Annotated in this window: 52 protein-coding genes and 1 pseudogene (2 of these 53 running past the window's edge); 24 read left to right on the forward strand and 29 right to left on the reverse strand. The window is 68.6% G+C overall.

Annotated elements, in window-relative coordinates; translation table 11 throughout:
- Nucleotides 1-582, reverse strand: the 5' end (the start) of a protein-coding gene (locus ACFQ27_RS00505; RefSeq protein WP_377351978.1) for a YbcC family protein. Its footprint begins 1,851 nt before the window's first position; the window shows 582 of its 2,433 coding nt (coding positions 1-582); it begins with the start codon at nt 580-582; its stop codon lies off the left edge, out of view.
- On the reverse strand, nt 579-2,138 hold the full coding sequence (locus ACFQ27_RS00510) for an NADH-quinone oxidoreductase subunit L (protein ID WP_377351979.1): 1,560 nt from the start codon (nt 2,136-2,138) through the stop codon (nt 579-581). Before ACFQ27_RS00510 ends, ACFQ27_RS00505 begins: the two co-directional genes overlap by 4 nt.
- 102 nt (nt 2,139-2,240) lie before the next feature.
- Here ACFQ27_RS00510 and ACFQ27_RS00515 point away from each other — a divergent pair, with 102 nt between their 5' ends.
- Complete coding sequence (locus tag ACFQ27_RS00515; RefSeq protein WP_374345607.1) at nt 2,241-3,110, forward strand: LysR family transcriptional regulator; 870 nt, start codon at nt 2,241-2,243, stop codon at nt 3,108-3,110.
- A gap of 4 nt (nt 3,111-3,114) precedes the next feature.
- On the opposite strand, the gene ACFQ27_RS00520 is transcribed toward ACFQ27_RS00515, so the two are convergent.
- Nucleotides 3,115-3,753 (reverse strand): HPP family protein, encoded by a 639-nt coding sequence (locus ACFQ27_RS00520; protein WP_377351980.1) that lies wholly within the window; start codon nt 3,751-3,753, stop codon nt 3,115-3,117.
- Between the two features lie 212 nt (nt 3,754-3,965).
- On the opposite strand from ACFQ27_RS00520, the gene ACFQ27_RS00525 reads away from it, so the two are divergent.
- Nucleotides 3,966-5,069 (forward strand): PLP-dependent cysteine synthase family protein, encoded by a 1,104-nt coding sequence (locus tag ACFQ27_RS00525; protein ID WP_374345604.1) that lies wholly within the window; start codon nt 3,966-3,968, stop codon nt 5,067-5,069.
- Here ACFQ27_RS00525 and ACFQ27_RS00530 read toward each other — a convergent pair.
- Nucleotides 5,038-5,388 carry a thiol-disulfide oxidoreductase DCC family protein gene (locus ACFQ27_RS00530; RefSeq protein WP_377351981.1) on the reverse strand — a complete coding sequence of 117 codons (351 nt, stop codon included), beginning with the start codon at nt 5,386-5,388 and terminating at the stop codon, nt 5,038-5,040. The genes ACFQ27_RS00525 and ACFQ27_RS00530 overlap by 32 nt on opposite strands.
- Before the next feature lie 117 nt (nt 5,389-5,505).
- Between ACFQ27_RS00530 and ACFQ27_RS00535 the strand changes: the two genes are divergently transcribed.
- From ACFQ27_RS00535 to ACFQ27_RS00555, 5 genes are all read left to right on the forward strand, one after another.
- A complete protein-coding gene (locus ACFQ27_RS00535) occupies nt 5,506-5,967 on the forward strand; it encodes a DUF3429 domain-containing protein (protein WP_377351982.1) in 462 nt (153 codons plus the stop codon).
- A 4-nt stretch (nt 5,968-5,971) separates the two neighbouring features.
- A complete protein-coding gene (locus tag ACFQ27_RS00540) occupies nt 5,972-7,171 on the forward strand; it encodes an FAD-binding domain-containing protein (protein WP_377351983.1) in 1,200 nt (399 codons plus the stop codon).
- 216 nt (nt 7,172-7,387) lie between these two features.
- Nucleotides 7,388-8,332 (forward strand): phytanoyl-CoA dioxygenase family protein, encoded by a 945-nt coding sequence (locus ACFQ27_RS00545; protein WP_377351984.1) that lies wholly within the window; start codon nt 7,388-7,390, stop codon nt 8,330-8,332.
- Nucleotides 8,333-8,342: 10 nt separating this feature from the next.
- On the forward strand, nt 8,343-9,308 hold the full coding sequence (locus ACFQ27_RS00550) for an aldo/keto reductase (RefSeq protein ID WP_377351985.1): 966 nt from the start codon (nt 8,343-8,345) through the stop codon (nt 9,306-9,308).
- Nucleotides 9,305-10,114, forward strand: a complete 810-nt coding sequence (locus tag ACFQ27_RS00555) for an alpha/beta fold hydrolase (RefSeq protein WP_377351986.1) — start codon at nt 9,305-9,307, stop codon at nt 10,112-10,114. Before ACFQ27_RS00550 ends, ACFQ27_RS00555 begins: the two co-directional genes overlap by 4 nt.
- Nucleotides 10,115-10,119: 5 nt before the next feature.
- On the opposite strand, the gene ACFQ27_RS00560 is transcribed toward ACFQ27_RS00555, so the two are convergent.
- Together ACFQ27_RS00560 and ACFQ27_RS00565 are read right to left on the reverse strand one after the other, a co-directional pair.
- Nucleotides 10,120-11,481 carry an ATP-binding protein gene (locus ACFQ27_RS00560; RefSeq protein WP_374345597.1) on the reverse strand — a complete coding sequence of 454 codons (1,362 nt, stop codon included), beginning with the start codon at nt 11,479-11,481 and terminating at the stop codon, nt 10,120-10,122.
- The gene (locus ACFQ27_RS00565; protein WP_374345832.1) at nt 11,478-12,134 is read right to left on the reverse strand and encodes a response regulator; all 657 of its coding nucleotides are present in this window, start codon (nt 12,132-12,134) and stop codon (nt 11,478-11,480) included. Before ACFQ27_RS00565 ends, ACFQ27_RS00560 begins: the two co-directional genes overlap by 4 nt.
- A 154-nt stretch (nt 12,135-12,288) precedes the next feature.
- Here ACFQ27_RS00565 and ACFQ27_RS00570 point away from each other — a divergent pair, with 154 nt between their 5' ends.
- Genes ACFQ27_RS00570 through ACFQ27_RS00585 form a run of 4 tightly spaced genes read left to right on the forward strand, consistent with a single transcriptional unit; the run spans nt 12,289 to nt 18,038 of the window.
- Complete coding sequence (locus tag ACFQ27_RS00570) at nt 12,289-13,347, forward strand: efflux RND transporter periplasmic adaptor subunit (protein ID WP_377351987.1); 1,059 nt, start codon at nt 12,289-12,291, stop codon at nt 13,345-13,347.
- 7 nt (nt 13,348-13,354) lie between these two features.
- Nucleotides 13,355-16,444 carry an efflux RND transporter permease subunit gene (locus tag ACFQ27_RS00575; protein ID WP_377351988.1) on the forward strand — a complete coding sequence of 1,030 codons (3,090 nt, stop codon included), beginning with the start codon at nt 13,355-13,357 and terminating at the stop codon, nt 16,442-16,444.
- A complete protein-coding gene (locus ACFQ27_RS00580) occupies nt 16,441-17,691 on the forward strand; it encodes a TolC family protein (protein ID WP_377351989.1) in 1,251 nt (416 codons plus the stop codon). Before ACFQ27_RS00575 ends, ACFQ27_RS00580 begins: the two co-directional genes overlap by 4 nt.
- Nucleotides 17,691-18,038, forward strand: coding sequence for a hypothetical protein (locus ACFQ27_RS00585; protein ID WP_374345593.1), 348 nt, complete (start codon nt 17,691-17,693; stop codon nt 18,036-18,038). Before ACFQ27_RS00580 ends, ACFQ27_RS00585 begins: the two co-directional genes overlap by 1 nt.
- On the opposite strand, the gene ACFQ27_RS00590 is transcribed toward ACFQ27_RS00585, so the two are convergent.
- On the reverse strand, nt 18,035-20,197 hold the full coding sequence (locus ACFQ27_RS00590) for a TonB-dependent receptor plug domain-containing protein (RefSeq protein ID WP_377351990.1): 2,163 nt from the start codon (nt 20,195-20,197) through the stop codon (nt 18,035-18,037). The genes ACFQ27_RS00585 and ACFQ27_RS00590 overlap by 4 nt on opposite strands.
- A 66-nt stretch (nt 20,198-20,263) precedes the next feature.
- On the opposite strand from ACFQ27_RS00590, the gene ACFQ27_RS00595 reads away from it, so the two are divergent.
- Nucleotides 20,264-20,749, forward strand: a complete 486-nt coding sequence (locus ACFQ27_RS00595; RefSeq protein ID WP_377351991.1) for a winged helix-turn-helix transcriptional regulator — start codon at nt 20,264-20,266, stop codon at nt 20,747-20,749.
- Nucleotides 20,750-20,812: 63 nt separating this feature from the next.
- Here ACFQ27_RS00595 and ACFQ27_RS00600 read toward each other — a convergent pair whose 3' ends face one another.
- The 4 genes from ACFQ27_RS00600 to ACFQ27_RS00615 form a co-directional block, all read right to left on the reverse strand.
- Nucleotides 20,813-22,405 (reverse strand): amidohydrolase family protein, encoded by a 1,593-nt coding sequence (locus tag ACFQ27_RS00600; RefSeq protein ID WP_374345589.1) that lies wholly within the window; start codon nt 22,403-22,405, stop codon nt 20,813-20,815.
- A gap of 145 nt (nt 22,406-22,550) precedes the next feature.
- The gene (locus ACFQ27_RS00605) at nt 22,551-23,753 is read right to left on the reverse strand and encodes a glycoside hydrolase family 172 protein (protein ID WP_377351992.1); all 1,203 of its coding nucleotides are present in this window, start codon (nt 23,751-23,753) and stop codon (nt 22,551-22,553) included.
- A 60-nt stretch (nt 23,754-23,813) separates the two neighbouring features.
- The gene (locus tag ACFQ27_RS00610; RefSeq protein ID WP_377351993.1) at nt 23,814-24,875 is read right to left on the reverse strand and encodes a DUF2817 domain-containing protein; all 1,062 of its coding nucleotides are present in this window, start codon (nt 24,873-24,875) and stop codon (nt 23,814-23,816) included.
- Between the two features lie 11 nt (nt 24,876-24,886).
- Nucleotides 24,887-26,062, reverse strand: coding sequence for a mandelate racemase/muconate lactonizing enzyme family protein (locus tag ACFQ27_RS00615; RefSeq protein WP_377351994.1), 1,176 nt, complete (start codon nt 26,060-26,062; stop codon nt 24,887-24,889).
- Nucleotides 26,063-26,143: 81 nt separating this feature from the next.
- On the opposite strand from ACFQ27_RS00615, the gene ACFQ27_RS00620 reads away from it, so the two are divergent.
- The gene (locus tag ACFQ27_RS00620; protein ID WP_374345585.1) at nt 26,144-27,004 is read left to right on the forward strand and encodes a MurR/RpiR family transcriptional regulator; all 861 of its coding nucleotides are present in this window, start codon (nt 26,144-26,146) and stop codon (nt 27,002-27,004) included.
- On the opposite strand, the gene ACFQ27_RS00625 is transcribed toward ACFQ27_RS00620, so the two are convergent.
- Genes ACFQ27_RS00625 through ACFQ27_RS00650 form a run of 6 tightly spaced genes read right to left on the reverse strand, consistent with a single transcriptional unit; the run spans nt 27,001 to nt 32,800 of the window.
- Complete coding sequence (locus tag ACFQ27_RS00625) at nt 27,001-28,485, reverse strand: carboxylesterase/lipase family protein (RefSeq protein WP_377351995.1); 1,485 nt, start codon at nt 28,483-28,485, stop codon at nt 27,001-27,003. The genes ACFQ27_RS00620 and ACFQ27_RS00625 overlap by 4 nt on opposite strands.
- Before the next feature lie 47 nt (nt 28,486-28,532).
- Nucleotides 28,533-29,618, reverse strand: a complete 1,086-nt coding sequence (locus tag ACFQ27_RS00630; RefSeq protein ID WP_377351996.1) for a M14 family metallopeptidase — start codon at nt 29,616-29,618, stop codon at nt 28,533-28,535.
- Nucleotides 29,618-30,565, reverse strand: a complete 948-nt coding sequence (locus ACFQ27_RS00635; protein ID WP_377351997.1) for an alpha/beta hydrolase — start codon at nt 30,563-30,565, stop codon at nt 29,618-29,620. The genes ACFQ27_RS00630 and ACFQ27_RS00635 overlap by 1 nt, the downstream gene beginning before the upstream one ends.
- Nucleotides 30,562-31,527, reverse strand: coding sequence for a hypothetical protein (locus tag ACFQ27_RS00640; RefSeq protein WP_377351998.1), 966 nt, complete (start codon nt 31,525-31,527; stop codon nt 30,562-30,564). Before ACFQ27_RS00640 ends, ACFQ27_RS00635 begins: the two co-directional genes overlap by 4 nt.
- Nucleotides 31,524-32,174, reverse strand: a complete 651-nt coding sequence (locus ACFQ27_RS00645) for a helix-turn-helix transcriptional regulator (RefSeq protein ID WP_377351999.1) — start codon at nt 32,172-32,174, stop codon at nt 31,524-31,526. The genes ACFQ27_RS00640 and ACFQ27_RS00645 overlap by 4 nt, the downstream gene beginning before the upstream one ends.
- Before the next feature lie 29 nt (nt 32,175-32,203).
- Entirely contained in the window at nt 32,204-32,800 is a 597-nt protein-coding gene (locus tag ACFQ27_RS00650) for an HD domain-containing protein (protein ID WP_374345579.1), read from the reverse strand.
- A gap of 104 nt (nt 32,801-32,904) precedes the next feature.
- On the opposite strand from ACFQ27_RS00650, the gene ACFQ27_RS00655 reads away from it, so the two are divergent.
- Complete coding sequence (locus tag ACFQ27_RS00655; protein WP_377352000.1) at nt 32,905-33,897, forward strand: threonine/serine dehydratase; 993 nt, start codon at nt 32,905-32,907, stop codon at nt 33,895-33,897.
- A gap of 269 nt (nt 33,898-34,166) precedes the next feature.
- Here ACFQ27_RS00655 and ACFQ27_RS00660 read toward each other — a convergent pair whose 3' ends face one another.
- From ACFQ27_RS00660 to ACFQ27_RS00680, 5 genes are all read right to left on the reverse strand, one after another.
- A complete protein-coding gene (locus ACFQ27_RS00660) occupies nt 34,167-34,649 on the reverse strand; it encodes a hypothetical protein (RefSeq protein ID WP_377352001.1) in 483 nt (160 codons plus the stop codon).
- Entirely contained in the window at nt 34,646-36,034 is a 1,389-nt protein-coding gene (locus ACFQ27_RS00665) for a vWA domain-containing protein (RefSeq protein WP_377352002.1), read from the reverse strand. Before ACFQ27_RS00665 ends, ACFQ27_RS00660 begins: the two co-directional genes overlap by 4 nt.
- A 267-nt stretch (nt 36,035-36,301) precedes the next feature.
- The gene (locus tag ACFQ27_RS00670) at nt 36,302-36,784 is read right to left on the reverse strand and encodes a hypothetical protein (protein WP_377352003.1); all 483 of its coding nucleotides are present in this window, start codon (nt 36,782-36,784) and stop codon (nt 36,302-36,304) included.
- 268 nt (nt 36,785-37,052) lie between these two features.
- Nucleotides 37,053-37,493, reverse strand: coding sequence for a helix-turn-helix domain-containing protein (locus ACFQ27_RS00675; RefSeq protein ID WP_377352004.1), 441 nt, complete (start codon nt 37,491-37,493; stop codon nt 37,053-37,055).
- A gap of 9 nt (nt 37,494-37,502) precedes the next feature.
- The gene (locus ACFQ27_RS00680) at nt 37,503-37,868 is read right to left on the reverse strand and encodes a helix-turn-helix domain-containing protein (protein ID WP_377352005.1); all 366 of its coding nucleotides are present in this window, start codon (nt 37,866-37,868) and stop codon (nt 37,503-37,505) included.
- Nucleotides 37,869-37,951: 83 nt separating this feature from the next.
- Between ACFQ27_RS00680 and hfaA the strand changes: the two genes are divergently transcribed.
- From hfaA to ACFQ27_RS00705, 5 genes are all read left to right on the forward strand, one after another.
- A complete protein-coding gene (gene hfaA / locus ACFQ27_RS00685) occupies nt 37,952-38,311 on the forward strand; it encodes a holdfast anchoring protein HfaA (RefSeq protein WP_377352006.1) in 360 nt (119 codons plus the stop codon).
- Nucleotides 38,298-39,236, forward strand: a complete 939-nt coding sequence (hfaB, locus tag ACFQ27_RS00690) for a holdfast anchoring protein HfaB (RefSeq protein WP_377352007.1) — start codon at nt 38,298-38,300, stop codon at nt 39,234-39,236. The genes hfaA and hfaB overlap by 14 nt, the downstream gene beginning before the upstream one ends.
- Nucleotides 39,237-39,285: 49 nt before the next feature.
- Nucleotides 39,286-39,462: a hypothetical protein gene (locus ACFQ27_RS00695; protein ID WP_377352008.1), complete on the forward strand. Its 177-nt coding sequence runs from the start codon at nt 39,286-39,288 to the stop codon at nt 39,460-39,462.
- The gene (locus tag ACFQ27_RS00700; RefSeq protein ID WP_377352009.1) at nt 39,459-40,487 is read left to right on the forward strand and encodes a hybrid sensor histidine kinase/response regulator; all 1,029 of its coding nucleotides are present in this window, start codon (nt 39,459-39,461) and stop codon (nt 40,485-40,487) included. Before ACFQ27_RS00695 ends, ACFQ27_RS00700 begins: the two co-directional genes overlap by 4 nt.
- A 314-nt stretch (nt 40,488-40,801) precedes the next feature.
- Nucleotides 40,802-41,881 carry a pentapeptide repeat-containing protein gene (locus tag ACFQ27_RS00705; protein WP_377352010.1) on the forward strand — a complete coding sequence of 360 codons (1,080 nt, stop codon included), beginning with the start codon at nt 40,802-40,804 and terminating at the stop codon, nt 41,879-41,881.
- A gap of 40 nt (nt 41,882-41,921) precedes the next feature.
- Here ACFQ27_RS00705 and ACFQ27_RS00710 read toward each other — a convergent pair whose 3' ends face one another.
- On the reverse strand, nt 41,922-42,317 hold the full coding sequence (locus tag ACFQ27_RS00710; RefSeq protein ID WP_377352011.1) for a hypothetical protein: 396 nt from the start codon (nt 42,315-42,317) through the stop codon (nt 41,922-41,924).
- 438 nt (nt 42,318-42,755) lie between these two features.
- Between ACFQ27_RS00710 and ACFQ27_RS00715 the strand changes: the two genes are divergently transcribed.
- Nucleotides 42,756-43,250 (forward strand): hypothetical protein, encoded by a 495-nt coding sequence (locus ACFQ27_RS00715; RefSeq protein ID WP_377352012.1) that lies wholly within the window; start codon nt 42,756-42,758, stop codon nt 43,248-43,250.
- Between the two features lie 86 nt (nt 43,251-43,336).
- Nucleotides 43,337-45,652, forward strand: a complete 2,316-nt coding sequence (locus tag ACFQ27_RS00720; RefSeq protein ID WP_377352013.1) for a tetratricopeptide repeat protein — start codon at nt 43,337-43,339, stop codon at nt 45,650-45,652.
- Between the two features lie 27 nt (nt 45,653-45,679).
- Here ACFQ27_RS00720 and ACFQ27_RS00725 read toward each other — a convergent pair whose 3' ends face one another.
- Nucleotides 45,680-47,419 (reverse strand): hypothetical protein, encoded by a 1,740-nt coding sequence (locus tag ACFQ27_RS00725; protein WP_377352014.1) that lies wholly within the window; start codon nt 47,417-47,419, stop codon nt 45,680-45,682.
- A 108-nt stretch (nt 47,420-47,527) separates the two neighbouring features.
- Here ACFQ27_RS00725 and ACFQ27_RS00730 point away from each other — a divergent pair, with 108 nt between their 5' ends.
- The gene (locus ACFQ27_RS00730; protein ID WP_377352015.1) at nt 47,528-48,052 is read left to right on the forward strand and encodes a hypothetical protein; all 525 of its coding nucleotides are present in this window, start codon (nt 47,528-47,530) and stop codon (nt 48,050-48,052) included.
- 244 nt (nt 48,053-48,296) lie between these two features.
- Here ACFQ27_RS00730 and ACFQ27_RS00735 read toward each other — a convergent pair whose 3' ends face one another.
- Entirely contained in the window at nt 48,297-48,815 is a 519-nt protein-coding gene (locus ACFQ27_RS00735) for an OmpA family protein (protein ID WP_377352016.1), read from the reverse strand.
- An 8-nt stretch (nt 48,816-48,823) separates the two neighbouring features.
- Nucleotides 48,824-49,291, reverse strand: a complete 468-nt coding sequence (locus ACFQ27_RS00740; protein WP_377352017.1) for a hypothetical protein — start codon at nt 49,289-49,291, stop codon at nt 48,824-48,826.
- Between the two features lie 272 nt (nt 49,292-49,563).
- Here ACFQ27_RS00740 and ACFQ27_RS00745 point away from each other — a divergent pair, with 272 nt between their 5' ends.
- Together ACFQ27_RS00745 and ACFQ27_RS00750 are read left to right on the forward strand one after the other, a co-directional pair.
- A complete protein-coding gene (locus ACFQ27_RS00745; protein WP_377352018.1) occupies nt 49,564-50,262 on the forward strand; it encodes a hypothetical protein in 699 nt (232 codons plus the stop codon).
- A 124-nt stretch (nt 50,263-50,386) separates the two neighbouring features.
- Nucleotides 50,387-50,776: a PDZ domain-containing protein gene (locus ACFQ27_RS00750; RefSeq protein ID WP_377352019.1), complete on the forward strand. Its 390-nt coding sequence runs from the start codon at nt 50,387-50,389 to the stop codon at nt 50,774-50,776.
- Between the two features lie 281 nt (nt 50,777-51,057).
- On the opposite strand, the gene mgtA is transcribed toward ACFQ27_RS00750, so the two are convergent.
- The 3 genes and pseudogenes from mgtA to ACFQ27_RS00765 form a co-directional block, all read right to left on the reverse strand.
- Nucleotides 51,058-53,589, reverse strand: a complete 2,532-nt coding sequence (mgtA, locus tag ACFQ27_RS00755; protein ID WP_377352020.1) for a magnesium-translocating P-type ATPase — start codon at nt 53,587-53,589, stop codon at nt 51,058-51,060.
- A gap of 137 nt (nt 53,590-53,726) precedes the next feature.
- Nucleotides 53,727-53,909: pseudogene (locus ACFQ27_RS00760) on the reverse strand (methyl-accepting chemotaxis protein); the annotation flags it as partial.
- A 7-nt stretch (nt 53,910-53,916) separates the two neighbouring features.
- Nucleotides 53,917-55,128, reverse strand: the 3' portion of a protein-coding gene (locus tag ACFQ27_RS00765) for a recombinase family protein (RefSeq protein WP_377352021.1). The gene runs 195 nt beyond the window's last position; 1,212 of the gene's 1,407 nt are visible here — the last part of the coding sequence; its start codon lies off the right edge, out of view; it ends in the stop codon at nt 53,917-53,919.

Here is a 55,128-nt window from a genome sequence, read left to right on the forward strand (position 1 = left end):
GTGGCGGACATAGATCCGCCAGGCGGCCAGAAGCGGCTTGCCCCGCCAGGGCGCGGACCAGACCGCCTGGCCCTCGTCGAAATAGGCGGCGCACCACTTGGAGATCTCATCGACCATGAAGGCGGTGCGCGAGACCTGCCGGTCGCCGGCGGACAAGGTGTCCAGCACCTCGGCCACGGTGGCGATCCGGGTGGGCGAGATGGGCGCGCGGGGCGGCTGATCCAGGGCCGCGAGGATGACGTCCGGCGTCAGGCCGCGGGCGGTGTGCGGCTGCGTCGCCACGGCCAGGTCCTGCAGGCTGATCCGCCCCGACTGCACGGCGTCGCGATAGAAGCTGCGCGGCATCAGCATCCGGGCGCCGGTCTGGCGGGCGAGGGTGCGGGCCGCCTCGTCGAAGGGCGTGTCGGCGAAGCCCAGGAAGGGATTGACCGCAACGAAGCTGGCGAGCGGCCAGACCGGTGCGATGCGCTGGCAGGCCTCGGCGATGGCGGCCGCCAGGGCGGCGTCGAGCGAACCCTGATCCGGCGCAGCGTCGAGGGGCTGGGCGGACTCCAGGGCGGACAGGTCGAGCGCGAGGGTCATTGGGCGGCTCCATCTTGGGCGGCGAACTTGGGCGGGGCCGGCCAGAACCGGAGCGCCCAGCGATTGGCGAGGGTGTTGAGGTAGAAGCCGTTGGCGACCACGGCGTAGGCGCGGGCCCAGCCGGTCGCGCCGTCAGCGCGGGGCAGCACCAGCTGCAGCCCGACAAGGCCGGCCATCAGGGTCAGGGCGGCGATGGAGACGCCGACCGCCAGGGTCGAGGGCGCGGGCGGCGGGGGCAGGACGCCTGCCACCAGCTGGGCGAACAGGGCCTGGGCCAGGCCGTAGCCGGCGACCGCCAGGGCGCTGGTGGCGAGGCCGGCCGCCATCATGGTGCGCGACCCGCACTCCCAGGCGTAGATCAGCACCCGCGCCAGGCCCAGGGCCAGCACCCCGGTCAGCACCAGCACGCCTGGATCCTTGGCCGGGCCAAGACCGATCCAGGCCGCCAGGCTGGCCGCTGCGCCCACGAGCAGGGGCAGGGCCAGGCCGGCGGCCAGGGGCGCGTGGCGCCGGGCGCGGGGCGTCGACCCATGAGCCGCGGCGCCCCCCGCCGACAGGAAGGCGTGGGCCTTGTAGAGCGAGTGGGCGACGATGTGCAGCAGGGCGGCGGAAAAGGCGCCCAGGCCGCATTCCAGCAGCATGAAGCCCATCTGGGCGATGGTGGAGTAGGCCAGGCCCACCTTGACCGAGGTCTGGGTGAGCAAGACCAGCGAGCCGAAGATGGCGGTGGCGGCGCCGACCACGATCAGCAGCAACAGGGCGCCCGGCTGGGCCGCCAGCACCTCGGCGAAGCGCAGCATCAGGAAGCCGCCGGCATTGACGACGCCGGCGTGCAGCAGGGCCGAGACCGGGGTCGGGGTCTCCATCACCTCCAGGATCCAGCCGTGGAACGGCAGCTGGGCCGAGGAGAAGACGGCGCTGAGCGCCAACAGCAGGGCCGCGAGGCTAAGGGTCGGGACGGGCAGGGCGCCGGCCCGCTCCAGGATCTGGGCGATGTCGGTCGTGCCGGTCGCCCGCCACATCATCACCGCGGCCAGGATCAGGCAGGCCTCGGCCAGCCGGCTCACAAGGAACCGTTTGCGGGCCGCCAGCACGGCGGCCTGGCGCTCGCCGCGGAACAGCAGCAGCCGGTTGACCGCCAGGCTCGCGCCGATCCAGCAGAGCACCAGTTGCAGGAGGTCGCCGGCCAGGACCAGGCCTTGGACCAGGCCCAGGGTCAGGCTGAGCGTGCGCAGGAACTGGGCCTGGCGAGGGTCACCGGCCAGGTAGTTGCGGCTGTAGCCCAGGACCACCCAGCCGATGAAGCCGATCAGGGCGCTCATCACCCCGCTGAGCGGATCAAGCCGGAGCGAAAGCCCGAGCGGATCCCCGCCGACCAGGGGCAGGGTGAGCGAGCCGAAGACCAGCGGATAGGCGAGGGCGAAGGCGCCGGCGCCCAGGCCGACCAGGGCCGTGATCCGTGAAGCGCGCAGCACGCCGGGCGCGCCGCCGGGCGTCAGCGCCAGGGTGAAGTGCGCCAAGGGCGCAAGCGCCGCGAACCAGACAAGCCAGGCCATGTGTCGTCTCCGGGTGGAAGGCGACCGTGCTTCTATGCACGAGATGTTGTTCGTGGAAATTCATTGTTTGAACGCGTCTGTTCGCTTTTATATAAAAGCGATATGTCCCAGCTGAACTACAACCACCTGCGGTACTTCTGGGTGATCGCCCATGAGGGCGGTCTGGCGCGGGCGGCCGAGCGGCTGAACGTCGCCCCCTCGGCCCTGTCGGTTCAGCTGCAGAAGCTCGAGGCCCAGATCGGCCACGCCCTGTTCGAGCGGGTGGGGAAGCGGCTCAAGCTGACCGAGGCGGGCCGGGTGGCGCTCGACTATGCCGATACCGTGTTCAAGACCGGCGAGGAGTTGCTGAACACCCTGCGCGGCCGGCCGGACCTGGACCGCAAGGCGGTGCGGATCGGCGCCCTGCCCACCATGTCGCGGAACTTCCAGCTGGAGTTCCTGCGCCCCCTGGTCGGCCGCAACGATGTGGAGCTGGTGGTCCGCTCGGGCTCCCTACGGGAACTGCTGCAGGAGCTGGAGGCCCAGGTGCTGGACATCGTCCTGGCCAACAGCCCGGCGCCCAGCGACGCCCGATCCTCCCTCCGCAGCCATCTGCTGGACCAGACGCCGGTCAGCATCGTTGGGCGGCCAGAGCTTGGCGGCTTCCGGTTTCCGCAGGATCTGGCGACCACGCCGATCCTGTTGCCCAGCCTCGGCAGCGAGATGCGCCAGGCCTTCGACCAGCTGGTCGACCTCGCCGGCGTGCGGCCGTTGATCATGGCGGAGGTGGACGACATGGCCATGCTGCGCCTGCTGGCGCGGGAGCGGCAGGCTGTCGCCCTGGCTCCGCCCATCGTCGTGCGCGACGAACTGAACGCCGGGGTGCTGGTCGAACTGCACCGCATCGAGCGGCTGGCCGAACGCTTCTACGCCATCGTCCAGAACCGGCGGTTCCCCAATCCTCTGTTGGGCGCGCTGCTGCCGGCTCGGTGACGGTCTAGGCCTGCTGAGCCCTGCGTCGCTCGGCGTATTCCTCGGCGCGGGACAGCAGGACCTCGAGGTCGGCCTCGGAGATGTCGAAGGTTTCGCCGGCGTCGGCCAGGGCCATGCGGATGTCGTCGTGGTGCAGGCGGCCCGCCGCGGCGGTGACGGCGACAGGCGCCGGCCGGTGCGGATAGGAGTGGCCCGACGCGCGGTGGAACAGCCAGCCTGTCGCCACCACCACCGCGGCGTTGAGGGCCACGAGGCCGAAGGGAAAGGCGAAGCCCGCCGCCCAGATCGCCGGGCCGCCGACCACAGCGGTCATGGCCACGGCGCCGCCCGGCGGGTGCAGGCACCGGAGCAGGGACATCACCAGGATCGCGCCGGCCACCGCAACGCCGATGGCTTCCGGGCCATGACCAAGCCAGCGACTGACCAGGATGCCGATAGTGGCGGAGGCGACACTGCCGCCGAAGATCGGCCAGGGCTGGGCCATCGGGCTGGCCGGCAGGGCGAACAGCAGCACCGCGGAGGCCCCGATGGGGGCGATCATGGCGGGCAGGTCGGGGCCGCCCAGGCGCGCCTGCGCGCAGATCATCGCGGTGAGGACCAACCCGACCAAGGCGCCGCCCGAGGCGACGATCCGGTCGTGCAAGGTGGCTCCAGCCAACAGGGGATGGAAGATGTGGAAGGCAGGCTTGGGGGGTGACAAGGCGGTGTCCGTGGCGGCTCTGGCCGCTTACTAGCCCGGCGCGCCCGCACTTGCCTTCCATCATTTCTCGCAGCGCCCGCAGCCTTGCCTTGACCAAACCGCGTCGGCGACCGAGAGGGGCGCTCTGAAGTTGGGGCGAGACGCGAGGGAAGATCATGGCCGGCGAGGGTGCGGGGCGCGACTGGCAGGACTGGGCCATTCGCCGGATCGAGGCCGACTACACCCGCTCGGCCGACACCCACCTGCGCCACCTGCCGGTTCCGGCCCTGCCGTCCATCGCCATCTACCTGAAGGACGAGTCCAGCCACCCGACCGGCAGCCTGAAGCACCGTCTGGCCCGGTCCCTGTTCCTCTACGCCCTGTGCAACGGTTGGCTGAAGCCGGAACGACCGGTGATCGAGGCCTCCAGCGGGTCCACCGCGGTGTCCGAGGCCTACTTCGCGCGGATGATCGGCGTGCCCTTCATCGCTGTCCTGCCGCGCAGCACCGCCGCCCCCAAGATCGCCGCCATCGAGGCCCAGGGCGGGACCTGCCGGTTCGTGGACAAGCCCGCTGAGGCCTATGGCGTGGCCAGCGCCCTGGCCGCGGAACTGGATGGCCACTACATGGACCAGTTCACCTATGCCGAGCGGGCCACGGACTGGCGCGGCAACAACAACATCGCCGAATCCATCTTCCTGCAGATGGCCCGCGAGCCCGATCCCGAGCCGGAGTGGGTGGTCTGCGGCGCCGGGACGGGCGGGACCTCAGCCACCATCGGCCGTTATGTGCGCTATCATCGGTTCCGCACCCGGGTCTGCGTCGCCGACCCCGAGGCCTCGGTGTTTCACCGGCATTGGGCGGACCGGACGGTGCAGGCCGTCGATGGGCCGGGCAGCCGGGTGGAGGGCATCGGCCGGCCCCAGGTGGAGCCCAGCTTCATCCCCCCGATCATCGACCGCATGGAGCCCGTGGCCGACGCGGCCTCCATCGCCGCGGCCCGGGTGGTCAGCCGCCGGCTCGGCAAGCTCTGCGGCGGCTCCACGGGCACCAATGTCTGGGTCTGCGCCACGATCGCCACCGAGATGGCCCAGGCGAAGCGGCCGGGCTCCATCGTCTCGATCCTTTGCGACGATGGCGAACGCTATCGCGACACCTATTTCTCTGACGCCTGGGTGGCCGCTGAAGGGTTGGACCTGGCGCCCTACACCGCAGCCCTGGAGGCGTTCTTCGAGACCGGCCGCCTGGTCACGCCAGACATCGCTGCAGGCGGGGCCTGACCTTCAGGAACCGCCCATAGGCCCAGTCCAACAGGCGCAGCACGACCGGGATCCGCGCCGCCTGGCCGAGGGGCCAAAGCAGGGGGATGGCGCGCCACATGGCGGCGAAGGCGGCCGCGCCGCTGCGGATCTGGCCGTCCTCCAGCGCATGGAAGCGGGCCAGCAGTTCGGCGCGGTCCAGGGGACAAGAGGTGTCCCCCTGGGCGACATCGACGAAGTCGATCCGCCCGGCGCGGTCCAGGCGTCGCATCAGGGCGATCTCCCGACGGCAGAGCGGACAGGCGCCGTCGTACCAGACGACAACGGAAGGGGTCGGCATGGGCTCGGGTTTCAGCAGGACAACATAAGAAACCGATGTGGCGTCGTCCCCGCGCGGGCGCCACCTGACCTAAAGCCCATGTTGACCGAACAAGGGCTGCTGAGGCGCGATGGTCCCATGTCGGGATCCGATCTTCCACGTCCGCTGGTTCTCTTGGGACTGTCCGGTATCGCGCCCCAGGCGCTTTGCCTGGTCCTTGCCGTGGCGCCGGGACCCTATCGCTGGGTGGCCCTTGCGGCCGGGTGCTTCTACGCGGCGATCATCCTGTCCTTCCTCGGTGGTCTTTGGTGGATGGCCGGTCTTCTGGGCGGGCTGAAGCGGACCTGGGTCTACGGCCTGGCCGTGGCGCCCAGCCTGATCGGTTGGGCTGCGCTGCTGCCGTGGAACCTCGGCTGGTCGTGGCCGGCGCCGTCCCTGCTGTTGCTGGGCGTCGTTCTGCTCACCAGTCCGGTGGTCGATCGGGTGCTGGCGCGCCAGATCACCCTGCCGTCCGGCTGGATCCGGCTGCGGATCATCATGGCCTCGGGCCTGGGCGGGCTGACCCTCGCCCTGGGCGTTGCAGGCCTTGCGTTGGGGTAGGGCCATGCCGGCGGTCCTGACCGACTTTCCCCCGACCCGGGCCGCCGCGCTTGAACGCCTGGAGGCCTTCGCGCCCCGCGCCGGACGGGCCTATGCCGAGGGGCGCAACACCGACCCTGGACCTGGCCGACCCACCGCCGTCTCACGGCTGTCGCCCTATCTCCGACGACGGATGATCACTGAGCGCGAGGTGGTCCAGGCTGTCCTGGCTCACCACGACGCCCGCGCCGCGGACAAGTACCTGCAGGAAGTCCTGTGGCGCACCTATTGGAAGGGCTGGCTGGAGCAGCGCCCCTGCGTCTGGACCCGCTTCCTCAGCGAACGACGGCGGCAGATGGAAGGCGTGGACACGCGCGCCCTGCGCCACGCCGAATGCGGTCTCACCGGGATCGAGGGCTTTGACGATTGGGCGCGAGAGCTGGTGGAGACCGGCTACCTGCACAATCACGCCCGGATGTGGTTCGCCTCGATCTGGATCTTCACCCTGCGCCTGCCCTGGGCCCTGGGCGCCGACTTCTTTCTGCGCCACCTGATCGACGCCGATCCGGCTAGCAACACCCTGTCCTGGCGCTGGGTGGCGGGCCTGCAGACCCCGGGCAAGACCTACCTGGCGACACGGGACAATATCGCGCGCCACACCGAGGGCCGCTTTGCGCCGCAAGGCCTGGCGCGCGAGGCCATCGCTCTGACCGAGCCGCCTCTTGCCGCGCCTCGCGCACTTGGGGAGCCGCCCTGTCCGCCGACAAACGACCCGAGCCTGTTGCTGGTCACCGAGGAAGACCTGCATCCGGACTCCCTGATGGTCGAGGCGCCGCCGATCTCCTCGCTCCTGGTGGTCGCCGATCCGGACCTGGCCTGGGGCGACAAGGCCCGCCGCTTCACCCGCGCCGCGGCCTCGGACGCCTGTGTCCGGATCGGCGCGCACTTCGGTCGGCCCGCCGCCATCGCCGACCGTCTGGATCGCGAGACCCTGGCCGCCGCCGCGCGATCCGCCGGGGTTCGCCGGATCGAGACGGCCTATGCGCCTATTGGCCCGGTCGCTGACCGCCTGGCCAGCCTGACCGCCGACCTGGCCGCCGAAGACATCGTCCTGGTCCAACGCCGCCGCGACTGGGACGGCCGCTTCTGGCCCCACGCCACCCGCGGCTTCTTTGGCTTCAAGGCGGAGATCCCGGCCGTGCTGGCCGCGAGCGGGCGGACCTGACAGGTCTCGGCGCCTTGCCGGATGATCGCCATGCGTTCAGATAGCGGCAGACCGTCTATTCAGGTTGATTTGTCCGGGCGCGCTCCGGGGCCGTGATCGCCCTTGGCCGCCCCTATTGGTTTTGTTGGTTTCGTCATTTCAGGCGGCGCCGTGGCGGGGCTTTCACCGCCTGTATCGTCGCCGATCATTGAATTCATGCATTTGGGAGGACGCGTCATGGGGCTGTATCAAGCCAATCCGGGGGCAGGGACCGAGGTCGCGGATCTGCGGACCTATCTCGAGGCCCACAACGGGATGAAGGGGTTGGAGATCCTGGAGCCTTCGGATGTCCAGCACGCCGCCCAGCTGTTCCGCCGTGACGGCTTCGTGGTCATCGCCAACGCCCTGACCTCCGAGCAGACGGACTTTCTGGCCAAGGGCTGCGCCGAGGTGATCGAGGGCATCCTGGCGCTCGACGAAGATCGCGCCGGCAACCGCGGCTCGCACCGTTATTCCTTCGGCGGCTCCAGCCTGACCCGCAGCCAGCTGCACCGCCCCGAATGGCAGATGCTGCTCGACGTGCCGGTGGTCGATCAGGTGGTCAGCGAGATCTTTGGCTCCCAGGACTACGTCCTGCGCGCGGCCAGCGGCGACTTCTGCCTGCCGGGCGCGGTCGAGTACCAGCCCCTGCATTCTGACATTCGCGACTGGCGCTCCAGCACCTCGACGCCCTTCAGCGCCTTCTTCGATCCCGAGGGTGAGCTGACCATCCGCGACCTGCCGTGCCCCTATGTGTGCGTGAACTTCCTGCCCCAGGACGTGACCCGCCTGAACGGGCCAACGCGGCAGATCCCGGGGACGCAGAAGTCCCGCGTCCGCATCCCGTCCCTGGCCGACGAGCCGGAGTGGATGCGGCTCAGCACCGTCTGTCCCGCGCCGGCCGGCGCCATCATGGTGCGCGACGTCCGCGCCTGGCACGGCGGGACGCCGAACGTCTCCGACGCTATCCGCTCGATCCCTAACCTGGAGTTCTACGCCCCCTGGTTCCGGGAGCCGATGGTTCCGGGCATCGACTATGCGGACTATCAAAAGCTCTCCGCGCGGGCCCAGCAGATGGCGCGCTTCTGCGTCGCCGATTCCGGCCAGAAGCTGGTGACCGGCCCCACCCTCCGGGCGCTTTGAGGCTCAGCTGATGCAGTATCGGACGCTTGGCCGGACGGCGCTGAAGGTCAGTCGCCTGGCCCTTGGCACCATGAACTTCGGCCCCCGCACGGGGAGCGCCGAGGCCTTCGCCATCATGGACCAGGCGGTGGACCAGGGGATCAACCTGTTTGACACCGCAAACCAGTATGGCGGCGCCCTGGGTGTCGGGACCACCGAGACGATCCTTGGGGACTGGCTGGCGAGCAATCGCGACAAGCGCGAGCGGTTGGTCTTGGCCACCAAGGTTCACGAGCCGATGTCCGACGACATCAACGATCGGGGGCTTTCCGCGCGGCATATCCAGATGGCCTGCGAGGCCAGCCTGCGCCGGCTGGGCGTCGACCACATCGACCTCTACCAGATGCACCACATCGACCGGTTGGCGCCGCCGGAAGAGATCTGGCAGGCGATGGACCGGCTCATCGCCCAGGGCAAGATCACCTATGTGGGGTCGAGCAACTTCCCAGGCTGGAAGATCGCCCAGCTGAACGAGCGCGCCCGCGCGCAGGGCCGGCTTGGGCTGGTCAGCGAGCAGAGCCTCTATAACCTCGTCGAACGTCGCGCGGAGATGGAGGTCATTCCGGCCTGCGAGGCCTATGGGCTGGGCCTGATCGTCTGGAGCCCCCTGGCCGGCGGTCTGTTGGCAGGGCCGCCAGCGGGCGGGGAGGGACGTCGCAGCGCCGCGGGCGTGCAGGCGGCGGCCCAGGCCCTAGGCGCAAAGCTCCAAGCTTATCACGACCTCTGCGCCGGGACCGGGCGCGACCCGGGCGAGGTGGCGCTGGCCTGGCTGCTGGCCCAGCCGGCGGTGACCTCGGCGATCATCGGCCCGCGCACCGGCGACCAGCTGACCAGCGCCATGCGCGCCGAGGCGACGCCGCTGTCGCCGGAGACCTTAGCGGCGCTGGACCAGATCTTCCCGCCCTGCGGACCGGCGCCCGAGGCCTATGCATGGTGAGCGACACGCCATGGCGTAAGGGCTGGGTCGAGGTCGCGGGCGGTCGCCTAGCCTATCACCGGACCGGCGGGTCGGGGCCGGTCATGGTTCTGGCCCACGGCCTGACCGACAACGGCCTGTGCTGGTCGCGGCTGGCGAACGCCTTGCAGGATCGCTTCGACATGATCCTGCTCGACGCGCGGGGGCATGGCGAAAGCGCCAGGATCAGCGACGGCCCGCCACACGACCCGGGCGTGGATCTGGCGGAGGCCTGCGAGGCCCTGGGCCTGGTCGCCCCCATCATGGTCGGACACTCGGTGGGCGCCCGCGCCGCCTTGGATTTCGCAGCGCTTCGGCCCGATGGCCTGGCGGCCCTGGTGCTTGAGGATCCGCCGTTGCTGCCCCTGCTCGACGCCGCCAAGACCGAGCGGCGGCGCCTGGGCTTCCAGCAGGATGTGGAGGCGATGCAGGCGCTGTCCGACGACGGGCTCGCCGAAAGGGGGCGCCAGTCTCATCCGACCTGGGATGAGGGGGATTCTCCGGCCTGGAGGAGCTCCAAGCGCCAGGTCGACCCGCGCGCCTATCCTGAGTTCCAACGCCCCTGGCAGGCCGCCCTCGCGGCCGTGACAGTCCCGACCCTCCTCGTCTGCGGGACGGTCGCTGATGGCTCTCTGGTCAAGGACGACATCGCCGCCGAGGCTTCGGCGCTCAACCCGCGGCTGGAGGTCGTGCGCATCGAAGGCGCTGGCCACAATACGCGGCGGGAGAACTTCCCGGCCTACCTGGACGCCGTCTCGAACTTCCTGAGCCGCGTCACGGGCTACTGACCGGATCAGGCTCTCGGCAGAAGCAAGCAGGCGCGCAGGCCCGACATCTGAGACGCTTCCAGCCAGACGCGGCCGCCATAGAGGGTGACCAGGTCGCGGACGATGGCGAGGCCCAGACCTGATCCGGGCGCCTGTTCGTCCAACCGCTCGCCGATGTCGAACACCAGCTCCCAGGCCTCTGGCGGCAGGCCCGCGCCGTCGTCGTCGATGCAGATCTTGATCCCGTCCCGCGCCGTGACGGCCGTGACCTTCACCTGGCCGGTCGCCCACTTGCCGGCGTTGTCCAGCAGGTTGGCGATCACCTCGCCGAGATCCAGCGGATCCATGGCGACCTGAAGCGTCTCGGCGATGTCAGCCTCGAAGCTGACGCCGCGCGGACCGTGGAGCCTGCGCATGGCGGACAGCACCGGCGTCACCACGGCCCCAACCTCGCAGGCGATCCCCGGCGTTCCATGGGAGGCCGCCGCCCGGGCTCGGGCCATCTGGAAGTCGATCTGGCGGCGCATGCGCTCGATCTGGGTCTGCAGAACGCCGGCGGCTTCGCCCTGACCGGCCGTGTTCAACCGCTCGGCTTCATCGGCGAGGATCGCCAGGGGCGTCTTGAGGGCGTGGCCCAGATTGCCCGCCTGGGTCCTGGCCCGACGCAGCATCTCGCTGTTCGCCTCCAGGAGGGCGTTCAGGTCGGCGGCCAGGGGGCGGACCTCGCTGGGCAGGTCCTCGGGCAGGCTGTGGGCCTGGCCGCTGCGCACCGCCGCCAGCGCCTCGCGAACCCGCGCCAAGGGGCGAAGGCCGAACCAGATCTGGGCGCCGGCGGCGAAGATCAGGCCCAGGGCGATGAAGCTCAGGGACAAGGCCAGGGTCCGATTGAAGCGCGCAAGCACCTCATTCAAAAGGCGTTCGTCCGAGCCGATGGCGATCCGCAATGGGGCCGCGGCGCCCGGCGGGGTGACGATCCGCTCAACCAGCCTCAGTTCCCCGGTCGGCCCTTGGATGAAGCTGTGCCGCTCGTGGCCGGGGGCCGGGGCCGGAACGCCAAGCACCAGCGCCGCGCCCTCCAGCGACGGGGAGACCAGCCGCTGTCCGTCGGCGGACGAAAGCTGCCAGTAGAATCCCGACCGGTGCGGCAGGAAGCGGGGGTCGCTCAGCCGGCGATGGATCTCCGGCGCGCCGTCCGGCCGAACGCCGGCCAGGGCCGCCAGCTCCGCGGCGTGGCCATGCAGCTCGTCATCAAACTGCTGGGTGACGTGGGCGCGGAACAGTTCCGACAGAACCACGCCGCTGACCGCCATCCCGGCGGTGATCCAGATGATCGCGCCGATGATCAGCCGGGTGCGGAAGCTGCTCCACAGGCCTGCGGACGCTCTCATCCCTCCATCCTGTAGCCGAGGCCGCGAATGGTGCGGATCACGTCCTTGCCCAGCTTCTTGCGCAGCCGGCCCACATAGACCTCGATCGTGTTGGACTCGCGCGTGTCGTCCAGGGCGTAGACATGGTCGGCCAGTTCGCCCTGGGAGACGATGCGCCCGGTGCGGTGCATGAGGTAGGTCAGGACCATCAGTTCACGGGCGGTCAGGTCCACCGCCTTGCCCTTCAACCGCACCTGGCCTGCTGACGGATCCAGGGTGATGTCGCCGCGGACCAGTTCCGGCTGCGCGCGGCCGGCGGCGCGGCGGGTCAGGGCGCGCAGGCGGGCGACCACTTCGGCGGACTGGAAGGGCTTGCCCAGATAGTCATCGGCGCCGGCGTTCAGGCCTTCGACCCGATCGGTCCAGGCGTCGCGGGCTGTGAGCACCAGGACGGGCGTGTCGACGCCGGCGCGGCGCCAGGCCTTCAGCACCTCGAGTCCCGACATGACCGGCAGGCCAAGGTCCAGGATCACGGCCTCGAAATCGTTGGTTTCGCCGAGGATCCGGCCGGTATCGCCGTCGGCGGCGTGATCCACGGCGAAGCCCGCCTCGGCCAGGGCCGCCATCAGGCGCCGGGCGAGGTCGAGATCGTCTTCGATGAGCAGAATGCGAATGCTGAGGCTCAAAGTTCAGGGCGCTTTTTAGCACCGGAGGCTGAAACGGGCCTGAACAGCGGAAGCGTCGGCGTTCAGTTTCGTTTCAGCTTGGCTTCAGGCGGGCTTCAGCCTGGCGGCGCAAGAGGGGCTTAACCTTCACGCGAGCCTCCCCATGCCTCTTTCTCGACGCGTCCGCCGCCTGGGCGCGCCCCTCGTCCTCGGTGTCCTCATCGCCCTGCCTTGCGCCGCCCAGTCTGCGCCCCTGAAACTGGCTCCAGCCCAGGAGCGGGCCATGGGCCTGGTCTTCGCCCAGGTGGCGCCGGCCAGCCAAGCGCCCCTGGCCAGCCTGGCCGCCAGCGTCACCCCGCCGATGAACGGCCGCAAGATCGTGGCCGCCCCCTTCGCCGGCATGGTGATGGAGGTGCATGTGCTGGAGGGACAGTCGGTGAAGGCCGGCTCGCCCCTGGCCACCTTGTTCAGCCGCGACGCCCTGTCGGTGTCCTCTGAGCTGGCCCAGGCGAGGGCGGAGCTGAACGCCGCCGCCGCCGCGGCTCGCCGCACGCGCACCCTGGCCCAGGAGGGCATCGTCGCTGGCGCCCGCCTGGTGGAGGCCGAGGCCCGCGCCGCCCAGGCCCGGGCCATGGTCAACGAGCGTCAACGGCTGATGTCGGTGGCCGGCGGCGCCGGCGCCCGACCAGGCGAGTATGTCCTGCGCGCGCCCATTGCCGGCAAGGTGGCTCAGCTCGACCTGCAGCCCGGCGGCGCCCTGGAGGCCATGGCGATGGCCGCGGTCATCGACCGCGAGGATCGCCTGTGGCTGGAGGCGCGGCTGCCGCCGGCCCTGATGGGCCAGGTGCTGGTCGGCGCGCCGGTCCGGGTTGGCCAGGCTGAGGGCAAGGTCATCGCGGTCGGCTCGTCCATCGATCCGCGAACCCGCTCTGTTGTCCTGCGCGCCGAGATCGGGACGGGCTCCGGCCTGGTCCCGGGCCGCACAACCAATATGACGGTGATGGGCAAGGCGCCTGCGGGCGCGGTGGGCGTGCCCAAGTCGGCCGTGACCCAGCTGGGCGGCCGTGACGTGGTCTTCGTCCGCGGGCCCCAGGGCTATGTCGCCCAGCCGGTGACGGTGATCGGGGCGGCGGGCGACCGCGCCGTGCTGACCGGCCTGGCGGCGGGGACGACGGTGGTCACCTCCGGCGTCATCCAGTTGAAGTCGGCTCTGGGACGCTGAGCCGCTCATGTTTCAGCGCCTGATCTCCCTCGCCCTGTCCCAGCGCCTGCTGGTGATCGTCCTGACCCTGGCCCTGATTGGGGTGGGGGCCAACGCCTATCTGAAGCTGCCGGTCGACGCCTTTCCGGACATCTCGCCCACCCAGGTGAAGATCATTCTCAAGGCCCCCGGCATGACGCCCGAGGAGGTGGAGACCCAGGTCATCACGCCTCTGGAAATGGAACTGCTGGGCATTCCCAAGCAGGTCATGCTGCGCTCGGTGGCCAAGTACGCCATCGCCGACCTGACCATCGATTTCCAGGAAGGCACGGATGTCTACTGGGCGCGCCAGCAGACCTCTGAACGCTTGGCCAACGCCCTGTCGGGCCTGCCGCAAGGGGTGAGCGGAGGGCTTTCTCCGATCTCGACCCCCCTGTCCGACGTTTTCATGTTCACCGTCGAGGGCGGCGGGCTCACCCTCGAACAGAAGCGCAGCCTGCTGGACTGGACCATCCGTCCGGCCCTGCGCGGTCTGCCGGGCGTGGCCGACGTCAATGTGCTGGGCGGCCGGGCCAGGACCTTCGAGGTTGTGCCGGACCCCGCGGCGCTGGCCGCGGCCGGCCTCACCGCCGACGACCTGATCCGCGCCATCCCAGAGTCCAACCGCAATGACGGCGCGGGCCGCCTGACCGAGGGCGAGGAAGCCCTGGTGGTGCGGGTCGCCGGCGCCGTGACCAGCCTGTCCGACCTGGCCGAGACCACGATCCCCCTGCGGGGCGGCGGCGTGGCGCGGCTGGGCGATATCGCCGAGGTCCGCGAGGGCGCGCTCACCCGCTATGGCGCGGTGACCCAGGACGGCAAGGGCGAAGCCGCCGAAGCCATCGTCATCGCCCTGCGTGGCGCGGACGCCAAGACGGTGGTTCATACCGTCGAGACGCGCCTGGCCGAACTCAAGCCCAGCCTGCCGCCGGGCGTCAGCATCAAGCCGTTCTACAATCGCTCCGAGCTCATCGAGCGGGCCACCGGCACGGTCACCGAGGCCCTGCTGGAGGCGACGGTCCTGGTAGTCCTGCTGTTGCTGGTCTTCCTGGGCGACCTGCGGGCTGCGGCCGTGGTGGCGGTCACCCTGCCGCTGGCGGCCCTGTCCACCTTCCTGCTGATGCATAGCTTCGGCCTGTCGGCGAACCTGATGAGCCTCGGCGGCCTGGCCATCGCCATCGGCATGCTGGTCGACGCCGCCGTGGTGGTGGTCGAGAACACGGTCGAGCGCCTGACCGACCCCAAGGTGTCCGGCTCACGCCGGCTGCACCTGATCTTCGAGGCGGTGAAGGAAGTCTCCGTGCCGGTCGCTTCCGGCGTGGTGATCATCTGCCTGGTCTTCATGCCCCTGCTGAGCCTGCAAGGTCTGGAAGGCAAGCTGTTCGCGCCGGTGGCCCTGACCATCGTCTTCGCCCTGGCCTCGTCCCTGGTGCTGTCCTTCACCGTGATCCCGGTGCTGGCCTCGATGCTGATCAAGGCCCGGCCGCACCACGAGAGCTGGCTGATGCGCAAGGTGGGGCCCTTCTACCAGCGCCAGCTGGAGCAGGCGCTCGCGCGGCCCCGGCCGGTGTTCGCTGCAGCCGGCGGCGGCATGCTGCTGGCGGTGGTGGCCTATGTGCTGGTCGGCAAGAGCTTCATGCCGACCATGGACGAGGGCGCGATCCTGATGCAGCTCGCCAAGCCCGCCTCGATCAACCTCGACGCCAGCGCGCGTCAGGACATGGACGTGCAGCGGGCCATCCTGGCCCGGGTGCCGGAGGTCAAGGAGATCATCGCCCGGGTCGGCTCTGACGAACTGGGCCTCGATCCCATGGGCCTGAACGAGACCGACACCTTCCTGGTGCTCGCCGACCGCAAGGATTGGCGCCGGCAGGACAAGGCCTGGCTGACCGAGGAGATCCGCAAGGTCGCCGCCGAGTTCCCGGGGGTGGAGTCCACCTTCACCCAGCCGATCGAGATGCGGGTCTCCGAGATGCTGACCGGCAGCCGCGGCGACCTGGCGGTGAAGGTCTTCGGGCCAGACCTGAAGACCCTCGACGAACTGGCCGTCCGCATCGAGGCCTCCCTCAAGAAGACCCGAGGGGCCTCCGACGTCTACACGACGGCCGGTGAGGGGGTTCAGTACCTGCAGTTCGATATCGACCGGGCGGCCGCCCAGCGCGCCGGCCTGCCGGTGCAGGCGGTGCAGGCCGAGCTCCGGGCCCAACTTGAGGGAACCCAGGCCGGCGTCGTCTTTGAACCCGGCCGGCGCACGCCGATCCTGGTGCGCGGCCCCGACGCCCTTCGGGAGGATCCGGCGATCTTCGAGCAGACCCAGATCGCTACGCCGGACGGCGGCGCGGTGCGGGCCGCCGACATCGCCCAGGTCCAGCGCCGCGAGGGTCCGGTGAAGATCGACCGGGAGAACGGCTCCCGCTTCGCCGTGATCCAGGCCTATGTCAGCGGCCGCGACCTGGTCGGCTTCGTCAAGGACGCCCAGGCCAATGTCGCCCGGGACGTGCCCTTGCCTCAGGGCTATCGCCTGGTCTGGGGCGGTCAGTTCGAGAACCAGAAGCGCGCCGCCGCCCGCCTGGCGGTGGTGGTGCCCATGGCGCTCGCCCTGATCTTCCTGGTGCTGTTCATCACCCTGCGTTCGGTGCGCCAGTCCCTGCTGATCCTGGCCAACATCCCGTTCGCGATGATCGGTGGCGTGCTGGCCCTGTGGATTTCGGGCCAGTACCTCTCGGTGCCAGCCTCGGTGGGCTTCATCGCCCTGCTGGGCATCGCCGTCCTGAACGGCCTCGTCCTGGTCTCGCACTTCAACGAGCTCCTGGAGCGCGGGGTCGAGCTCAGCCGCGTGGTGGTGGAGGGGTCACGTCGCCGGCTGCGGCCAGTGCTGATGACCGCCTCGATCACCGCCCTCGGCCTCGTGCCCCTGCTCACCGCCACCGGACCAGGGTCGGAGATCCAGAAGCCCCTGGCCATCGTGGTGGTCGGCGGGCTCTTCACCTCGACCCTGCTCACCCTGATCCTGCTGCCCATCCTCTACCGCCGGTTCGGCCTGGAGCGCGGCGCTGAAGCTCTGGAGACCGCACAATGAAGCGTCTCGTTTCTCTCCTGGCCCTCCTGGCCCTGGCGCCGGCCGCCAACGCCGCCGAGCAGGGCCTGGCGCGGCCGGACTTCCTGCCCGCTGACACCCAGATCATGACGGCCCTGGAGGCCAGCCCCAGCGTGGCGGAGGCCCGCGCCATGCTGGGCGCGGCCGGCGCCGAGGCCCGTGTCCTGGCCGCGGGGGATCATGAACTGTCCATGGCCACCACCCTGGACCAGCGCCGCATCCGGGGCGCGGGGGACTATTCCGAATGGTCCGTCCAGCTCAGCCGGGGCCTAAGGACCCCCGGCAAGCGGCTGATGGACATGAAGGCCGGCGAGGCCGGGGTCGGCGCGGCCCGCGACGGGGTCGAGGACGCTGTCCACCAGGCCTCGCTGCAGTTGGCCGACCTCTGGGTCGCCTGGCTGGAGGCCGAGGCTCGCGCCAACCTGGATCGCGCAGAGGTCGCCACCTATGCGCGGGACGTGGCGGGGCTGAAGCGCCGCGTCGCGCTGAAGGACGCCGCGCCCCTGGACCTGCAGCAGGCGGAGGCGGCCCTGGCCCGCGCCCTGGCCCAGGCCGCGGAGACGGAGGGGCTCGCCGCCGCGCGCCGCGCCGAGCTGGACGCGGGTTTCCCCGGGCTCGCCCCGCCCAACCCGCCCGGCCTGTCCGCGCCCCAGACGCCCCATCGTCCCTTCGAGGCCTGGCGCACCCTGATCCCGGAGCGCAGCCACGAGATCCACATCGCCCGGCTGCTGGCCGACCGGCAGGGCTATCTCGCCCGTCGGGCCAGGCTTGACCGGATGCCCGATCCGACCTTGGGCCTGCGCACCTTCAATGAGCGGGGCGGGGAGGAGACCGGCTTCGGGCTGACCCTGTCGGTGCCGCTTGGCGTCGCCCGGCGCAGCGCCACCGCTGATCGCCAGGCCGCCGAAGCCGCCGCCGCCGAGGCGCGGTGGGCGCGGATGGTCCGCGAGGTGGGCCGCATCGCCGAAACGGACGTCATTGCGGCGCGCTCGGGCCTGGCCGCCTGGAAGGAGGCGGCTACCGCGGCCCAGGCGACGGAGGTCTCGGGCGGCCGAATTCAGCGGGCCTATGAGCTGGGCGAGCGGGACCTGGCCGACCTTCTGGTGGCCCGGCGTCAGACTTTCGAGGCCCAGCGTCAGGAGCTGGCCGCCCGGGCGCGGGCCAACGCCGCGCTCCTGAAGCTCGCCCTCGACGCCCACGAGCTGTGGCTGCAGGAGGATCACGAGTGATGGCCGGCCTCGAGGTCGTCCTTGCGGCCGCCGTACAGGTGCTCGGCGGCCCCGTCGTCGAGGTCGAGCCCAACTCCGCCGTGTCGGTCCGCAACTTGACCTTGGCGGAGACGGACACGGGCTGGCGGATCTCAGCCTTCGTCTGTCGCCCGCTCGGCGCGGTCGGCGCCTGGCCGGACCGGGTGGTGGTTGAGCGCCTCGACGGCCAGGGGCAGGTGGCGGAGACCCGCTGGGTCCCGACGCCGCGCCTCGCGGCTGGCCGGGCCCGCCCCGGCTGCCGTCCTCTGACCCTGCGCTTCGAGACCCCGCCGGATCCCCAGGGTCGAGTCATCGTCCGCTTCGACTAGAACCGCCCGGAGACCTGGAAGCCCAGCGCCCGGGACCCTTCTGGTCCTCCTTTGAACAGGCGCAGCTCCGTGCGGTCCACGACGCCGGACGCCCGGCTGCCCTTGAAGAAGGTCCGCGTCCGCTCCTCCGACGCCCCCAGCAGGTTGTTGGCGAAGATGCGGATGGTCACCGGCTTCACCGCCGTGGTTTCAAAGAACAGGTCCAGCCGGGGCTTGGCGCGGTCATATTCGTAGAGCTCGGCCCGGCGGTATTCCTCGCGGCCCGCCCATTGAACCAGAGACACGCCCCAGGCCGAGGACAGCGTCGGCAGGTTGTCGCGGAAGTTGATGACATAGGCCCAGGGCTTGTTGCCGGCGTTCAGGACCGGTGCGCCGGCCGCCGTGCCCTGGCGCTCAAGCGGGATCGAGAAGGCGCGGTCTTCGCCAGTGATCGGATCTGTGACCCGGGTCCGCTGATAGAGACCGTTGAACCGGAGCTCCGCATTGGGCAGCCCGATGGCGGTCAGGGGTGTCGAGCCCCGCAGCTCAATCCCGATCCGCGTTCCATCGCCGATGTTCCCATAGGCGTCGAAGCCGCCGATATCGACCAGGTCGTGCACGTCCTGCACCTTGTCGGCGAAGACGGCCACCGTCATGGCCTTGCGGGCCGCGAACTGACGCTCCCACTCGATCCGCGCCTTCCAGGCCTTTTCCGGGGCGAGGTTCGGATTGCCCTGGATGGTCGAGGTGTTGACGAAATCGATGGCGCTGGAGAACTCGGCGAAGTCCAGTTGCGCCACATCACGCTGCAGGCTGAAGCGGAGGCTGGACTTCGGGTTGAAGGCGTAGACGGCGCTTACCCGCGGCTTCACGAACTGGAAGCTCCGCTCCTTCTGCTGGTCGCCCGTCTGGGTGATGCGCGAGACTTCGACGTTAAGACCCGCCTCAAGGGTCAGGCGCGGATTGACGGTCCAGATGTCAGAGGCGAACACCTCCCCACGGGTCTCCTCGACCCGTGCGTCTGACACCGCCAGGGCCACCGGGACGACCGGCCCGCCGCGCAGCTGGTTGGTGATGTCCAGCGTGGTGTCGCGATAGTTGAACGCGCCCTCGGCCCCTACCTCAAGCGCATGGGCGGCGGCCTGCCATTTGAACTGGCCGCGGACGATCCGCTCGCCCCCGCGGGTCGAGCGGTCCTGGGTTCGGGTCAGGAAGGACGACGGAAACGTCTGGATCTCAAAGCGGTCGTGCTGGTCGACGCTGGAGTTCGACACCAGGGTGATCAGCTTGATGGAGGCGCCCGAGCCCAGCCGATGTTCCCAATCGCCGCCGAACTCGACGGTGTAGTTGCGATCATAGTCGGTCTGGCCCAGCAGAAGCTGCCGTGGCGCGTTGGTCGGCGAGACTTCCGCCTGGACGATCTCGAGGTCGTTCCAGGTCGGGGCGACCTGCAGGCTGAGGTTCACGGAATCGCTGGGGCCGGGCCGCCAGCGCAGGTTCGCTGACGAGGTGAGCCCGATGTTCTGGGGCTTCTGGAGCTGGAGCCTTGAGCCGGTCGGGATCGCGGCGGCCCCGTTGGTCAACCGCTCCTGGACGACGCCGCGACCCAGCAGGTTCGGCGACTGGAAGTCCACCGCGAGTGTCGCGTTCGGCGCCAGGGTGAAGGTCCTGGACAGCTGGGCGACCCATCCGATCCGGTTGGAATACTGGATGTGGCGCGCACCCACCGTATAGGTCGTGGATGCATCCTGCCGCGCCGCCTGGCTGACGATGACATTGACCATCTGGGATTGGCCCCGGACATCGACGGAGGCGTCGCTGCCGGAAAGCAGGTCGATCCTGACCACGCTGCTGGCCGGGATGCGTTTCAAGAGGTCGCTGCTGAGGGTCTTGGTGCTGGGCCGCTCACCATTGATCAGCAGGTTGCCAGCGGTGGCGCCGAAGCCGCGTCGATCATCGCCGTCGCGGAGTTCGAACCCCGGCACCCGTCCCACCATGTCGGCGGCGGTCACCGGATTGTAGGGCGTGAAGAACGCCGCCTGGAAGGTCGTCGCCGCCGATGCGGGGGCAGGGGGCGTCAGCGACGGCGCCGCCTGGGCCGCCGAGGCCAGGCCCAGCATCAGCACCGCAAGGGAGAGCGCCCGATGGGACGCTCCCGACACGGGTTCCCGAACCTTCATGCTGTTTCCGCCCCAGTGAGTCTAATTTTTGTACTCTCAGATTGAGCGGCGGCCAGGATCGGGTCAATGTCTTTCGCGGATCGGACGGAGGTGAGCGCGATGCGGTGGAACGACCTCGACGCCGACCCCTGTCCAGTGGCCCGCACCATGGCGGTTCTGGGGGACCGGTGGACGGTGCTCATCCTGCGGGACTGCCTGCGCGGGGTGAGCCGCTTTGACGACTTCTGCGCGCGGCTGGGCTGCAGCCGAACCACGGTGTCGGACCGGCTCGCGCACCTGGTATCGTGCGGTGTGCTGGAGACCGTGGCCTACCAGTCGCATCCGCCGCGCCACGACTATCGCCTGACCGAATCCGGCCGCGCCTTGGGCGGGGTGGTCATGCTCATGGCCCAGTGGGGGGAGACCTGGAGGCCGCGGCCCGACGGCCGGCGCCTCCAGCGGCGCCATCTGGCCTGCGGCTGTCAGTTTCAGCCCGTCCTGGCCTGTTCCGAATGCGGCGAGGGCCTGGCGCCTGGCAGCGTCGAGTATGTCGACAGGGCCGCGCAGAGCTAGGGTCAGCGGCGCCCCGTTCAGGCTTCAGATCAAGGCTCAACCCCTTCCAGTCCGCGCCGTCCGCTATTTTCCAGTCGCCGCGCGCTGCGCCTCGACCATGGCCGCCACGTCGGCCAGCAGGGCCTTGGCGTCATAGACGATGCCGTCCTTGACCGTGTAGCGCACGCCGCCGGTCATGCCCGTCTGGCCGGTCGTCTCGTCGAACTTCATCCGACCGGTCCCGTACAGCACTTTGAAGTTGGCCAGCGGGTTCTCGGGCACGATCACCAGGTCGGCCAGCTTGCCCGGCGCGACCTCACCCATCGGCGGCGCCTCGCCCTTGGGATCATAGAGCGTCGTGGCGCCGTTCAGGGTCGCCGAGCGGACCACCTCCAGCGGCGTCAGGCCGGCTTCCTGCAGGAGTTCGAGCTCCTGAATGTAGCCGAAGCCGTAGAGGTTGAAGATAAAGCCGGAGTCCGAGCCCGTCGTCACCCGCCCGCCGATCTTCTGGTAGTCGTGGATCAGTTGCATGTAGCGCTCGAAGAAGCGGCGCCAGGTCACCTCGTGCTGGGTCGTCCAGTCGAAGAAGAATGAGCCGTGGTGCGCGTGGCTCGGCTGATAGAAGGCCCAGAGTGAGGGAAGGGTGTAGGGCTTGTGCCAGTCGGCGTTGCGGGCCCGCATCAGATCGCGGCCGGCCGAGTAGATGGTGAAGGTTGGATCGAAGGTCACATGGTTGGCCTTCTGAGCCTGCAGATAGTCCCACCATTCCTTTGAACCTGGCTCGACGGTCTGGTCCCAGATCGCCGCCGCCTGGCCGAAGCGGTCCTCCTCGTTGGCGTAGTTGTAGTCGGTCGGGAAGGCCTGGATCTGGTGGTCCTTCAGGATCGACTCGAAGTGGCCGTAGTAGTGGGTGACGGTGCCCAGGCCCAAGGCGCCGGCCTGCTGGGCGTTCATCCGCCCCACGCCGGGCTGGCTCAGATGGGCCACCGTGCCGATGTGCTGGATCTTCGCCTCATCCAGCATCGCGGCCATGATCTCGGGCCGCTCGAAATTGAAGAACTTGATGCCGTCGACGCCGTTCTTGGCGGCCCAACGGACAAAGGCGCGGCCCTGTTCGGGCGTGTTGCAGGGACCCTTGCCCCAGCTTGAGCAGGGGGTCGTGTAGTTGAAGATTCGAGGGGCGACGATCTGGTTGCGGGCGCTGCGCGTCTTCTCGCTGACGACCAGCGCATTGTCGTCCCACACCAGCGGCACGGTGCGCACGGTGGTCACCCCGTGCGCCAGCCACAGCTTGTAGACATAGGTCAGGTCCGCCGCCTTGTCGGGCGTCCCGCCATGGGTGTGCATGTCGACAAAGCCGGGCAGCACATACTGGCCCGTGGCGTCGATCACCTGGTCGGCGGCGGGCAGGGGTTTGGGCGGCGCGCCCACCTGCCCGGGCCGGGCGCTCTCGCGGATCTCGGCGATCAGGTTGTCGTGGATGATGATGTCCACCGGGCCTACCGGCGGCGCGCCGGTCCCGTCGACCAGCGTCCCGCCCCGGATGATGAGGGTCTTAAACGGACCCTGGCCTTCCCCCGGCTTGCGGTCCGGCGCGGGGTTCATCCCGCCCGCCGCAGCGCCCATCGGCAGGGTCAGCAAAGCCGCCGCCACCGCCATCATCTTCCAGACCGCCATACGCTCGTCCCCGCCCCTGATCGGGCGGATCATACGCGGGCGCGCCGCCAGTCCAAGTCGCCTGAGCGCTCGAACAGTCAGGATCGTCCGCGGCGCGCCGGATCGGTGTCGCGTGCATCACCGCGGAGACCTGTGTCCGGTCCGCCTATTTCGGCTTGGGCGTCTTGAGCGGCTTCCAGGCCAGGGTCGCGTCGTCCGGCAGGGCGGGGAAGGCGGCGTGGGGCTCGGCCTGGTACCAGTAGGCGACCGACGAGAATCCATCATCCAGGGGCAGGTAGCGGACCGGCGGGCCCTGCCAGCCGATGGCCTGGATGGTCACCTTCAGGTCGGACTTGAACCGCACCGGATCCAGGATGTGCCAGCGGTACTCGCCGATCCGGCGCTCGCGATCCTTCATGTAGTACTCGGTCCACATGTCGGTCTTGTTGAAGACGTGGAAGCCCGCATAGAGGCTCGAGAAGTCGACCTCCTGCAGCTTCTTCTGGGCGTCGGGGCGACGATAGCCGTAGGAGCCCAGGAAGTAGTCCTCCTCACCGGTGGTGTTGATAGTGGGGTGGTCGGTGTCGCCGTCCATGTAGAACTTCACCTCGCCCTCGCCCCACCAGCCGGGGCTGAAGGCCGAGTGGGTCAGGTAGGTGCCGACATAGTGGCCCTGGCCCTTCACCCCATCGAGGATCGTGAAATCGGTCTTGGGCTTCAGCCGGTCGACCATGCGGAACTGGGCGTGCAGGTAGGCGGCGTCCTTGGGCACGGGCTGAAGCGCGTAGTTGATCTGGTAGTAGATCGGCACGGGAGCCTTGCCGCGGTTCTCGATCTCGATGCGGAACTTCTTGCGGAAGGGCATCTGCCAGAAGCTGTTCAGCCCGCTGCCCGAATTCACCGCCACGACGGCGGAATCGATCACCGGCGCGGCGTCGCGCCCGAAGCCTGAGGCGAAGAAGTCCCCGACCGGAACCTCGACCGAGGGCGTGGTCTCGCCGTCCCAGTAGATGCGCAGGATATAGGAGCGGTAGTCCGGCTGGCCGAGCGTCATCCAGATGTGGTTGATCACCCCAGGGCCCTCGGCCTCGCCCAGGGTCAGCCGGTTGCCCGGGAAGATGATCACAAAGGGATTGACCTTCCAGCCCGTCCCCAGGTCCTGGGCGGCGTCGCGCGCGCTGCCCTTCTCAACCTGGATCCGCGCCCCTTGGCCCTTCTCGCCGGTCAGGTTCTCCGGGCTGATCGAACGGCTGACGGCGTCGCTCATCCGGTAGAGCTCGCCGACCCCTGGAGCAGGCGCGGCGTTCGCCGCCCCGCCAAAGGTCATGGCCGCCACTGCGGCCCCGACGATCCTGGTGATCGCGCGCATGGGTGTTCCTTCCTAAATCCGGTGCGCGACGGTTGGCCCCGTCGCCGTGTCAGGCTTGGTCTAAATGGCGGCGACGACGTCGCGGGTCCGGGTCCAGACCATCTCGCGGAAGTCCGGGGCGTCGACGTAGAAGGCGTCCAGGATGTCGCGCTTGATCTGCATGCCCTGGGCGCTGGCGAAGTCGCCAAACTGGTGCAGCCAGTTGTCCGCCGCCATGGAGCGGCTGACCTTCTCCCCCGGCAGGGTGCCGAACTCCAGGGTCACCGACAGGACCTCGGCGGCCGGGAACATGCCTTCCAGGTGCGGCCCCATGGTGCCCGTCGACAGGATCGACGGGTCATCCGCCGGCGGGGACAGGGCGATGTCGCCCCACATGCGCCGCGCGCGCTGGATGCGCGACTGGCTCTCGGCCCCATAGGTCATCAGCAAGCCCTCGCCGCGGCGGCCAAGACCCGTGTGCAGGTCCAGGTGAACGGCGCGCGCGCGGCCCTGCATCGCCTCGGCCCAGATCCGCTCGATCGTGCGGCGCGACCAGGCCGGACCCGACCCGCCGTACTGCATGCCGCCCGGATAGGCGTACTGGCCGCCGCTCACCGCCTTGAACAGCTGGAACGGGCCCAGACGCTGCCCGGCCTCGCGGGCGGCGGCCTCCAGTTCGGCCACATGGGCGTCGTTCCAGACCTTGGGGTTTAGGATCTCCTTGAACGCCTCATAGCCCTCGTTGACGGGCAGGGGCTTCTCGAAGTCGATGAAGTTACGGTTGAGGTCGATGTTGTCCTCGTTGACCCGCCGGTGCCAGGCGAAGCCGAACGGATTGACCGCATGGACCAACACCACACGCCGGTCCTGGAGCAGCGGGGCCAGCACCCCTTCGCGGAGCAGGCGGGTCTGCAGTTCCGAGCCCAGATAGCCCTCGATGCCGTGCAGGCCCGAGGTGATGCAGACCAGTTCCTCGGCGTCCGACGGCCCGGCGCTGGCCACATGGGTCCCGATCACGCCCCCGGTCGGCCCTGCTTGCGGATGCGGGTGAAACGCCAGGGTGAAGCCTGCCTCCCCGGCGGCGGCCAGGAAGGCGTCCCGGGTGGCGTCGTGGCGCGCGGCCATGGATTTCAGGTCGAGCATCGGCGGCTTCCTCAGGCTTGCAGGACGACGGTGGGGCGGACCGCGTAGCGTTCGACGGCGGCCATATCGAGCTCGACGCCCCAGCCCGGCCCCTCGGGCAGGTGGACGAAGCCGTCGCGGTAGACCAGCGGGGACTGCAGCAGGTCGTGCTCCAGCATGACCTGGCCGAACAGCTCCATGTCGTAGCGCAGGGACGGCGCATAGGCCGCGCCGAGGTGCACCTGCCAGACCGACCCCAGCCCGCTGGGCTGGTTGTGGATGACGACGCCCAGGCCGTGCTGCTCGGCGAAGTGGATGGCCCGGGTGGCGGCGGTCAGACCGCCGGGACGCTCGCCATTGATGCCGATGGCGCCGATGCCGCCCAGGGCGTGCAACTCGAACAGTTCGCCCAGGGAGAAGCAGCCCTCATGGGCCATGATCGGGACGCTGACCCGCGACTGAACGGTGGCCATGGCGGTGGGGACGCCCGCCTTGGTCGGCTGTTCAACCAGCTGCAGGCCATAGGGGATGATGGCGTTGATCGCCTCGACGGCCTCGAACGGGTCGTAGGCCTGGTTGTAGTCGACGCGCAGCTTGGCGTGAGGGCCGACGGTCTCGCGGACCGCCTTCATGATCCGAGCGTCTTCGACCGCCCCGCGGCCCAGCTTGATGCGGAAGGTCTTGCTGCCCCGCTCCTGCCAGTGCCGGACCAGCCCCACGGTGGTGTCGAGGTCGTCCAGCAGCGGGATCAAGGCGCACAACGGCAGGCGGTCGACCTGGGCTCCGCCCAGCATGTCGGCGACGGAGCGGCCGGCGATCCGGGCCTTCAGCTCCCAGCAGGCGCTGTCCAGCAGGCCCTTGGCGATCTCGTTGCGGTTGATGTTGTTGGTCAGCCGGGCGGCCATCCGCTGGGTGTTGAAGGCCGACTCCCCCAGGACGTAGCGGGCCATGTCCGAGACGATGGAGTCGACGATCCCCTTGGGCGAGACCCCGGCTTCCGGAAGCCAGACGAACACCTCTGAACAGCCCACATGGCCGTCGGCGCTGAACAGGCGGCAGATCACGAAGTCGCCGCCCAGCCAGGGTTCCTCCGCGGCGATGGCCATGCCCAGGCCGTTGCCCGACCCGCCCATCACGGCGCGGACCTCTTCCTTGAACGGAATGGCCACCTCAGTGAGCTCGATCCGGACGATCGTGTCAGGCGCCATGGCTTCCTCCCCAGTGTCGCCCCGACTTGCGCGAGGCCTGGAGAGCAGGATAATTTTCATTACAAACTTTGAAAGAAAGTAATGGACGTTACAGAAAAAGTCGCCGACCTGATCCTGGCCCGGCGGGAGACCCTCACGCCGACGGAGCGCCGGCTGGGCCAATTGGTTTGTGACGATCCGGAAGCCGTCGCCTTCGGCACCACGGCCTCGGTGGCGCGGGCGGCCGACACCTCCGCGCCCAGTGTGGTGCGGTTCGGGATGAAACTGGGATTTCAGGGCTTCCTGGACTTGCAGGCGGCGATCCGCCGGGACCTGTCCGGTCGCATCTCCTCGTCCTACCGCCGAGCGGCTGAGCCGGGGACGTCGGGCGAACTGAATGTCTGGCTGGAGGTGGAGAGCCTCAATGTCCGCGAGACCCTGGCGGAAGCCTGGCCCAAGGCCGAGACCGCCGCCGCCTGGTTGGCGGATCCGGGCCGGCGGGTCTTCATCCTGGCCGCGGAACAGTGGGCCGGGCCGGGCCGGACCTTCGCCGACTTCCTGCAATTGTTGCGCGGCCGGGTGCAGCGGCTGAGCGGTACGCCGTTCCGGGTCACCAGCCAGCTGGGCGGGGCGCGGGCCGAGGACGTCATTGTCACCATGGACGCCCAGCGCAACGAGCGATGGGTGATGGAGACTCACGCGATGGCGCGCCGCCTGGGGCTCAAGGCGATCACCATCACCGACAGTCCGTTCAACCCCATCGCCGTCGACAGCGACCTTCACTTCCGGGTCTGGCGCGCCACCGCCGGGATGTTCGAGAGCAAGACCGGGGTCATGGCCCTGGTGAACCTGCTGCTCGACGCCACCGGCCGGGCCATGGGAGAGTCCGCCGTGCGCAGCCTGGCTAGGGCCGAGGAACTGTGGACAGAAGGCGGCGCGCTCAAGGGCGACCTGGCCCCCTAACGCGCTGGAACCAGGCTGGTGGCCGCCGTCTGGGCGTCGAGCTGGGCCTTGCGAAAGGCCGTGCGTGGGCCGCTGTCGGAGCCGAACTGGTAGAGCGTGTCACTCGAGGCCTGATAGGCGGGCCAGGGACCGGCGCCGCCGCAGGTGGGCGGGCCACCCTTCACGAAGGCGAGCCAGCAGGCGTGCATCAACTCCGCCATGGCCCGGTCGTCCGGGCTGATGAAGCGATCCGGCGTCGCGCCGAAATCCTTGAAGACGAACTCGATCTCGGCGGCGTGATAGGCCGTCTTCGTGATCGGCCGGTAGCGGCTGGTCACATAGGAGAAGTGGTAGAGCCAGGCCGGTGCGCCCTCCGACGCCTGCCGCGCCACCCAGCGGGCCGGGGCCGCGAACACCCGGTCGGTATAGTCCGCACGCACCAGCGCCTCCTCGCCCCGCGCGGCCTCATCTGGGTAGGCTGCGCGCACCTTGGCCGGCACGGCCGCCGACATGGCGGGGACGTAAGGCCCCATCAGAATATCCTCGCCGGAATTGGTCCCGATCATCAGCGGGACATCCGGAACGTGGCGGCGGAGGAAGGCCTCCGTCGGAGTCTCCTTCAGGAACACCCCGTCAACGAACGGAGCATAGGCGCCGCCGACCTTATCCAGCACCGTCTGGGCCGGCAGGGCGCGAAGGTCTGCGAGGGTGGGCGCGGTCAGGCCGAGCGCGGGTTCAGCGGCGACCGCGGTGGCCTCGCGGTCTGCGAGGGTCTCCTTCGGATACCAGCCGCCTCCGGACTGCACGATGGCGCGGCGGTAGAGGCCGCGCGCGGCCGGCGTCGCCATCAGGAACTGAACGCTCATGGCGCCGGCGCTCTCGCCGGCGACGGTCACCTGCCTCGGGTCCCCGCCGAAGGCGCTGATGTTCCGCTTCACCCAGTCCAGCGCGGCCACCTGGTCCATCAGCCCGTAGTTCCCCACAGGACCGCCCCGCGCAGCCTTCGTCAGGGCCGGATGGGCGAAGGATCCGAACGGGCCCAGCCGATAGTTGATGGACACCACGACCACACCGTCTCGGGCGAAGGCGGCGCCGGACGTGACATAGCCCGCGCCGGTCTTGTGCGACCCGCCATGGATCCAGACGAGGACCGGCGCGGCCTTGGCGTCCACAGGGGCCCAGACATAGGCCTGCAGGCAGTCTTCGCTGACCGGGGCCTTGACCCCGCCGCCGTTCGCAAGCCCGCCGGGCAGCAGTTTCTGCATGCAGGCCGGACCCTGCTGGGTGGCGTCGCGCTCGCCGGTCCAGCGCACGGGCCGTGCGGGCGGCGCCCAGCGCAGGTCGCCGACAGGCGGGGCGGCGTAGGGCACGGCCTGGAAGCTCGCGACCCCATCGCGGGCATCCCCGACCAGCACGCCGGTTTCCACCTTGACCCGAACGGGTTCCGCCGCGGCGTTGGTGGCGGCGAGGCTTAGCGCCGCCGCCAGGATCAGGTTCTTCATGGTTCCCCCCGTCTTCCCCTGAGGGGAATTGTCTCGTTGTCGGCGTGTCAGGCGGCCGCGAGGCCGCCCAGGGCCTGGCGCGCGGTAGCCAGGGCCTGGCCCAGGATCATTCCCTTCCAGTCCGGCTGGTCGCCAAAGAAGGCGGCGCGGATCTCGGCCTTGATGGCCGCGGCGTCCGCCCCCAGCGGGTCGCCGTGCATGTGCAGCCAGTTGTCGGCGCGGATGGCGTTCAGGACCTTGGGGCCGGGCAGGGTGCCGAATTCCAGGGCCACACAGGCCGTCTCGGCATGACCGAGCAGGGCCGGCACGCCCTCCAGGGTGTCGCCGCTGACCTTGGAGATCGCTGCCTCGCCCTTGGCCATGGAGGTGATCGCGGCGCCGAACCAGTTTCGCGCCCGCTCATAGGCCGGGTCGCCCGGACCCTCGACGATGATCGGCTCGCCATAGCCCCAGGGGCCGAGGCCGGTGTGGAAATCGATCACCGCCACCCGCCGCGCGCGGGCCAGCCGCTCGCTCAGCAGGTCCGTCAGGGTGCGTCGCGCCCAGACGGGCGCTTGGCCGCCATAGAAGATGCCCTTCGGATCGACGTACTGGCCGCCGCTCGCCGCCTCGGCCAGGGCCGCTGCGCCATGTTCGCGCCCATAGTCGCCCAGGGCGGCGCGGGTCGCGGCCTGGGTCTCCGCGGACCAGTCGGCGGGACTCAGGACGCCGGCCAGGGCCTCGTAGCCCAGGTTGCGCGGGCGCTCGGCCGCGAAGTCGATCCAGTTGCGGTTGAGGTCGACATTCTCCTCGGTCATCCGCCGCAGCCAGGCGAAGCCGTGCGGGTTGACCGCGTGGACGTGCATGACGGCCACGCCGGCCGGCAGGTCACGACCTTCGCCCCGGCGCAGCCAGTCCACCTGAGCGCCCGAGCCGCAGAACCCCTCGACTCCATGGACGGCGCTGAAGGTCACCAGCACCCGTTCAGCCTCGCGTGGGCCAAGCCAGGCGACATCCACGGCCAGGGCCTCGCCCTTGGGGCCGGTCAGGGGATGGGGGATCTGCTGGGTCTGCGCGCCTTCGTCTGCGGCGGCGGCCCGGAACTTGTCCCGCGCCTCGGCGTAGTCGGCGCTGAAGCTGTCGAGACTGTCCATCACGCCCAACCGAGGAAGGCGGCGATGTCGTCCAGGCACGCCTTCGCCTCGGGCAGGTCGGGGCTGAACATGAAGCCGTGCCACATGCCGTCCCAGACCCTCAGGTCCGCCTCGACCCCGCCGCGCCGCATGGCCCAGTAGAGCCGGACGCAGGGGCTCAACAGCACATCACGGGTGCCGGTGACGATCACGCTGCGCGGATAGCCTGGCGCATAGGTCGCCCGCGACGGGGACAGTCGAGGGGCTTCCGGATCAGCCTCTCCGACATAGGCGGCCAGCGCCTTGTCGAGCTGGTCGGTCCAGCTTAGCACCGGGTCGCGGCCGTCATTGGCCTCCAGGCTGTCGCCGATGGCCTTCATGTCGGCGCCCGGCGTGAGCAGGATCGCGGCGTCCGGCATATCCAGGCCCTCGGCCTGGGCGCTGGACAGCATGGTGGCGGCCAGGGTCGCGCCGGCTGACATGCCCACCACCGCCAGCCCCTTGGCGCCGCCGCCCCAGGCCAGCTCGCGATAGACGTCCTCGCAGTCTTCCAGGCCAGCCGGGAAGGGGTGTTCCGGCGCCAGGCGATACTCCACGGACAGCACTTCCACGCCGAACCTGCGGGCCAGCAGCATGGCGCCGGTGTCGTGGGCCTCGCCGAAGGCGAAGGCGCCGCCGTGCAGGTACAGGATGCGGCGATCCTGTGTGTGACCTTCTCGCGGGCGGACCCGGACCACGGGGATCTCGGCGATCTCGATCCTCTGCACCTCGACCTCGAACCGGGCCTGCAGGTCAGCCTTGCGCTGGGCGCCCATGGCGCGGCCCATCTCGCGGATCTGAGCGGCGAGCGCCGGCGTCAGGTCCACGCCCGCCAGTCGCGCCGGCGTTTCCTGCTCCAACTGGGCCAGGGCTTCGGGGCTCAGGAAGGCGGCGGCGCCGACATCGGCGGCGGGGGTCAGTCCGGTCATGACGGATCCTGCTGGCTGTAAGATGAGAGGCTGGCCCAGACTCCCAGGGCGATGGCGACATCCTGCACGCCAAGCCCGGTGAGGTCGGCTACCGCAGAGACGCCCGGCGACGGGGCCGGGCCATCCGGCAAGAGGGCGCCAATCTCGATGACCTGCTCGACGGCCAGACCCTCTTGCCGGGCCCAGGCGCATTCGCCGTGATCCAGGGCCTGGCTGCGGCTGTCGGCGAGCACCAGGTCCGCCCCTGCGACCACGCCTGGCCCCAGTTCCCGCTTGCCGGGCGCATCGGCGCCGACCGCGACGATCCGGTAGCCGGGGCGCAGCATGTCGCGCAGCAGCACCGGCTCGCGGGCCGGCGTGGTGGTGACGATCAGGTCCGCCCTGTGGCCAAGCTCTGTGAGGTCAGGGGCGCGATCCGCCGCGAACCCCTGGACCTGCAGCCGGCGGCAGAGCTCATCGGCGGCGTCCGTGCGCCGGGCCCAGACCAGGATGCGCCCGGCGCCGATCTGACGCGCGATCCAGGCGGCCTGCAACTCGGCCTGAACCCCGGCGCCCACCACGCCCAGGGTCGGCGCGCGCCAGGCGGGGTCGGCGATCACCTGGGCGGCGACGGCGCCGGCCATGGCGGTGCGCAGATCGGTCAGCTCGCCATCATCCTGCAGCAGCGCCAGGGGCGCCCCAGTGCGGGCGCTGGCCACAAGCATCAGACCAGACCCGGGCGGCAGACCCTGGCGCGGATTGTCGTAGAAGGTCGAGGCCAGCTTCACCACGAAGGCGTCGTCGCCCCTGAGCCAGGCGCTCTTGATATGGGTGTCGCCAGGCGGGTCGGTGAATCCCAGGTGGCCGACCGCCGCCTGTTGGGCCTCGCCGCGGGCGAAGCGCCGCATGGCCTGGGCGACGGCGGCAAGGCTCGCCTCCGGGTCGAAGACGGCCCGGATCTCATCGCGGCTGACGACCTTCACGCCTCGCCCGCCTCGGCGCGCAGGGCGGCCAGTTCGCCGTAGAGCGTGGCCCGGCTGACGCCCAGCAGGCGCGCCACATAGGCCGGAGCACGGCGGGCCTCGAAGGCGCCTCTGCGCTGCAACTCAGCGATCAGCGCCCGGCGCTGGGCGCGGTCCAGGCGGTCGAGAACCAGGCCGCGCTCCGCGGTCCAGGCGGCGACTAGGCGGTTCACGCTCTCATGCCAGTCGGCCACGAACAGCGAGGCCACCTCGCCCTGGGGCGCTGCCGGGGCCAGGAAGGCGTCAAGGGCCCGACGCACGGCGTCCAGGCCGGAGACATCGGTGTTGAGGCACAAGAGGCCCAGGGGGGCGCCGGCTCCATCGCGCAGGACGATGGACACGCACTTCATGCGCCGGCCGTCCCAGTTGATCTTCTCATAGGGGCCGATCACCCGGCTCGATTCATCCCAGGCGAAGCCCTCCAGCAGGGACGGATCGCCAGGCCCGCGCTGCGACATCGGATTGGCGATATGGGCCACGCAGCCGGTCGCCAGGTCATGCACCACCGCCTCGACATGGGGCGCGTGCAACGCCGCCAAGCCGTCGGCCACAGCGAAGAAGGGCGTCAGGCCGGGCGTGTGGGTCTGAAAGTCGTCAGGCGGCGTCATGGTCGCTCCGGGTGAGGGGCAGCGCTCGATCAGGCTTTGGCGGGCGCGCGCAGGTAGATGGACTGGCGCGGGCGGGCCAGCACCCGGCGCAGCATCGGCTCGAAGGCCTCCAGCGGCATCGAGTCATAGGCCGGGTCGAAGCTGTTCTGGTCGTAGCGGTGGCAGAATTCCGCGCAGTGCTCGAAGTGCGGATGGCCGCGGTACTGCTCCCGAAGGTCCCGATCCAGACCCAGGTGATGGAAGAAGTAGTAGCCCTGGAAGACGCCGTGCTTGTCGAGCATCCAGTGGTTCGCCTCGCTGACGAATGGCTTGAGGATCACCGCGCCGATCTCGGCGTGGTTGGCCGGGCCCATCAGGTCGCCGATGTCGTGCATCAGGGCGCAGACGACATATTCCTCGTCGCGGCCGTCCCGGAACGCCCGCGTGGCGGTCTGCAGGCTGTGTTCCAAGCGGTTGACCGCATAGCCATCCAGGCCGCCTTCGAGCATCCGCAGTTGACCGAGCAGCCGGTCCGGCAGTTCGCGGCGGAAGTCTCCGGCCAGCCTGGAGATCTCCTGCCACTGTTCCGCCGTGCCCTCGGTCATGGCGTGGAAGCTGGTCTTCGTCTCGGTGTGGTGGTCGGTCATGCTGCTTCCCCCTGGCGCGCTCTGTCAGCTGATCCTAGGGCCCGTTGACAAAGATTCCAATCTGGAATTATGCGTCCAACATTGGATCGGCTGGCGAGGGGCGGATGAGCGAGACCGGGACCGATCTGGCAGCCGTGCTGCAGGCCATCGAGGCCGCCGAGGGCGCGGTGCGCGAGCTGTTTCCGCCGACCCCGCTTGAGCTTAGTCCGGTTCTGTCTCAGCAGCTGGGCTGTGAGGTCCTGCTGAAGTGCGAGCACCTGGCGCCGACCGGATCGTTCAAGATCCGCGGGGCGCTGAACAAGATCCGTCTGCTGACGGAGGAGCAGCGGCGGCGCGGCGTCGTCACCGCCTCCACCGGCAACCATGGCCAGGGTGTCGCTCTGGCGGCGGCCCGGGCGGGCGTGGCCGCGACGGTCTACGCCTCGACTGAGGCGTCACCCGCCAAGCTGGCGGCGATCCGCGCCCGGGGCGCGGAGCTGGTGCTGCTGGAAGCCGACTCCCTTGCCGTGGAGCTGGAAGCCCGCCGCGTCGCCGAAGTCAGCGGTCGGGTCTATATCTCCCCCTATAATGATCTCGACGTGATCGCCGGCCAGGGGACTATCGGCCTGGAGTTGTCGCGTCAGGCTGAGGACCTGGACGCGGTGTTCGTCGGCACTGGCGGCGGCGGCCTGGTCTCGGGTATCGGCGCCGCGCTGCGGATGCTGTCTCCCCGCACCCGCGTCGCCGCCTGCTGGCCGCGCAACTCGGCGGCCCTGCTTCGGGCCATGGAGGCGGGCGAGGTGGTCGACTACGAGGAACTGCCCACCTTGTCCGACGCCACCGCCGGCGCGGTCGAGCCCCGCGCGGTGACCATCCCGCTCGCCAGGCAAGTGGTGGATGACACCTTCGAGGTGGAGGAGGCCGATATCGCCCGGGCGCTGCGGGACCTGGCGGCCTCGGATCACTGGATCGTGGAAGGCTCCGCCGCCCTGGCCCTGGCCGGCCTCGCCGTGAACCGCGAGCGGTTCCAGGGGCGGCGCGTCGCGGTCATCCTCTGCGGCCGCAACATCGCGCTCGAGCGGTTCCTCGGCGCTATCGAGCGGGGCGTCGGCGTCTAAGACGCCCTTACAAAGGCTTGCGACGGCGCGCTGTGCGTTGAATACAGGGTCGACTGCGAAACGGGCGGGTTGGCCTGTACCTACAAGGTGCGGGGCGGGCCGTCGGGCCTGACGACCGTCAACATCAGGGCGGAGGATGAGGCCGCCCTGGCGGTTGCCCGGAAGAGCCTGGCGGTCGTGGTCGATTGACAGAAGGTGAGTGGCCTGCGTCTCGACATGATGCCCACCCTGGACGAGGCGAAGGCGCCGGAGCCGATGAATCGCGCCCGTTAGCGTGGGGCCTTCATCGCGCCGCCCGCCGTGGCCGGCGCGGGGCCGAACAGCCCGTGCGCGGCGACCTCCAGGAGGTTGTCCAAATTCTCGGCCGCGGTCGACATGCCTGATGCAGTGAGCAGGACCTCACAGGCCGATCCGATCAAGGCCACAGCGACATCGGGCGTCGTCTCGGTCGGCAGCCATTTGCCGAGCCGCAGGCTGTCGCCAAATCGGATCGACGTGATGCGCACGGCGTCCTCGATATCGGCCGGTTCATAGCGACAACAGGCGGCCAAGACCTCTTCGTCCCGCATGAGCGGCCCGGTCAAGGCGACGATCTGCACGCAAGGCGAGGGCGCTGCATTGCTCCGGTTCCAGCACAGGACATGGCCGGGAAGATCGGTGTCGCTGGGCGGGCGGCGACGCCAGCCGGCGATCTCGGCCGGGAAGGCGAGTTGTCCGCGCTCCCGCAACGGCAGGACAAACCCGTCTGTCATCGTCGCGAAGCTGCTGCGGGCAGGGCGACCAGGCGCAGGAACTCCTGGCGGCGAAGGTCGCTCTGCGGTCCAGCGAGGCGAACGATGTCGTCGCGGTCGAAGTCGCCGAGATCCTTTCCGCCACGCAGGGACTGACCGAAGGCGGCGACGGCTGCGGCGAAGGCGAAATCCCGCTGGGGCGGGCCTATGGGCGTCTCGCGCGGTACGGTGATCTGCTTTCGAATGATCTTCGAAACGGTCTCGCCGGGCAGCTTGTAGCGCAGATCAAGGGTGGCAAGCTCGTGCGTCCCGCCCGCCTGCTGGCCGTGCGGGACTTGCTTGGCGCTGGCCAGCTCGATCTCGTAGAGCGCGGTCACCTGATGCCCGGCGCTGATGTCGCCCGCGTCCACACTGTCATGGGCGAACCCATCCTGTGGAAGCTGACGGTTCTCATAGCCGATCAGGCGGTAGGTTGAGACCTGGTCGGGATTGAACGCCACCTGCACCTTCACGTCCTGGGCGATGGTGAACAGTGTGGAGGATAGTTCGTCGACGACCACTTTGCGGGCTTCACTCAGGCCGTCGACATAGGCGTAGGCGCCGTTTCCGGCGTCGGCGAGGGTCTCCATCATCGCGTCGGAATAGGGGCCGTCGCCGAAGCCCAGGGTGGTGAGGGTGACCCCGTCCGCCCGAGCCCGCTCGACATAGGCTTTCAGCTGTTCGGGATCGCTGAGCCCGAGGTTGAAGTCGCCGTCCGTGGCCAGGATGATGCGGTTGATCCCGCCTTGGATGAAGGCGCTCTGGGCGACCCCATAGGCGATGGCCAGGGCCTCCCCACCGGCGGTGAAGCCGAAGGCCTTGAGCGGTTCGATGGCGGCGAGAAGCGCCTCGCGGTCGTTGCCAGGCCCGAGCGCCAGCCTGGCGATGTCGCCGTAGGTGACGAGGGACACGCGGTCGTCCGGCCGCAGTTGATCGGCGAACATCGCCAGCGTCGCCTTCACCAGGGGCAGCTTGTTGTCGGCCTCCATCGAGCCGGAGACATCGACGACGAAGACGATGTTGGCCGCAGGGCGCTCGGCGCGCGCTACATCGTACCCTCTCAGACCAATCCGCAGCAGATGGGTTCTGCGACTCCAGGGGGTCGTGGCGAGGTCGGTGGTGATGCTGAACGGCTGGGCGCGATCCGTGGGCGCGGGCAGGTCGTATCGGAAGTAGTTGATCATCTCCTCGACGCGCACGGCGTCGGCGGGTGGCGTCATTCCCTGGTTCAGCAGGCGGCGAACATGCGCGTAGGCGCCGGTGTCGACGTCGACCCCGAAGGTCGACACAGGGGCCTCACGCGTCGAGCGGACCGGGTTCAGCCCTGGCGCGCTGTAGCGCTCCTTCATTTTCGCGGGCGGCTGCATTCTGGCGGGCCTTGGCTCGACGCCGAGCGCCGGCGTGACAAGTTGCGCCTGGGGAGCCGGCGGCGCCGGGACTTCCCGCGTTCCGCAACCCAGTAGCAGACCGCTCATCACAGCGGCTGCGATCAGTCCCTTGTTCCGCGCTTCGTTCATCTGCCCCCGGCCGTCGACGCTGTTGAGCGCGAGAGCCGATGTTGTCGAACGGCTTGGGGCTTTTGCAAGGCCGTCCGGGTTCTTGAGAACCCGCCCTAGGCCGAACTCGGGGGCCGGCTACGCGCGGGCAGCGTGCGCATCGTCGAACGCGCTGATCTCAAAGCCGTCGATGCTGACGCGTGGATAGGTCACATCGTCCCAGTAACGCACCCCATGTGCGTCCGAGTATCCGCCTGGCGACTCGAAGCCTTGGGAATACTCCACGTTGAAAATGAGCTTTAGCCGTGCGCCGCTCCCGGCCAGCCGTCGGCATAGGGCGTCATGATCGCCCCGGGGCAGCGCAAGCTGAACCCTATAGCCAGCGTCCTCCCGTTGGAGGTTGGAGGTCTGCGCGACGTCGTCGTCGCCAACGAATTCCAACACACCCGGTAACTGATTCAGCGGCTCGCCCGAGCTTTCCTGCCAGATCTCCTGGATCGGCAGGACCTGGAGCGCAGCCGTCCTGCCATCCGGGGCGAGGTTTGAAATCTCGAAGAAGATCTCGTTCGAGATCGCCGCGCCGGAGATCATACGGCTGTCGGCGCGTGGAGATGGGGTCATGCGCCCACTTCACCATCAAGGGCGGATTTTCGGAAGGTCTTCCGGATTGGAGGAGACGATCCATTGCATTGTGGGGGCTAGGGGCGCTGAGCCCGCAGGGTCTAGGGGTATTGCAGCGCCACATGGCGGTGCAGGCAGTCGTTGGTGCGCCTGTCTCCAGGACTTCCTTGACCAGAGATTACTTTAGAAGCCGCGTGTGGCGCCGCAATCTGCTCAGCACCATGAAGAGCGGTGTGGTGCTACCTCTACGCCGAAGCAGAAATCTAGATCAACGTTGACCAGTAAGTTCCGCAACAATCTCTGCAAGTCGACGGCGCACAGAAGTTTGCCTCATCAGCGCGCAAGCATCTGCAAGATCTTGCTGATCAGAGGCGGAACGTAGCGCTCTCACCGAATTTCTCCAATCTGCGCGATCAGCATTGGTCTTTTCGGAAACGCCTTCGAGGGCCTCATGGGGGTTAAGGCCCTCAATGAAGAAATCCACGGGGAGACCCAGGAGCGCCGAAATGCGATAGAGCGCTGATGCGCTAATTCGGTTCTGACCCTGTTCGTACTTCTGGACCTGCTGAAAGGTCAGCCCCAAAGCATCCCCCACGCCCTGTTGCGTGAGCCCCGCCGCCTTCCGGCCTACCCGGAGGCGACGACCGATATGCACATCAAAGCCCTCCGGCGGCCTGCGGGACGCTTTCATAATGGTCTTGTGTTCCATAAGCTGGGTCTAGACGGGGGCGGGCACTTGGCCCTCGACGCTCAAGATCTCGGGCTCCCAGGTCAGAGCGTGATGCAACGCCAAGTCCGACAGCATGACGGACAAGGCGGCGATCTCCGCACGCTCAACCAGTTCGAGCGCCTCCTGCGCTTGAGATGGCGGTGCAAAGAATCCGGCGTCCTGCAGGGCGCGAACGCGTCGCCGGGCGGTCTCGCGCGGTAGGCCCAATTGCCGGCTCAAAGCGGATGCCGACCTGGGACGCGCCTCCCGCTCCTGCATAGCGCTTAAGATGATCAAGGTGCTGATCGGATCGACGCCAAGCACACGGCTGCCCTCCTTCAGCGATGCGCAGAGGAACGCCGCTGTTGACGCCACTTGGCCCTCATCTTGCTCCACAGCGCTCACCGCCCGCCCACCACCGGGGCTATTGATGCCTGGCCTGCAGGCTCCACAACCGGGTGAAGGCTCGAAACTCCGACCGCCGTCGTCGCCCAACCGGCTATGGACGGGTGATGGGCCAAGAGGCTCGCCCGATCGAGACCTCGACCCGGGACGCCAATGGCAACCGTGTCATTGTCAACGGTCTCCTTACGGAGCCCACGGGGCTTGCCGGCGGCCTTGGGCCAGGACTTGGCGACGCCTCAACTTCGTTTGGAAAACTGGGCCAGATCGACGTCTCGGCAGTCGCCAACCAGATCAATATCGTCGCCGCCGGATCGTGGAACACGATCATCGTCGACGCGACCCAGACCAACTCCGGAGCGGTGCAAGCCAACGCCGCGCTTGGCAATGCGACGGTGGCCCATGTCTCGCGCTAAGCTCCATCCGATCCTCGCGACGGTATACGCCCTGGCTTTGGGCGCCTGCGCCGGCACAGCTGCGCCCCCCGTTGCGGCGAACGGCCTCTATGCCGACCCTATCGGCACGGCGCCGGTCACGGCCAACGATACGCCCTATTCGGAGGCGCTCATCTGCCTGTCTCAATACGCGCGCAGCTACGGCAGGCCCTCGCCGCGCATCGCGGTGGGCCGCATATCTGACTACACCGGCAAGCAGGATGACTTCCAGGGCGGCCCCAAGCTCACCCAGGGCGCCTCGCTGATGGCCATCACGGCGCTCGCCAAGTCGGGCGCCCGCCTGGTGGAGCGCTACGACAACTCCGTATCGGAGCTAGAGTTGAAATACGCTAACGGCAAGCTGATTTCCGATAGCGGCCAAGGGGCGGGCGAGTACCGCCAGATCCCAGTCGGGATGATGTCCGGGTCGGACTACGTGCTCATCGGCGGCATCACGGAACTGAACTACAATATTCGGTCTTCAGGCGCTGACGCCGCCGTCGGTGGGCAAGCCGCCCGCGACCTGAAGGGTCAGTTCCGCAGCCGCAGCTACATCATGAACGTCGGCATCGATCTTCGGCTGGTCGACACCAAGACCTCGGACATTGTCGATGTTGTCTCCTATCAGAAGCAGATCGTCGGCCGAGAAGTGAGCGCCGGCGTCTTCAGCTTCTTCGGCGACACCGTCGTGGACCTGAGCGGCGGTAAAGGTGGTCTGGAGCCGATGCAGTTGGCCGTCAGAAGCGAGATCGAGCGCGCGGTTCTGGAGATGATGTCTGGGCTCTACAGACTGCCGGGACCGGAAGCCTGCCTCTCCAGGTCGCCGGATCCGCTGGCGCCCGAGAGGACCCGCAGCGCCTACAGCCCGATAGGGGGCGGCATGTCATGGGCGGGGCGGCGCAATTGAAGCCTAAAGTGGGTGAACCGGCTGAGGCCAGAGACCGAAAGTCGCTTAGATGGTCCGACTCGAAAGCACCGACCGTCGCATCGCGCCCCAAACCTGCCTATCCAAGGGCGAACGCATGACGATTGAACAGCTTGAGGACGCCATGGCGTTGGCGCGTTTGGCCTGCGAACACGCCGAGAAGGGAGATATGTTCGAGGCCGAGTTCGCCTTGGACCAACCGCAGTGATCGGCTTTTCGGCGCTCTTGAAGGACCGCCCGGATCTTGCGGGCGAAGCCCGTCAGTACGCCGAGCGGATCGACACCGCAGGTCGCGCCCTGCTGGGGTTGATCAATGACATCTTGGACTTTTCCAAGCTTGAGGCCGGCGAGATGGTGCTCCATCCGGTCGCGACGGATGTCGTCAGCTTGGCTCGCGAGACCATGGAGCTTTTTCAAGTGCAGGCTGCGGACAAGGGCCTTGCGCTCGACTTCATCAGCACCTTGAAGCCTGGGCCACGGCTAGTTGACCCCCAGGCTCTGCGCCAGATGCTGACGAACCTTATCAGCAACGCGGTGAAATTCACTGACACCGGACAAGTCCGCTTGAGCCTGGCGGATGAAGCGGGCGCTTTGCGCGCTACGGTCTGCGACACCGGCCCGGGGCTGTCCAGTGACGAGCAGGCCAGGCTGTTCAAGAGATTTTCGCAAGTCGACAACGCCATCACGCGCAAACATGGCGGCACCGGCCTTGGATTGGCCCTCTGCCGCGCGCTTACGAATACGATGGGCGGCGAGATCACGGTGCAAAGCCAGCTCGGCCAGGGCGCCACCTTCTCCTTTTGGATACCCGCGCCGGTCGTCACTGCCCCGGACACAGATGACGCCGCGCCAGCGCCGAAAGATGTCGCGCATCTGCGCATCCTCGTGGCTGACGACAACCCGGTGAATCTCGAACTGGTGCAGGTGATCCTGCAGGCGGTGGGTGCGGAGGTCTCGACGGTGGCCGACGGGGCGCAGGCGGTCGCCCAGGCGGCCGAGCAGGCCTTCGACTTGATCTTGATGGATCTTCGCATGCCCGTGATGGACGGCTATGCGGCGCTGAAGACTCTGCGGAGTACGCCTGGGCCCTCGCAACAGACGCCTGTCTTCGCCTTCTCAGCGGATGTCCGCGAGGGGCTGGACCTGTCGGCGTTTGATGGCGTGGTCTCTAAACCCATAACGCCCCTGGGTTTGTTGGAGGCCCTGAAACCGCTGAGAGACAGCCAAGTCTGATCAACGCCCTGCGGCGGCTTCGTCACCTGAGGCACCTGATATGCCAGGCCGCAAAACATGTTCGCGGACACCCTCTCAATGTCGCGCCCTGTTCGCGCACGCCGCGCCCGTGGCGACAGGACGCAACTTTGATGGGTGATGAGATCAGTAACCTTGCTCAACACGCCCAGGAGTCAGTTGCTCAAATCGGGTCGTACCCCGATCAACGATACAGATCCTTCACCCTCTACGATCCAGCATCCACCCGAAAGACCAGAACTATTGTTGCCTAACTTAGCTTACTATTCATCCCTTGCTAGCGTAGCGCCAAGCACTTGCCGTCTTCCCCCCTTGCACCCGCGAAGCTCATCGACATTGAGGCGGCGTCATTTTTGGCGATGCTCTCCGCTCAGGAAGCTGTTGCTACGGGGCGGAGGGCTGGCGCACGGCGCCTGCCGCGGTTTATCCGCGCCAAGGGCATGCAGGCCGCAGACCGCCGTCTGCCCGATATAGATTTCACCGGATCTGAGCTCGACGGATCGTCGTTCGCCCGCACGGACCTCAGCCGCGCGGTGTTGTTCGGGGCGAGCCTGCGAGGATGCGATTTCAGTCAGGCGACCCTCGTGCGTTCGGACTTACGCGGCGCGCGCCTTGGCGGAGCGGTGTTGACCGGGGCCAACCTTGACGGGGCGGATATGCGCGGCGCCCTTATGGTGTTCGCGGACGCCATCGGCGCAGCGCCGGCGTCCCAAGTGGAGGCTCGCCCAGAGCATGGCGCAGACTTCACCAACTGCTCGCTCAAGGGCGCGAACCTGCGCAACGCGAACCTCAAAGGGGCTAGGTTTGACAACGCCAATCTCGATGGGGCAGATCTGACCGGCGCGCGAACGGAGGGGGCCCGGTTCAGGGGCGCCATCCTGACTAACGCCAAGCTCAGCGCCCTGGCGATTTCCCGGGACGAGCTCGCCCAATGTGTCCTGGATCCAGCGCCCTCCAAGCCGGACGACGTGCTCGCCATCCAGATCGCCCTGGCGGAGGCCGAATCCTGGGTGGGAAGCCGAGGTCAGGCTGGGCGACCCGTCCGGCTTGCCAATGTGGATCTCAGGGTGGCGGGGCCGGCCTATGCCGGTCGCAGGCTGTCTGGTGGTGATTTCTCAGGTGCTTGCGGCGTGGGCCTCGACTTCTCAGGCTCGCAATTGATCGGCGCCACCTTCAGCGGCGCAGATCTAAGGGGCGCCAAGTTCCAGAACGCCGACCTGCGCGGCGCAAACTTTCGGGGCGCGAACCTAGCGCACGCCAGCTTTCTCGGAGCGGACCTTACGGCGATCCAAATGCTGTCCGGCCAGGAGAAGCGCGTCGACTTTTCGGGCGCGATCCTGCACGGCACCGGCCTTCATGTGGCGTGGCTATCTTAGCCCTTCGGTCGGCGATAGCCGGCAGACACGACTATTGGGGTCATAGGCGCCCCAACAGAATGGCGACCATGGCGCCCCCAAGCGCCACTAGGCCTGCAGCGACAAGGCCCCGCAACAAGGGACGAGGGCGATAGGCGTCTTGCGGACGGCCGATGGGGTATAGCAGCCGGACCCGGACGCCGACTTTCGATGTTGGCCACGGCTGCCAAATCTCGTCCGTAATCTCGAACACATTATCGTTCACCGCGTAACGAATGATCGCTGCGCTCGTCTCGACGCCATCTTCACGGCTCGTCGCGCGGCCGATGACGGTTCCGATCACTGAGGCCTTGGGGCCTGTCCGTCGCCGCTCGGTGCGGAGGAATGATCCCAACACGAAAAGGCAGATGAGCAAGCCCGCACAGGCGGCCAGGATCCGTTGATCATATTCAGTCATCGCCGCCACCTTGCTGTTGGGCGCACATCAGGGCGGCGCAGTCGACCCAGATGGACTGACTCTGCAAGATCCGCAGGCCTGGAGAATGACATCTGGGGCGCACCGACATCTACGGGGTGTCGATTGATCGCCGGTGCGACCGCGACATAGATCTCATGGGCGGACTTCAACATAATGACCGCCCATCCCAAAGCGACGGTTGAGGTCGCCCGCATAAGCCCTCCTCTAGAGCAAGCGCGACGGCCGAACGCTCGGCTTGGCTTTGGTCGCCGCGTTCGCTGCGTTTGCCGCGCGGAACCCCATACCATCTGAGCGAAGCCCAGAGCCTGAAGCGGCCAAGTATTGCTCACTTTACCTTCGCGCGGTTAACCTCATGGCCCGCGCTGAGCCGGCGGCGAGTTGCACGCTGGCGGAACACATCGGGTTTGGAAGAGATCGATGGACGACGAGCGCAGGGCCATCTTGCGTGCCCGCCGCGCCGCCCTGCGGCAACATGGCGAGGCGGCGGCGCGGGCCGAACTGTCGCCGGTCCTAGAGGCGCTCGACGCCGCAGGCGCGCCTTACCGCCTCAGATCGGCGGGAGAGCCGCAGGCCCGGGCCCCGTCCTGGCTTGCGGGCGAGCCTGGCGGGGCGATCGCCTGGGAGCGTCGGCCACCGGACGTCTGGGAGCACTTTGCCCGCGACCCGGCCGCGCTGCAGGCCCGGGCCGAAGCCGGCGCCATCCTGCTCAAGCGTCTGGCCCCCCCGGATGCAGATGTCGAAGTGGTGTTCGCCGGATGCGCGTTGTCGCTGACCCTGGCGGCAGATGTGGCGGGACGCCATCTGGCCGCGATCTCCGCCGTGCCCACCAGCGCCGCCTGGCTGTTCAGTCCGGGCGCCGAGTGGCTGATCGAACTTGGCCGGGACGGGCGGCTGCTGGCCCGGGAAGGATAAGCGATCTCCGGGGCCCGACCTCAGTGAGGTGGCACGCCAGGCTTGGGCTGCTAGGCTGAGAGAAAGACCGGCAAGGGGAGGGGCGGATGAAGCGCTGGGGCTTGGGAATCGCGGCGGCGGCGCTGTTGGCCGCGGGCTCTGCGCAGGCCCAGGCCCTGACCCTGGAGCCCTGGACGGCGGCTGACACGCAGAAGGGTGACGTCGAGGCCGCCGCCAATGGGGATTTGAGGGCTATTATCGCCGTCGCCCGCCGCTTCGAGCGGGGCGAGGGCGTCGCCCGCGATCCCGCTCAGGCGGCGGATTATTGGGCTGCGGCGCAGCAGAGGGGCGCGGCCGAGGGCGCCGAGGCGCTCAGGCGCCTGGCCGAGGCGGGCGTGCCGATCGCACAGTACTATTATGGACGCCGTCTGGCGGCGGCCGGCGACGATCCGGCCGAAGCGCTGCAGTGGCTGCGGCTGGCGGGCGATGCCGGCGTGGCTCGCGCCAACCTCACCTTGGCGACGCTGTTGACTGCGACGCCGGCCACGCGACGAGAGGCCGCCCTGCGACTGGCGCGGGCCGGCGTGCAGGATCCCCAGCTTCGCACCCTGACCGAGGTGCTGGTCCGCCAATTGCCCGGGGCGCCCCGAACCGTGACCTTGACGCCGGACGGGCCCTGGCCGCTGCGGGCGCGCACGCGGATCACCGACGAGGAGCTCAAGTCGAGCCTCGGGCGGTGGGCCCTGGATCCGCGCCAGTATTATGCCAGCAGCTCGCAGGACCGGGCGCGGATCGCGGACGGGCGGCTGTTCGAGGTGATGGAGGGCGCTGTTACGGGTGACTCCGTCGCGCAGTCGTTGGCGTTCCGGTGGCTGGAGCGGGCCTGCATGGGCTCGACCCGCCTGGACCTACGCGCCTGCGGCGCGTTCGCTGACGTCGGCTTGCGCTTCCGCGACAGTCCCAGCAGCGCGACCTACTATTGGACGGGCCAGCCGCGGTCGCTGGATGTCGGCCACGCCTACGAACTCGGGATCGGGACGCCGGTGGATCTTCGCAAGGCGCTGATCTTCTACAGCGGCGCCATCGACGGCGCCGGCGGCAAGGTCTCCGCAGAGGCCGAATACCGGCTGTCGCGCATGTTCGAGGCCGGGCAAGGGGGGAGCCGAAATCCTGCCCTGGCTCGGGAGTATCTAATTAGGGCGGCGCGGGATGGCCACGTCGCGGCCTCCTACAGCCTCGCCCTGCAACGATTGAAGGCGCCGCCCAGGACCCCAGGCGACTGGTCCGATGTGGCTGAAAACCTGCGGGTGGCGGCCGACGGCGGCGTGCCCGACGCGGCCTATCGGCTGGCGCTGCTGATCCGCGACAATAACAAGGTGGGGGTCCGGCGCCCCAATGAAGACCTTGGCCGCTACTATCGCATGGCCGCCGAGGCGGGAAATGTCCACGCCGTGGTCGGCATGGGCCTCGCCTACCGGGCGGGCTGGGGCGTTCCGGTGGACTACCAGGAAGCCAGTCGCTGGTTCGAGCGCGCCGCCAAGGCCGGCGACGCCGAGGGGGCCTGGCTGGCGGGCGCCAGCTATCTGGAACGCGGCGATCCCGCCGGCGCCATTCCGTGGATGCGCCGCGCCGCCCAGGCCGGACACCCGAAGGCCCAGGCCAAGCTTAACGAGATCATGGCCGCCGGCTATCGGGAACGGAACCTGGCCGGCTTTCTGGCCTCGACCTTCGACCTGCTGGGCGACGTGGCGATGGCCACGCTTGAGGACATGGCGGAGGCGCAGGCAGAATATCAGCGGCAACTGGACGCCGAAATCCGGCGCTCGATGATGGTCACCGCAGCGATCGCTGAGAAGGGCGGCTCCGGCGGCTCCAGCGGCTCCAGCGCGGCCTCGGGGGGCGACAGCGGCGCTGGGCTGGGCGCCGACGGCGGAGGTGGCGCGGGCGCCGCCTCTGGCGAAGGCTCGTCTGGTGTGGCGAGCGCGGGCGGATATGGCACCCCAGCCGGCGACGCCGGGGCGGGCGATGGCGGCGGCGCGCAGGCTTCTTCGTTTGGCGGCGACAGCTCCGGCGCCGGCGGGAGCGATGGCGGATATGCGAACGCCTCCGGCGGGGATCTGCAGAGCGCCGACGGGAGCTCTGCGAGCGGCGCCGGCGGCAGCGGCGAGAGCGCCCACCTGGCCATCACCGTGAAGGATGATTCCGAATACCGGGCGTTCCTGGCCGAGCAGGAGCGGATGATCCAGGAAGCCTATGCGCGCGACGATCGCGCGCGCGCCGACGCCGCGGCGGCCAACGCCACAGCCCAGGCTCAGGCCGCCGCCGACGCCGAAGCAGCCGCCGCCGCCGCGCGGGCGAAGATTCCGGCCGCGTGTATGATTCCGCCCGACCAGCGCAACTACAGCTGCGTCTCGCCGCAATAGGGAGGCCGGCGACCTGTCGCCTCTGCGTCAGTAGAGCCCGTAAATCTGCAGGGACTCGCTGAACCGCTGCAGTTCGGCGGCCGGATTGCGGCCTTCGGGGTAGCGGAATTCGATGCCGTAGAGCGCGTTCTGGTGAACCACATAGCGGGCCACGATCTTCAGCGAGCGTCCGTCCGGCCCAGGCCGGCTGGCCCAGACTGCCAGGGACGGCGCCCGCTTGAAGGAGGTCTGCTCGACATGCGCCACTGTAGCGCCTTCGGCCTCCAGTGCCGCCGTCTGGCGGGCGAGCAGGGCCTGGGGATCGACCGGCCCGGCAGACGGCGGCCGTAGAACCCAGCCGACATATTCGACACCGTCGAACGACGCCCGCTGGGTGGCGCGCTCGCCATCTGGGCCCGTGCTGAGTGTCAGATCCCCGGCGCGGGGCGCTTCATAGCTGAGTCCCGACGGCCCGCGGCTGCCCCAATGGGGGCGGGTCAGCTCCTCGGCCATCAAACCGTCCAATCGAGTCATCTCTGCCGTCGCTGGCGGACTGTTGCGTCCGAAGGCGGCGACAATGGCGTAGCGGGTGGCCGTGCAAACCAGGGTCGCGGCTGCCGGGGCAGTGTCCAGCGCCGCCTTGATGATCTGCGCCTTCGGAGCGTCGCCGTAGGTTTCGGCCGACGGCTCCGCGGTGTACCCCGCGGCCTTGAGGCTGAGGGTGGCGGCTTCCGCACAATCCGCGGCTGTCGTCGCATTCGGCCGGTGAACGGTGCCGAGCGCAGGCCTTACCGTGTCTGCAGGCAACGCGTCGGGCGCTATGGCCTTGGGCGGGGAGGCGTAGGCCGCCGGCAGGTAATTGGTGAAGTCTCCGGTTCCGACTTCGCCGGAGCCCGCCGCGGCGGCCAGCGCCCACTCCGGTGTGCAGCGCACCGCAAGCGATCCATTCATCTTGTTTGCAAATAGGCTGTCGTCCGACAGCTCCTTAGGCGACATGCCCTCAAACAGCATCACCGCCTTTGCTGCAGCCATGCATCGCCCAGCGCCGCCATCGCCGTGGGCCGTCAATGCGACATCCAGGTGCGGCGGAGCTTCGGCGACGCCGACTGCAAGCGGGGCGGCAGTCAGCACGCGGGCCAGGTAGGGGGCAGGGTCGTAGGCGTCTTGGGGGTTCGCGCCCATGACGATGGTCAGTTCCCCGTCACGCTCGCAGTTGAAATTGAACCAGGGCGCGCGCTCGGGAACCGTGGGGTAGCTGTCGGCCTGCTTTCCGCCTCGCAGGCCGACGGCCTTGAACGCCATCCCGCGCGTGGCCTGTTCGGCGATCACGCGGCAGCGCACCTTGCGGTCCAGGGGCAGGTGGCGCACGGTAAAGCTCTGGAAGGGAGAGCCAGGCGCCCAGGCCGGCGCCTGAGCCGGCGGCGCGGTGGCGAGCGCCGCGGTTAGGTCCTTCAGGAGCCTGTCGGCCCTGGCGTAGGCTTCGCCCCCGAACGCCCAGTCGCCCCGCAGCACGAGGTCGGCGCCTGTGGCGCCGCAAATGACGCTGAGCGCGGACCCCACGCCGCCGGGCTTGCCCGCCGACACCGTTGCGGCGTCCATGCGCCAGACGCGAAAGCCGGCCTGCTGCAGGAAGACGCCGGCGGCTTGAGCACAGGGCTCAACGCCCCGAGTTGGGGCGCGGCGCAGAAGGATGTCCGGCGCATTCTCGGTGGTTTGCGCCCCAGCGGACCCCGCGCCGAGCAGCGCCAGCATGAATACCGTCGCCCAGGATCTAAGAATTCTCAGCATGGCCCCTCCCACGCGCTACTCTAACAAAGCTTCAGGCGCGCTGCAGATTCTTTGACTTGTAGCGAGGCCCCTCGCCAAGCCCACTGGAAACTCTGTGGAGGACAGGCTGTGGATCTGTTCTGCAATATTGTGATGTCGCTGATTTGCCTGCAGGCGCCGCTCGGCGACACCGTGGTGACGCTCTCGAACTTCGGCCTGGGGAGCAGTGCGAGGGTGGAGGGCAGGGGGTGGACCGCGACCCTGGGGCTGATGAGCGACACCTTGCAGGCGCCCAGCGGCCTGAGGCAGGCCTGTGATGGACCGCTGTGCGCAGACTACGAGGCCCAATGTTTGACGCGGACCACCTGCAGCTTCCGGATTCGGGGTGGTCCATCAGGGGTGACCACAGTCTCGATCGAGGCTGACACAGAGGCGCAACTCGCTCTGGCGCGCGGAAGTCTGGCCATCATCGTTGATCGCCCACAGCAGCGGGGCCTAAGCCTCAAGCAGCTGAGCACGCTGGAGGAGCTGCAGGCCGCTGAGATCCTACGGCAAGAGCGAGATGCCGAGCCGAGTCTTGAGCACCGGCGTGCGATTGAGGCGCGTGCTGCGGCGGAACGCGCGATGGAGCGTGAGCGCCACAGGCCTCGCTAAGCTGGCGCAGCGGTGACCTAGGAGGATGAAGAGGCCCAGTCTGCGGGGACAGTCGACCGATTTGGCCGCCGAGATCACCCGTCGCTACAGAAGCGCTATCTCACGACTCGCACCGCCAGGCGCCGTGCCCGCAATCGGCGCCATTCTGGGCTACATGTCGCGCGAGGCGGCCGTCGCTATGACACCCGACGTGCCGATTTGAAGCAGCGTCCAAGCCCTTAAGAACGGCGAGCGCCCGGAGGTCCTAACGGGGACATTCCCGGGTCGTGCGGCCTGGCGCTTCCGGGCAAGCCGGCAGCAGCACGGTGCGGGCGATGCGGTTGCGTTGAAGCGCGGCCGGCGAGGCGCCCAGGTCCCAAGGGCGATCCTCGCCAAAAGACACGACTTCGATCCGGCTCCACGGCGCGCCTGCGCGCACCAGGGCGTCTCGCACCGCCTCGGCGCGACGCTCGCCCAGTCGCATGTTCCAGGCGCGGCTTCCCCGTAGGTCGGCGTAGCCCTCCACCCGCACCCGGGTCGCCGGGTTGCGCAACATCCAGTTGGCCTGCTGTTCAATGACAGCCAGGGCCTGCGCACTGAGTTCGGCGCTGCCGGAGGCGAAGGAGACCTGGTCCGTAACCGGCGCGCGCTCGGCTCTCGCGTCCGCAAACGGCCGCCCTGCGCTGTTCTTGTAGATCGCCGCGGTATCCGGCGTCTGCGCAAAGGTCGGCGGAGCTCCGACCAGGGCCGCCATGAAAGGAAGGCCCGCCCAGAATTTGGCCAACGTCCGCCTCACCGTGTCGCCTCTGCGCGCGGCAGAGCGCCAAGACGCCCGCCTGCCGCCACCTCATAGAGATTGTTGAGGTTGGCGGCGTGCGTATTCATGCCGGACGCCGTCAGCACCAGCTCACAGGCGCTGCCGATCAAGGCCAGCACGACGTCAGTCGAGCCAGTCGCAGGCGCCCACTTGCCCAACCGGACACTCTCGCCAAACCGCAGCGTGACCAGGTTCAGGCCGGCGTCGGGATCCTCCCAGGTCGCGCCTACGCAGGCTGCCAGCAGATCCTCAGCCCGGCGCGGGGGCCCGTCTGGCAGGATCACCTGCACCTCAGCCGTAGGATTCACACCGTCGTACCGCCGCCAGCACAGGCGTTCGCCAGTCAGGTCGAAGGGCGCGCTGCCGCCGAATTCTTGCCGCCAGCCGCCAATCTCTTCGGGAAAGGTCAGTTGGCCGCGGTCACGCAGCTTCAGCGCCACCATGCAAGGCTCCGCTAAGCCGACTGAGTCGAGTGCGACGAAGTTGGCCGCGCCGCGCCGCCGGCGGATCGATCTCCGATACGAGACGCCGGCGCGTGTCGTCCTGGTTCCCCATTGCTGAACTTTGGCCTTGAGCGATCGGGTTCGCAACGGGCGCGTGTTCGCCGCGCATCTGTTGTGCTCAATGGGCGGGCCCACGTCTCGCCATCGATCCCCTTTACAGACCTTGCCAACGCCCTGCACGGTCGTGCAGCGACCTAGAGGGAAGAGTTGTAATGACATTCGCCGTCGCCCTACTGCTGAACGCCCTAGCGGCCGGCCCGCTCACAATTCCCGCGCCGCCGCCGTTAGATACGACCTGCCTCTATCCGCCGGACCGGCATAACTTCACCGAGTTCTCGACCCAAGTGTTCCGCCAGGGCGCCACGGTGGGCATTCGTCCGATGCGCGACCAGATGCCCGCAGGATATCGGCGACTTCCAGATGAATGCGTCTCTGGCTGGTCGCTCGAAGGCCCGGCGACGCTCAGCGCGGACCGGCAGTCCTTGACGATCAGTCCCGACGCTGCGCCAGGTGCCGAGATCACCTTGCGCTACAGCGTCAGGGGCGAGCCTGTCGTGTCGCGCCTGCGCGTCGTCGCGCGCGACGCGGTAGTGCTCACCGGCACGTGGAGCCAGTCGGCGGCCGAGGGCTGCGAGGAGCTGGAGCCGGTGCGCGAACTGGAGTTCGGGCCCGAGCGCTTCTCGGTCACCTTCACCCCCTTCGAAACCTATCGGGACTATTGGGGCGTCTACAGCTTTGATCCGGTGACCCACGCCTTACGCCTGCGCGTCGAGGGCGGCGGTAAGGTGCCGGACGGGCTTGATCTGGAGGGCTCTGCGGTCGTCGTGGATGGCCATTTGGTGCTCGAAGACATGTTCCTTGGGAACAACAATGGGCCTCCGAAGGCCGGGGGGTGTCGGTACCAGTTTTGACTTCCGGGCCTGTCAAGCCTGCAACGCCGCACAACGGCCTTGCGCAGGGTTGTAGATTGGCGAGGCAAGGGTGGATATCGGCTGGCGGGCCGCTCAGCCTGGATCAGACAAGGGGAGAATTGAAATGATCGCCGCGCTTATGGTGTTGGCCTTGCACGAGGCGCCGCAACTGCTGCTCGGCAAGGCGGACGATGCGGTCGCCTTCCGCGTGGCGGAGACCGCGACCTCGCCTGAGAGCGCGCCGGCAGGTGCCGCCACGGCGAGCCTTCTGGGCATGACCGTGTCCTTTTCCAGCCAAGGCGCGACTGTGGTTTCGATTGAAAAGGACGAGCTGCGAGTCCAGGGCCTGCGGCAGGGCGACCTCATCGTCCTTGCCGGGGGGCGACCCGTGCAGTCGAAGGCTGACCTCGCCGCTGCGATCTCGACGGCCCGATCTCGCGGGGCGGTTGTCCTGCTTGGCGTCCGGCGCCGGGACGGCGGTTCGGTGTTTCTGTCTCTCCCGACAGACGACTAGCAGACGTCAAGCGTTTTGGGCGTCGAAGCGTTTGCGAGGCAAGGTATTGGCGAGATCTGCCACGAATTCTTCCTGCTAATGCAGACAAGACGCAAATTCATCTCAGACTCTAATGGGTAGGCTGATCGCCAAGCGTTCGCGGGGCCAATTCGGAGGATGCATCTCCCGCGGAAAAGTCGCCCTCTCATGACAGTCAAGTGGGACCAGTCCCAGACCGACGGCCAGGCAAGTGCCCTGAAGTAACCGGTCGGTATACGATCCTCAGCGCCGGGGACACGCCACTAGGCCTTGCGGAAGAACCACCGCTTGGCCGCCTCGGTGGCCGCCAGGTAGGCGACCACCAGGCCGCCCAACGTCGCGACCAATCCGCCGCTCAGGGGCGCCAAGCTGAACAGCGCCGCTACCGGCCCCACATATGGCAGGAGCAGGGCCAGCCCCGCCACGCCCACGCTGGTCCACAGGAGCAGCCCGCCGGGCCGGCTCCTCCAGGCCGGGCCCTCGGTGCGCAGGGACATCACCACCGCCAACTCCGTCAACAGGGACAGCACGAACCAGCCGGTCTGGAACACCGGCTCGGTGGCGTGGAACACCTTGATCAGCAGGGCGAAGGACATCAGGTCGAAGGCCGAGCTGATCAGGCCGAACACCACCATGAACCGCTGCAGCTCGCCGATCCCGAACCGCTGGGGCGCCGCCAGCCGCTCGGCGTCTACCGCATCCGACGAGATGGCCATGGATGGCAGATCGGACAGGAAGTTGTTCAAAAGGATCTGCTTGGCCGCCATCGGCAGAAAGGGCAGCAGGGGCGCGGCCGCCGCCATGGAGATCATGTTGCCGAAATTGGCGCTGGTGGTGATGCGGATGTATTTCAGCGTGTTGGCGAAGGTGCGCCGCCCGCCCAGCACCCCCTCGCGCAGGATGTCCAGCTCGCGTCGGGTCAGCACCACGTCGGCGCTCTCGCGAGCCACGTCGGTCGCCTGGTCCACCGAGACGCCCACGTCGGCGGCGTAGAGGGCCGGGGCGTCATTCACCCCGTCGCCCATGAAGCCAACGCAGTGCCCGCGCCGCTGCAGGGCGCGCACGATCCGTTCCTTGGCCTGGGGGTCGATCTCGGCGAACAGGGTCGCCTCTTCCGCCCGCCGCCACATGGCCTCGTCCTTCAGGGCCGCCAGCTCGGCGCCGGTCACCAGCGCCGCGTCCTTCAGCCCCACCACCTCCGCCATGTGGCGCAGCACATAGCGGTTGTCGCCGCTGATAACCTTCACCGCCACGCCCATTTCGCGCAGCAGGCCGATGGTCCTGGCGGCCTCCGGCTTGGGCGGGTCCAAGAACACCAGGAACCCTTCCAGGGTCAGGCCGGTCTCGTCGGCCGGGCCATACCGGTCCTGGTCCGCCACCGCCCGGCTGGCCACCGCCAGCAGCCTCAAGCCCTGTTCGCTCTCACCCTGGTGAAAGGCCCGCACCCGGGCCAGGGCGGCGGCGTCGAGGGGCGCAGGGCCATCCGGCCCCATCACCTGGGCGCAGCAGGCGGCCAGGGGCTCGAAGGCGCCCTTGACGATCATCCGGCGGCCCGCGCCCGCCTCTTCCACCACCACCGCCAGGCGCTTGCGGGTGAAGTCGTAGGGGATCTCGTCGATCTTGCGCACGCCCTCGGCGGACAGGCCGGCCCCGTGCCCATCCTCCAGCACCGCCTGGTCCAGCGGGTTCTCGATCCCGCTCTCGAAGTGGGCGTTGAGAAAGCCCAGCCGGCGCACCGCCGCGCTCTCCCGCCCGGCGGGATCGAGCGCCGCGGTCATGCGGATCTGCCCCTCGGTCAGGGTGCCGGTCTTGTCGGTGCAGAATACGCTCATGCCGCCGAGGTTCTCGATGGCCTCCAGCTGGCGCACCAGCACGCCCTTCTTCGCCAGCCGCACCGCCCCCGCCGACAGGGTCACACTGATGATCGCCGGCAACAGTTCCGGCGACATGCCCAGGCCCAGGGCCACCGCGAACAGCAGCGACTCCACAAAGGGCCGCCCGAGCAGCTGGTTCACGATCAGCACGAACAGGACAATCCCGATCATCACCCGGATCAGCAGGTAGCCGAACCGGCGGATCGAGCGGGCGAAGTCGGTCTCGATCGGCTTCTGCTTCAGCCGCTCGGCGATCTCGCCGAACTCTGTGGCCCGGCCGGTGGCCACAATCACCGCCTCGGCGGCGCCGCTGCGCACCGAGGAGCCCAGATAGACGCAGTTGGCGCGCGCCGTCAGTGGCGCGCCGGCCGCCAGCGCCCAGGCCCGCTTCTCCACCGGAAAAGATTCCCCCGTCAGGGCGGCCTCGCTGACCTGCAGCTCCTTGGCGCTGAGGATGATCGCGTCGGCGGGGACAACGGCGCCGCCGGCCAGCAGCACGACATCGCCGGGAACCAGCTCGGCGAAGGGGCGCGACACCACCTGTCCGTCCCGGCGCACTTTGGCGGTCAATGACAGGCGTTGGCGCAGATCGGCGACAGCGCGGGAGGCCCGATGCTCCTGGGCGAAACCGATCAGGGTCGAGCCCAGCACCATCACCAAGATGATCGAGGCGTCGATCCATTCCTTGAGCGCCCCGGCTATTAGGCCGGCGAAGATCAGAATTAGCACAAGCGGGCTCTGGAACTGTCGCACCAACAGGGCCGCCGCCGGGATCGCCCGGCTGTCCTGCACCTCATTGGCCCCGACCTGTCTCAGCCGCCTCATGGCCTCAGCCACCGACAGGCCCACGCGCGTCGTCTCCAGCCGCGCGCACACGGCGTCCGGCTCAAGGGTCCAGAGAGGCGTAGATTGCTCGTTCATAGTCGCCGACCCTGCGCCGCCCGGCGACAAGAGACTATGACCTGCCGCAAACTGCCCAAGCAGCCCTTTGTACTGATGGGTGCTCTGGTTGAAGCCTACTTGGTGATCGCCAGGAGCCGTTGCGAAGGGGCGCCTCGCCCGCCGCTGACCTGATCGCCGGATGCCGTGATGAGCCCCTTGATACCCTTGGCGGTGTCCACCGAGAGCTGGGCCGGAGCCCGAACTTCGGAGGCGATCAAGGCGAAGCCCTTCCCGGCGTCAACAGCGGGGGCCGCCTCGACGCCCGCGTTCAGGGCCAGGAGGTTGGTCTGCAATCCGAGACCTCGACTAGTTCGTGGCACGCATCGCCCAGCTTTCAGCCCGCTGCGCCATTGCCTGCCGCTTCGCCACAAGGATCGGCGAGCTCTGTCGGGGAGAGTTGCTCACCTCATATCCGAGGGTCTTGTAAGCGTTGAGGAGTGAGCCGAACCGCTGACCTACAGCGCTGGCGCTCGGCAAGCTTGGATCGGCGTCGATGAGCTTTCCGTTCAAGCGTCCCTCCCTGACAAGTATGCGGGCCAGGCGAGCCAAAACTTGGTCGCGATCCAAGCCTTCGTACTTTCGGTGGGTCCACACGACGCTCTTGCCGCCGATACGCGCTGCCGCATCGGATAGGCTGCCAAATCGCTTCACGTAGCAGGTCACACTGGCGGCGTTCGGCCATGCCTGGATCAGCGATGTCGAGATGGCGCCGTGAGCCTCGAATATGTCCCTAAGGTCCTCGAGCAACTCGGCGTCGCTACGGCGACGTGAGCGGCCGAATGCGAGGCGCTGTGCTGCGTCGAAATAGCGACGCTCAATGATGGGAGGCAGGGCGCCTGTCGCCCTGACCCAGGTCTCCGGCGCGGTCGGCGTCGGCGCTCCGCCGAGGCGAACCTGTTTGCGACCGGAGACCAGATCCCCAACATATTTGGGATTGTGGAGCACCTGGTTGAGGCGGGCCATGGTCCACTTCAATCCCCGGTCAGCGGGTATCTCTTCGGCGTTGAGGCGTTCGACGATCGCGACCTTCGTCATTCCCGTTATGACGTAGAGCTTGAAGATCCGACGGATCACCGCGAGCTCGTCATCAGGCCCATGGACAAGAATGGTCCTGCAGCCCTGAAACGCCTTGCGCTGGCCTTCTTCGCAATCGGCGACCGTTCGGCCTTGTTCGTCAACGATGCGCCGGCGCAGACCATAGCCAGGTCGACTTCCCACCCAGAAGCCTTTGCTGGCGATCCGCCGCTTGGCGGCTGCCACCTTGGTCGAAAGCTCACGGCTATACTCGGCAGCCATGGCTCGCTTGAGGCTTTTGACGAGTGTCGAGCCTAGGCTGCCGTCATTCTCAAATGGTTCAGCGCAATAGATGACCGACACGCCGGCTTCGGCGCACAGGAACTCGTAGTGCGCGCTTTGGTCGGGGTTTTGGAAGCGGCCCCAGCGGCTCACGTCGTAGACAAGCACAACGTCGAACCCTGACTGGCCCGCCATCACGTCCGCCAGCAATTGCTTCAGCCC

The organism is Phenylobacterium conjunctum (assembly GCF_042679085.1).
GTDB classification, from domain to species: Bacteria; Pseudomonadota; Alphaproteobacteria; order Caulobacterales; family Caulobacteraceae; genus Phenylobacterium; species Phenylobacterium conjunctum.

What these genes read in the sequence shown, in the direction of transcription:
- ACFQ27_RS00510 (WP_377351979.1), bottom strand. Translation starts at nt 2,138, where the DNA reads ATGGCCTGGCTTGTCTGGTTCGCGGCGCTTGCGCCCTTGGCGCACTTC.
- ACFQ27_RS00515 (WP_374345607.1), top strand. Translation starts at nt 2,241, where the DNA reads ATGTCCCAGCTGAACTACAACCACCTGCGGTACTTCTGGGTGATCGCC.
- ACFQ27_RS00525 (WP_374345604.1), top strand. Translation starts at nt 3,966, where the DNA reads ATGGCCGGCGAGGGTGCGGGGCGCGACTGGCAGGACTGGGCCATTCGC.
- ACFQ27_RS00530 (WP_377351981.1), bottom strand. Translation starts at nt 5,388, where the DNA reads ATGCCGACCCCTTCCGTTGTCGTCTGGTACGACGGCGCCTGTCCGCTC.
- ACFQ27_RS00535 (WP_377351982.1), top strand. Translation starts at nt 5,506, where the DNA reads ATGTCGGGATCCGATCTTCCACGTCCGCTGGTTCTCTTGGGACTGTCC.
- ACFQ27_RS00540 (WP_377351983.1), top strand. Translation starts at nt 5,972, where the DNA reads ATGCCGGCGGTCCTGACCGACTTTCCCCCGACCCGGGCCGCCGCGCTT.
- ACFQ27_RS00545 (WP_377351984.1), top strand. Translation starts at nt 7,388, where the DNA reads ATGGGGCTGTATCAAGCCAATCCGGGGGCAGGGACCGAGGTCGCGGAT.
- ACFQ27_RS00550 (WP_377351985.1), top strand. Translation starts at nt 8,343, where the DNA reads ATGCAGTATCGGACGCTTGGCCGGACGGCGCTGAAGGTCAGTCGCCTG.
- ACFQ27_RS00560 (WP_374345597.1), bottom strand. Translation starts at nt 11,481, where the DNA reads ATGAGAGCGTCCGCAGGCCTGTGGAGCAGCTTCCGCACCCGGCTGATC.
- ACFQ27_RS00570 (WP_377351987.1), top strand. Translation starts at nt 12,289, where the DNA reads ATGCCTCTTTCTCGACGCGTCCGCCGCCTGGGCGCGCCCCTCGTCCTC.
- ACFQ27_RS00575 (WP_377351988.1), top strand. Translation starts at nt 13,355, where the DNA reads ATGTTTCAGCGCCTGATCTCCCTCGCCCTGTCCCAGCGCCTGCTGGTG.
- ACFQ27_RS00580 (WP_377351989.1), top strand. Translation starts at nt 16,441, where the DNA reads ATGAAGCGTCTCGTTTCTCTCCTGGCCCTCCTGGCCCTGGCGCCGGCC.
- ACFQ27_RS00585 (WP_374345593.1), top strand. Translation starts at nt 17,691, where the DNA reads ATGGCCGGCCTCGAGGTCGTCCTTGCGGCCGCCGTACAGGTGCTCGGC.
- ACFQ27_RS00590 (WP_377351990.1), bottom strand. Translation starts at nt 20,197, where the DNA reads ATGAAGGTTCGGGAACCCGTGTCGGGAGCGTCCCATCGGGCGCTCTCC.
- ACFQ27_RS00595 (WP_377351991.1), top strand. Translation starts at nt 20,264, where the DNA reads ATGTCTTTCGCGGATCGGACGGAGGTGAGCGCGATGCGGTGGAACGAC.
- ACFQ27_RS00600 (WP_374345589.1), bottom strand. Translation starts at nt 22,405, where the DNA reads ATGGCGGTCTGGAAGATGATGGCGGTGGCGGCGGCTTTGCTGACCCTG.
- ACFQ27_RS00605 (WP_377351992.1), bottom strand. Translation starts at nt 23,753, where the DNA reads ATGCGCGCGATCACCAGGATCGTCGGGGCCGCAGTGGCGGCCATGACC.
- ACFQ27_RS00610 (WP_377351993.1), bottom strand. Translation starts at nt 24,875, where the DNA reads ATGCTCGACCTGAAATCCATGGCCGCGCGCCACGACGCCACCCGGGAC.
- ACFQ27_RS00615 (WP_377351994.1), bottom strand. Translation starts at nt 26,062, where the DNA reads ATGGCGCCTGACACGATCGTCCGGATCGAGCTCACTGAGGTGGCCATT.
- ACFQ27_RS00620 (WP_374345585.1), top strand. Translation starts at nt 26,144, where the DNA reads ATGGACGTTACAGAAAAAGTCGCCGACCTGATCCTGGCCCGGCGGGAG.
- ACFQ27_RS00625 (WP_377351995.1), bottom strand. Translation starts at nt 28,485, where the DNA reads ATGAAGAACCTGATCCTGGCGGCGGCGCTAAGCCTCGCCGCCACCAAC.
- ACFQ27_RS00630 (WP_377351996.1), bottom strand. Translation starts at nt 29,618, where the DNA reads ATGGACAGTCTCGACAGCTTCAGCGCCGACTACGCCGAGGCGCGGGAC.
- ACFQ27_RS00635 (WP_377351997.1), bottom strand. Translation starts at nt 30,565, where the DNA reads ATGACCGGACTGACCCCCGCCGCCGATGTCGGCGCCGCCGCCTTCCTG.
- ACFQ27_RS00645 (WP_377351999.1), bottom strand. Translation starts at nt 32,174, where the DNA reads ATGACGCCGCCTGACGACTTTCAGACCCACACGCCCGGCCTGACGCCC.
- ACFQ27_RS00650 (WP_374345579.1), bottom strand. Translation starts at nt 32,800, where the DNA reads ATGACCGACCACCACACCGAGACGAAGACCAGCTTCCACGCCATGACC.
- ACFQ27_RS00655 (WP_377352000.1), top strand. Translation starts at nt 32,905, where the DNA reads ATGAGCGAGACCGGGACCGATCTGGCAGCCGTGCTGCAGGCCATCGAG.
- ACFQ27_RS00660 (WP_377352001.1), bottom strand. Translation starts at nt 34,649, where the DNA reads ATGACAGACGGGTTTGTCCTGCCGTTGCGGGAGCGCGGACAACTCGCC.
- ACFQ27_RS00665 (WP_377352002.1), bottom strand. Translation starts at nt 36,034, where the DNA reads ATGCAGCCGCCCGCGAAAATGAAGGAGCGCTACAGCGCGCCAGGGCTG.
- ACFQ27_RS00670 (WP_377352003.1), bottom strand. Translation starts at nt 36,784, where the DNA reads ATGACCCCATCTCCACGCGCCGACAGCCGTATGATCTCCGGCGCGGCG.
- ACFQ27_RS00675 (WP_377352004.1), bottom strand. Translation starts at nt 37,493, where the DNA reads ATGGAACACAAGACCATTATGAAAGCGTCCCGCAGGCCGCCGGAGGGC.
- hfaB (WP_377352007.1), top strand. Translation starts at nt 38,298, where the DNA reads ATGTCTCGCGCTAAGCTCCATCCGATCCTCGCGACGGTATACGCCCTG.
- ACFQ27_RS00695 (WP_377352008.1), top strand. Translation starts at nt 39,286, where the DNA reads ATGGTCCGACTCGAAAGCACCGACCGTCGCATCGCGCCCCAAACCTGC.
- ACFQ27_RS00710 (WP_377352011.1), bottom strand. Translation starts at nt 42,317, where the DNA reads ATGACTGAATATGATCAACGGATCCTGGCCGCCTGTGCGGGCTTGCTC.
- ACFQ27_RS00715 (WP_377352012.1), top strand. Translation starts at nt 42,756, where the DNA reads ATGGACGACGAGCGCAGGGCCATCTTGCGTGCCCGCCGCGCCGCCCTG.
- ACFQ27_RS00720 (WP_377352013.1), top strand. Translation starts at nt 43,337, where the DNA reads ATGAAGCGCTGGGGCTTGGGAATCGCGGCGGCGGCGCTGTTGGCCGCG.
- ACFQ27_RS00725 (WP_377352014.1), bottom strand. Translation starts at nt 47,419, where the DNA reads ATGCTGAGAATTCTTAGATCCTGGGCGACGGTATTCATGCTGGCGCTG.
- ACFQ27_RS00740 (WP_377352017.1), bottom strand. Translation starts at nt 49,291, where the DNA reads ATGGTGGCGCTGAAGCTGCGTGACCGCGGCCAACTGACCTTTCCCGAA.
- ACFQ27_RS00745 (WP_377352018.1), top strand. Translation starts at nt 49,564, where the DNA reads ATGACATTCGCCGTCGCCCTACTGCTGAACGCCCTAGCGGCCGGCCCG.
- ACFQ27_RS00750 (WP_377352019.1), top strand. Translation starts at nt 50,387, where the DNA reads ATGATCGCCGCGCTTATGGTGTTGGCCTTGCACGAGGCGCCGCAACTG.
- mgtA (WP_377352020.1), bottom strand. Translation starts at nt 53,589, where the DNA reads ATGAACGAGCAATCTACGCCTCTCTGGACCCTTGAGCCGGACGCCGTG.